This is a genomic window from Micromonospora sp. NPDC048842 (assembly GCF_040649935.1).
Lineage (GTDB): Bacteria > Actinomycetota > Actinomycetes > Mycobacteriales > Micromonosporaceae > Micromonospora > Micromonospora hortensis.
The window spans coordinates 116,906-173,937 of the sequence record NZ_JBEZGK010000004.1 but is presented as its reverse complement, the minus strand read 5'-3'; the positions used below and the strand labels follow the sequence as shown (position 1 = coordinate 173,937).

Sequence of the window (57,032 nt, the reverse complement as noted above, 5' to 3'; positions counted from 1 at the left end):
GCACCCACCCCGACAGCGCCGGACGCGGTTGGGGCCGTGCCGTCATGCGGGCCGGCCTGGCCCGTGCCGCCGCCGAGGGCCTGCCGGCGATCCTGGAAACCAGCAACCCGGGCAACGTCGAGCTGTACCGCCGGGCCGGCTGGGAGGTGGCCGGCTTCCTGTCGGAGCCCGTGCCCACCTGGATCATGCAGCAGCCGCCGCGCTGAACACGCTGATTGGCGCCCCCTACGATCGGCGGCGTGCACACCACCCCCTCCAGCCCCATCGACATGCCACAGATCTTTCCGGCGGTTGCGCCGTTGGCGCGGACGACCGTCCGCCTGCATCCCCGTCCGGGTGCGCCGACAGCGGAGCAGAGTTCGGTAGGCGGCCCGCTGCTGTGGCCGGCCGACGAAGCCTGGCCGATGTGCGACGGGCCGGAGCCCGGCGACCACTACCGCGACTCTCCGGGTGAGTCGGCGGCACCGCTGGTGCCGGTGGCGCAGTTGCTGGCCGAGGACGTGCCCGAAGTGCCGTTCCCAGCGGGCGCGGACATTCTTCAGGTCCTGTGGTGCCCATTCGACCACGACCCGTGGACGACACCTCGCCCCGAACTGCGGTGGCGTCGCCGCGCCGACATCGGCGTCCGGCTTCAAGAAATGCCCTTACCGGATGTGGAGTCGGACCCAGCGCACGTCCCCAACCCCTGCGTGCTCGACCCGGAGCGGGTCACCGAGTATCCGGGCTGGGACCTCCCGGATGCCGTGTGGCCGCAGATCGAGGGCACGATGAGGCAGGTCGCGCAGGAGACCGGATGGGAGTACGAAACCGATCTGGCGGTCGCCTCGGGGATCAAGGTCGGCGGTTACCCCGGCTGGACCCAGTCGCCGGAATGGCCGGTCTGCGAGTGCGGCTCGCTCATGGACCATCTGCTGACGGTCGCCAGCTGGGAGTTCAGCCGCGGTGACGAAAAGCGGTGGATTCCGGTAGAGGATCGTCCGGCGATGGCCGGCTGGGAGACGGCCACCACCGACGATCATCCGTGGTCGACGATCCAGAACCCCACCGGGCTCATGCTGGGCGACGTCGGCGGGATCTACCTCTTCGTCTGCACCGCCTGCCCCACCAGGCCGTTCGAGTACCGCTTCGACTGTTCCTGACGAACCCGGGTGGTCACTGGCGGGCTCACATCCTCGGCCCACGGCCCAATCTTGGACAGTTTCCGTTAACTGATAACGGAAACTGTCCAAGATCTACGCGGGACCGCCGCAGACGTGAGGTCATCAGGCGGCGAAGATGCGCGCGTAGATCTCGTCGATGACGTCGTTCTTCGCGAGGCTGTAGTCGCGGGGCCGGTTCGCGGTGTCCCGTGCGAGGCGGCGCTTGGTCGCGGCGTACCGCTCCCGGTCGTGCGGATGCGATCTCAGCCAGTCGCGGAAGAGCCGGTGCCGGATCGGCTCCGGCGCACCCTGCGGCCAGACGTGCAGGTTGACGTCCTCGGCGGGGCTGAGAAGCATCCGGTGCCCGTGCCACCAGGGTTCCCGAAGGACGAGCCGGTACCCGAGCCGTTCCAGGGCGGGGAGATTGGCGGCCTCCTCGGCGGTGTCCCCGAGAACGAGGTCGATGTCGATGACGGGCTTGGCGGCGAGCCCCGGTACCGCCGTCGACCCGACGTGTTCCACAGCGATGATCAGCCCACCCAGCGCCCCGGTGAGCGACGATCGGACGGCGATGAAACGCTGCGCCCAGGACGTGTCGTACTCCTCGATGACGACGGACTCCCACGTCCGCGGCGGCTCGCCCACCAGGCCGGCGTCGACCTGGTCGGGGGTGCCGTGGAAGCGCTGCACGACGTCCTGCGGATACTCGGCCACGTCAACCTCCTTCGGAAGCAAAGTCCGCCAGGCTACGACACGGGCGATCGGTGCCGCCGTACCCGACCGATGCGGGCATCGGATGTCGGGTGGGCGACCGACCCCGCGACCTAACGTCGGTGCTCGAAAGGGAAGGAGGCCCGGGTGCTGGATCGGCTCAACGAGGCCATGGCTCACATCGAGCGCCACCTCGACCAGAAGATCGAGGTGGCCGAGCTGGCGCGGATCGCGCTGACGTCGGAGTACCACTTCCGGCGGCTGTTCTCCGCACTGGCCGGGATGCCGCTGTCGGAGTACATCCGTCGGCGCCGGCTCACCGTCGCCGGCGCGGACGTGCTGGCGGGGGAGCGGACGTTGCTCGACGTCGCGGTGCACTACGGCTATGGGTCCGCCGAGGCGTTCGCCCGGGCGTTCCACGCCGTGCACGGCGTGGGGCCCGGAGAAGCTCGGCGTACGGGGGCAGCGCTGCGTGCCCAGCCCCGGATGTCCTTCCGACTCACAGTCGAAGGGAGCGGCAGCATGGAGTACCGAATCGTCGACAAGGACGCGTTCGCGCTGGTGGGGCGCAAGGCCCGGGTCCCGCTGGTGCACGAGGGGATGAACCCGGCGATCGTCGCGTTCATCCGGAGCATCGACAAGGAGACGACCGAACGGATCGAGGCGCTCTCCGATCAGGAGCCGAAGGGGATCGTCAACGTCAGCGACAACCTCGCCGACAGCCGGCAGGAGGGCACCGAGTTGGACTACTGGCACGGGGTGGTGACCGCCGCCGTGCCGCCGGAGGGCCTGGACGCGCTGCCGGTGCAGGCCGGGTCGTGGGCGGTGTTCACCACCTCCGGTGCATTTCCGCAGGCGGTGCAGTTCCTGTGGCGTGACGTGTTCACCCAGTGGTTTCCGTCCAACCCGTACCGCAGCCGACCTGGACCGGAGATCTCCCGGGTCCGGGTGTCGGCGGACGGCACCCAGGCGGACGCCGAGCTGTGGATTCCCGTCGAACGGGTACCCACCCCTATGTAGAGTTCCGATACAGTGGTCGGATGCGGATGACGATTCCGGTCGCGAAGGTGCTCGCGGCGCTGCTCGCCGAGCCCGACGAGCAGCGCTACGGGCTCGACCTGATGCGATTGACGGGCCTGCCCAGCGGCACCCTCTACCCGGTGCTGCACCGGTTGCAGGGGGCCGGCTGGCTGGCCGCCGACTGGGAGGCGATCGATCCCGTCGCGGCCGGGCGGCCGGCCCGCCGCTACTACCGACTGACCGCCGTTGGGGTGGCGCAGGCCCGCCAGGCGCTCGCCGACCTGCGGGCCGCGATCCCCGACGGCAGCCGTCGCTCGTGGGGTGGCACCGAGCCCACCGGAGCACCGGCGTGGTGACCCGCCGGGCCGCCGAGCTGCTGTTGGAGTTGGCAGCGCGCCGCTGGCCGGCCGAGGTTCGCGACGAGCTGCGCCGCGAGTGGGCTGCCGAGCTGCACGTGCTCGCCGAGAGTGGCCACCGGACGACGATGGTCGGCTTCGCGGTGAGCCTGGCCGTCGGTCGCGCCGGCGCCCCGATCGTCGACCGCACAGTGATGCGTGGTCGGGCCGGCCGCACCGTCGCCGCACTACTGCTGTCCCCGATCGCCTGCGTCGGGATCGTGGCCCTCGGTGTGTTGGCGCTGTTCTCCGTCGACTCGTTGCTGGTGCGGGCGAGTTGGGTGGAGCGGGCGCAGAGGCCGATCTGGGCGGCGTTCACCATCGTGCTGGCGGTCGTGCTGGCGGTGTTCGCCGCCCGTTGGGCCCGGCACAACGCACTCGACGGCCCGCTGCGTATCGCCCTCGGCGTGGTGCTCCCGGTCGGTGCGGCCGTCATCCTGTTCGTGTACGTCGTCAACTTCAGGTACGTCGTCAACGCCGAGGGCCTGGCCGACGCCGTACCCGGTCTGCTGCTCTGGCTGGCCGGCCTGACCCTCGCGCTCTGGGCCGCGGCGAGCCTCGCCGCCCGGGGTCGCGTCCGAGCCGCCTGGTGGGTGGGCGTTCTCGGCGCACTCGTCGCCGCGGACCTCGCGGTGATCCTCGTCATCGTCGACGCGTACCCCGCCGGATTCGGCGCTGGGCCGACAATCGAGGCACGGGAGCGCGTCGACCCGATCTCCGCGCCGCTGTGGCTCTTCGCCTGCTGGACGGACTGGAACTTCGGCCTGCCCCGGCCGATCGAGTGGGAGATCTTCCTGATCACCAACCGGGTGTTGATAGAGCCCATGCTCTACCTGGCCTGCACGCCGTACGCGCTCGCGTACGCCATCCGGGCGGCCCGGTCGGCGCCCGCCGAGCCGGTCGTCCTCGCGCCGACCCCGGTGTGAACCTCAGTCGGGTACGTCGTCCCACGTCGTACCCGGCTCCAGGTAACCGGCCACCTTGTTCTCGCGCAACGCGTACGCGATGACCAGCAGGGCGTGCTTGTCCAGCTCGGGCAGCCGGTCCAGCGGGAACCACCGCACGGCCAGCGACTCGTCGTCGTTGACGCGGGCGGTGCCGGCCACCAACCGGCACAGGAACCCCAGGTTCAGGTATTCGCAGCGGTCCCCGTTGGGGTACGTGTGCGGGTGCGACACGGCGCTGGACATCCGCACCGGCGTCACGTCCAGGCCCGTCTCCTCGCGCACCTCGCGGACCAGCGCGGTGGCCGGCTGCTCGCCCGGCTCGACGAAACCGCTGATCACCGACCAGCGCCCGTCGTCGGCACGCTGCCCGAGCAGCAGCTCACCGGCGTCGTTGCGGACCACCGCGCTGACACTCGGCAGCCAGAGCAGGTCGTGGCCGACGTGCTTGCGCAGCCCCACGATGTAGTCCGGTGTCGCCATCCGGCGATCATAGGCCGCGACCGCTCTGCCCAACGCCGCCCGTGGGTGCGCGTCCGGCGTCAGCCCGACCAGCTGACGGTACGGCGGAAGCGGTCGTACTCCTTGCCGAGTTCGGCGTCGATCCGCTCCATCCGGGCTTCGGTGAGCACAACCGAGGGATCCTGCCACGCGCGCCCGGCGAGCATCTGGCGGCGCAGTCCGGTCGGTGGGTGAGCGGCGAACAGCGTCGCCTCGTCGCGGACCGACAGTTGCCGCAGCAGCGGCAACTGGTCGGTCTTGGCCGCACGGGACTCGGCCAGCGCGGAGCGCCACCGGTCCGGGCCGTGTCCCGCCCGGCTCTCCCGACGCACCGCCAGCGCCAGCGACTCGGTGGCGAGCAGGGTGTCGAGGAAGTCGGTAGCGGCGGTCGTGCCGGCCACCCGGGAGGAAAGCTCGTCGGCGAGGTACTCGGCGCGCTGGCTGTCCCGCAATGCCACAGTCACCAGCAGCAGGTACGCGACGAACAGCACCCGCGACACCACCCACTGGAACGCGCGGCCCAGCGCGTCGCCCAGCATCTCCACCAGCCCCGCCCCGACGCTGGTCCGCACCGGCCGGAACAGGTCGGCGGCCGAGCCGAGCATGGTGAACGCGGGCTGGGTGAACAGGCCCCGGCGCGGGTCACCGTTGACGAAGTGACCGAGCTCGTGGCCGAGCAGCGCCACCCGGCCGCCGGCGGGAAGCGAACCCCACAGCGGAAGTCCGAGACCGAGCACCTTCCGCCGCCGCAACCCGACAGTGCCCGCGTACGCGTTGATGGCGCCGTCCACACCCACCACGTCCGGTACCGGTGCCCCGATCGCCGTGGCCACCTCGTCGATCAGGCCGAACAACTCCGGCGCCTGGTCGCGGGTGAGCACCTCCAGCTCCGGGTCGAGGCGACCGAACCGGGGCCGCAACGCGATCGCCAGACCGACCATCGCCACACCCGGCACGATCGCCAGGTTGGGAAACGGGAACGCCACGATCAGCCAACCACCGACGACCGCGAGCGCGAGCACCGCGGCGATCAGGAGCAACGAGGCTGCTGCGGTGAGCGTCCGGGCGGCGTCGGACCCGTTGGTGCCCAACGGTCGCCCAACCAGTTCGGTGAACTGCCGCCTGGTCGCCCGGAACGCCATTCGGTAGGTCCACCGGTCGACCCAACTCCACCCGAACTCGCGTTGGCGACGTGCCTGGTCATAGGCGTCCAGATTCCATTCACAGCTGGGACACCAGGGCACCGCGTCGCGTACCGATGCCGTCGTCGCCGCACACCCCGGGCACGCCCCCGCGCCGGTCACCGTATTGATCACGAGCGCAGATCATGCCTCAGCCCTGGATCGCACCGGAACTGACTGTTCGTCCGACCCTATTTCCGCGTTCCGCCCCGACGAACGCAATGCATATCTACTGTGGAGATCGTCGGCGACTTGTGCGATCCGGTGGCGGCCGGCCGGTTCGCGGTGCACAGTGATTCCCATGAGCGACAGCGGACGTGGTGGGCAGTTCTACTGGTGCACCCGGCATCACCGGGTCGAGACGGACACCAACGTGTGTCCGGCGAAGCACGTTCTCGGCCCGTACGACTCGGCGGCCGACGCGGAGAACGCCCTGCAACGAGTGCAGGAGCGGAACGAGGCGTGGGATGCCGAGGACGCTCGTTGGGCCGGGGACGACAGATAGGCGGCGCGGGACGGCTCGCGCCGAGGTATTTCGTGCTCCGCGAGGACGCACGCGAGAGCACGTCCCCCGAGGAGGGAACCACGATGGCCGAAGCACAGCAGGCCACCAAGCGCCCGGCCGCCCGACGCACCACCGCGAAGAAGACCGCCGCGGCGGAGCGGAACACGGCGGCGAGCCGGACCACCCCCGTGCGCAAGTCCACCGCGGCTGCCGCGAAGGCACCGGCCCGCAAGGCCGCCGGCGGGGCGGGCCGCGCACCGGCCAGGAAGACCACCACGGCGGCCACGAAGGCCCCCGCGAAGAAGGCCACGACCAGGACCACCGCCGCGGCCAAGAAGGCCCCCGCGAAGGCCTCGACCACCACCCGCAAGACGACCACCGCCGCCAAGCGGGCCCCGGCGTCCACCGCGCGCAAGACCACCACCGCCGCGAAGAAGACCACGGGTACGGCGAAGAAGACGGTGAGCGCGGCGAAGAAGACCACCGCCAGCGCGGCGAAGAAGACCACCACCGCCGCGAAGGCCCCGGCGAAGAAGACCACCACCGCCGCGAAGGCCTCGACGCGCAAGACCACCACCGCCGCGAAGGCCCCGGCGAAGAAGACCACCACCGCGGCGAAGGCCTCGACGCGCAAGACCACGAGCGCGGCGAAGGCCCCGGCGCGGAAGGTGGCGACCAAGGCGTCCGCCGCCAAGAAGACAGCGGCGAAGAAGACGACAGCGGCGAAGAAGACCGCGTCGACCCGCCCCGGCGGCGGCGCGCGCAAGGCTCCGGCCAAGAAGGCCCCGGCCGCGAAGGCGACGGGTACCTCGTCGACCACCGCCCGCAAGGCGGCGGCGAAGAAGGCCCCGGCGAAGAAGACCGTCACGGCCAAGGCGCCGGCCCGCAAGGTGACAGCCCGCAAGTCTCCGGCCAGCCCGGTCGCCGCCCGAGCCACCGCACCCAGGGGGCCCCGCAGCGCCGCCCGCAAGGCGACCGGCTGAGCGCGGAGCATCCCCTCACCGGTCGGATTTCCGGCCGGTCACCGGAAGCGGATCACCCGTGGCGCTGTCAGGATTGACCCGTGGTCATCCGACGCGTACTCGCGCCCCGCATCGACTTCGGCGCGTTGCGCCGCGAGCTCGGCCTGCCCGAGGAGTTTCCGGCCGACGCCCAGCGTGAAGCCGACGAGGCGGCTGCGGCACCGCCGCAGCCGCCCGTCGACCGCACGGACATACCGTTCGTCACCCTCGACCCGGCCACCTCGCGGGATCTGGACCAGGCGATGCACCTCAGCCGCCGCCCAGGTGGGGGCTACCGGGTGCGGTACGCGATCGCCGACGTCGCCGCGCACGTCAGACCGGGTGGGGCGTTGGAGGCGGAGACCTGGCGGCGGGGGCAGACCATCTACCTGCCCGACGGCAACGTGCCGCTGCACCCGCACACCCTCAGCGAGGGTGCGGCAAGTCTGCTGCCCGACGACGACCGGGCCGCGGTGCTCTGGACCATCGACCTGGACGCCGACGGCGGCACCGTGGCCGTCGAGCTGGAACGCGCCCTGGTCCGCAGCCGCGCCAAACTCGACTACAGCGGAGTGCAGGCGGCAGCCGAGGCCGGGCGGCTACCCGACCCGATCGCGCTGCTGCCGGAGATCGGCGACCGACTGACCGCGCGAGGGCTGAGCCGGGGCGCCATCAACCTGCCGCTGCCCGAGCAGGATCTGGAGCCCGACGGTGAGGGCTGGCGGCTGGTGCTGCGCGCGCCGGTGCCGATGGAAGAACACAACGCGCAGATCTCCCTGCTGACCGGGATGGCTGCCGCCGACATCATGCTGGCCGGCCGGGTGGGTCTGCTACGGACGATGCCGGCGCCCAAGCCGGAGGCGGTGCAGCGGCTCAGGGCCGCCGCCGCGCCGCTGGGCGTGCACTGGCCGGACGACGTGGGCCCGGGACAGGTCATCGCCGGTCTGGACGCCGCCCAGCCACGCGCCGCCGCGTTCATCGACCAGGCGGCCGAGCTGATGCGCGGTGCCGCGTACACATCCTTCGACGGGGAGCTGCCGGAGCAGCCGGAACATGGTGGCGTGGCGGCCGCGTACGCCCACGTGACGGCGCCGTTGCGGCGGCTGGCCGACCGGTACGCCACCGAGGTCTGCCTGGCCCTGCACGCCGGCCAGGCGGTGCCCGACTGGGCCCGCGCCGCGCTGCCCCGGCTGCCCGAGGTGATGGCGAGCACCGACCGGGTCGCCTCGGCGGCCGCTCGTGGTGCCGTCGAGTTGGCCGAGGCAGCGGTGCTGGAGCACCGGGTGGGCGAGACCTTCGACGCGGCCGTCCTCGACGTCGACGCCCCGCCCAACGGCAAGTCCCGGCCCCGACCGCCCGGCGGCACCGTCGCGCTGGACGCCCCGCCGGTACGCGCCCGCTGCCTCGGCCAACTACCCCTCGGCGAACGGGTCCGGGTCCGTCTGGTCACCGCCGACCCGGCGGCCCGTACCGTCCTGTTCGAGCTGGCCTGACCGGGCCGCCGGCCCGGGCCCGGTCCTCGCCCGCCGGCGCGGTCGTCCACGGCAGCGGGGATTCTCACAGCGCTCGGCGCTGCTGACGGACCGAGCGGTTTGCGAGGATGAGGCCATGGCATACGACGCGAGCACGCTGCCCGACGTGTCCGGGCTGACGGTCGGCATCATCGGCGGCACCGGCGACCAGGGGCGGGGCCTCGCCTACCGGTTCGCGCGGGCCGGCCAGACGGTGCTGATCGGATCCCGGTCGGCCGAGCGGGCCGCCGAGTCCGCGGCCGAGATCGCCGCCCTGCCCGGGGTGCCGGCCGGTGGCAGCGTCACCGGTGCGGCAAACGACGAGGTGGCCCGACGCAGCGACGTGGTGATCATCGCGGTGCCGTGGGACGGGCACGCCGCCACCGTCGCCGCTCTCGCCGAGCCGCTCGCCGGCCGGATCGTCGTCGACTGCGTCAACCCGCTCGGCTTCGACAAGCAGGGCCCGTACGCGCTGACCGTCGCCGAGGGCAGCGCCGTGCAGCAGGCCGCCGCGCTGCTGCCCGACTCCCGGGTCTGCGCCGCGTTCAACCACGTCAGCGCTCCGCTGCTGGCCGACCCCGAGGTCGACCGGATCGACCTGGACGTGCTGATCTGCACCGAGGACCGCGAGCTGGTCGACATCGTCGGCGCGCTCGCCGCCCGGATCCCGGGCATGCGGGGCATCTACGCCGGCCGGTTGCGCAACGCCCACCAGATCGAGGCGTTCACCGCCAACCTGATCGCCATCAACAAGCGCTACAAGGCGCACGCCGGCATCCGCGTCACCGACCTCTGACAGGAGCGGCGTGATCCACCCCGCTTCGGCACAGCCGGGTGGATCACGCCGTGCTCGGTCCTAGAAGGTGTGTTCGGCGGCGGGGAATTCGCCGCCGCGGACCTCGTCGGCGAAACGGCGGGTGGCGTCGGTGAGAGCGCCGGCCAGATCCGCGTACCGCTTGACGAAACGCGGCGCCTTGCCCGTCCGCAGCCCGGCCATGTCCTGCCAGACCAGCACCTGCGCATCGGTGTCCGGGCCCGCGCCGATGCCCACAGTGGGAATCGGCAGCTCGTGGGTGATCCGCTTGGCCACCTCGCCGGGCACCATCTCCAACACCACGGCGAAGGCGCCCGCCTCCGCCACCGCCCGTGCGTCGGCCAGCACCTCGTCGGCGGCGTCGCCGCGACCCTGCACGCGGTAGCCGCCCAGGGTGTGCTCGCTCTGCGGGGTGAAACCGATGTGCGCCATCACCGGAATGCCGGCACCGACGATCGCGGCGATCTGCGCGGCGTTGCGGCGGCCACCCTCCAACTTCACCGCGTGACAGCCACCCTCCTTCATGAACCGGACGGCGGTGCGCAGCGCCTGGGCCGGACCCTCCTCGTACGAGCCGAACGGCAGGTCACCGACGACCAGCGCCTGCCGGGTCGCCCGCACCACGGCCCGGACCAGCGGAAGCAGCTCGTCGGCGGTGATCGGCAGGGTGGTCTCGTAGCCGAACACGTTGTTCGCGGCCGAGTCGCCGACCAGCAGCACCGGAACACCGGCCTGGTCGAAGATCGACGCCGTGTACTGGTCGTACGAGGTGAGCATCGGCCACCGCTCGCCGCGCTCCTTGGCGGCCATCAGGTCGCGGGTGCGGACCCGTCGGGTGGCCGGGCCGCCGTACAACGCGGTCACCTCGTGCGGAGTGGACTCCACCATCTCTGTCTCCCTTCCTCGAGGCCGCCTGCGCGGTCCCCGGGTTCCGTCGCGATCGTCGCACCGCGAGACGGGCTGACGGCAGGGCCCAGTGCAAGATGTCACTCCACCAGCGCGGGGCCGCCCCCACCTGGCCAACCGGGACCGCGCCGCGCGGTCACCGCGAGGCGGCGCCGGGCCGCGCCACCGACCCGGCACCCCCAGGGGTACGGCTCAGCCGTGCTCGCGCCACCGGCTGGTGATCGGCAGACGGCGGTCCCGGCCGAACGCCTTCATGGAGATCTTCGTGCCCGGCGCCGACTGCCGTCGCTTGTACTCGGCGGTATCCACCAGCCGCAGCACCTTGTCCACGATCGCCGGGTCGTGACCCGACTCGACCAGACCGTCGCGGCCGAGGTCACCGTCGACGTAGCCGATCAGGATCGGGTCCAGGACGTCGTAGTCGGGCAGGCTGTCGCTGTCGAGCTGGCCCGGGCTCAGCTCGGCGCTCGGCGGCTTGCCGATCGAGTTCTCCGGGATCGGCGCGGTCTCACCACGCCGAGCCGCGTCCCTGTTGCGCCACTTCGCGAGCCGCCAGATCAGCGTCTTCCAGACGTCCTTGACCGGGTTGAAGCCGCCCACCGAGTCGCCGTACAGGGTGGAGTAGCCGACCGCCAGCTCACTCTTGTTGCCGGTGGTCAGCACCAGGTGGCCCTCCTGGTTCGACAGCGCCATCAGGATCACGCCACGGACCCGGGCCTGCAGGTTCTCCACTGCCACGCCGGACAGCGACAGGTTGGCCAAAAAGCCATCGACCATCGGCTGGATCGGCTCGACGCGGTAGTCCAGGCCGGTGCGCTTGGCCAGGTCGGCGGCGTCCTCCCGGGAGTGCTCCGAGGAGTGCTGGCTGGGCAGCGACACCCCGACCACCCGGTCCGGCCCGAGCGCGTCGACGGCGAGCGCGGCCACCACCGCCGAGTCGATGCCGCCGGAGAGACCGAGCACCACCGACGGGAACCGGTTCTTGTTGACGTAGTCACGCAGACCCAGCACCAGCGCCTGCCACACCTCGGCCTCGTCGGCCACCGGCTCGATCAGCCCGCCGGTGGCGGCCGGGCCGGACGGCGTGGGCGGAATGCCGTCCAGCGTGCTGTGCACGATCCGCATCCCGTCGGCCAGCGTCTCGGTGGTCGGCGGGGTGGCGGCGGCCGGCAACTCGACGTCGTGCACGAGCAGGTGTTCGACGAACTGCGGTGCCCGGGTGAGCAGCTCACCGTCGGCGCTCACGATCATCGAGTCGCCCTCGAAGACCAGCTCGTCCTGGCCGCCGGTCATGTTGACGTACGCGATGGCGGCACCCGCCTCGGCGGCCCGGCGGCGGACCAGCGGCAGCCGGATGTCGTCCTTGTTCAGCTCGTACGGCGAGCCGTTGATGTTGACGACCAGGCCGACGCCGGCCCTCCGGGCGGCGGCGAACGGACCGCCGGCCTGCCACAGGTCCTCGCAGATGGTCAGCGCGACGTCCACGCCGCCGATCCGCACCACTGTCAGCGCGTCACCGGAGACGAAGTACCGGTCCTCGTCGAAGACCCCGTAGTTGGGCAGGTGGTGCTTGAAGTAGCGGGCGGCCACGACGCCCCGGTGCAGCAGCGCGGCGGCGTTGCGGGCACCCCGGCCCGGCTCGGCGTCGCCGCTGACCTGCGGCGGGCCGTCGGCGTCCAGGTAGCCGACCACGACCGGCAGCTCGCCGAGACCGTCGGCGGCCAGGCCGGCGGCCAGCCGCTCCACGGCGGCCCGGGACGCGGCGACGAAGGAACGCCGGAAGACGAGGTCCTCGACCGGGTACCCGGTCAGCATCATCTCCGGGAAGAGCACCAACTGGGCACCGGCATCGGCGGCCTGGCGAGTCCAGCTGCGGACCAGGTCGGCGTTTCCGGCGAGGTCGCCGACGCTCGGGTTGACCTGGGACAGGGCGAGACGCAGGGTGGGCATGCCTTCATCTTGCCCCAGCCCTCGCGCGACATTCCGTACCCTCGGACGAGATTGCCGCCACCTCCCGCGACAGGCGCCCGCGAGGCCGCGGCGGCAGGAGCTCGGCCGTGGTGGAAACGGCCGCGGCGGCGCGGCGCTGGCCCGCGCTCGCCCGGCGGGACACGAGAGGACGGCCGGCGGCAGTTCGCGTAACGTCTGCGTAACCAGGCCCGGGAACACTGGGCGATCAGGTCGGGTACAGCCCGGCCAAGGCGGACAAAAGAGTGTCGCGAGGGGTTGGGGAAGTGGACCGTCAGCAGGAGTTCGTCCTCCGCACGCTGGAAGAGCGGGACATCCGGTTCGTCCGGCTGTGGTTCACCGACGTTCTGGGCACGCTCAAGAGCGTTTCGGTGGCACCCGCCGAGCTCGAGGCGGCCTTCGAGGAAGGCATCGGCTTCGACGGCTCGGCGATCGAGGGCTTCGCCCGGGTCTTCGAATCGGACATGGTGGCCATGCCCGACCCGACCACCTTCCAGGTCTTCCCCTTCGAAGGCGGCGTCAGCGGCGAGAGCGCCCGGATGTTCTGCGACATCCTGCTGCCCGACGGAGGCCCGTCCTGGGCGGACCCCCGGCACGTGCTGCGCCGCGCGCTGTCCAAGGCAGCCGAGAAGGGCTTCACCTTCTACACCCACCCCGAGATCGAGTTCTTCCTGCTCGAAAACGGTCCGCAGGACGGCTCGGTGCCCACCCCGGTCGACACCGGCGGCTACTTCGAGCACACCACCCACGCCGTCGCCCGGGACTTCCGCCGTCAGGGCGTCCTGGCGCTGGAACGCATCGGCATCTCGGTGGAGTTCAGCCACCACGAGGTCGCGCCCGGCCAGCAGGAGATCGACCTGCGCTACGCCGACGCGCTGACCACCGCCGACAACATCATGACCTTCCGGCACGTGGTCAAGGAGGTCGCGCTCTCCACCGGTGTGCAGGCCAGCTTCATGCCGAAGCCGTTCACCGACCAGCCGGGCAGCGGGATGCACACCCACCTGTCGCTGTTCGAGGGGGAGCGCAACGCCTTCCACGACAGCGGCGACCCGATGAAGCTGTCCAAGGTGGCGAAGTCGTTCATCGCCGGTCTGCTGGTGCACGCCCGCGAATACACGGCGGTCACCAACCAGTGGGTCAACTCGTACAAGCGGCTCTTCCCGCAGCACCTGCCCGACCGGATCACCGAGAGCCCCGCGTACGTCTGCTGGGGTCACCTCAACCGGTCCGCGCTGGTCCGGGTTCCCGCCTACGGCAAGCCCAACTCGGCCAGGGTCGAGGTCCGCTCGCTGGACTCGGCGGCCAACCCGTACCTCGCCTTCGCGGTGCTACTCGGCGCCGGCCTGAAGGGCATCGAGGAGGGGTACGAGCTGCCGCCGGGCGCCGAGGACGACGTCTGGTCGCTGACCAGCGCGGAGCGGCGCGCCATGGGCTACGAGGCGCTACCGGAGAACCTCGCCGAGGCGATCGACGTGATGGCCGGCTCCGAACTGGTCGCCGAGGTGCTCGGCGAGCACGTCTTCGACTTCTTCCTGCGCAACAAGCGGGCCGAGTGGGAGCAGTACCGCCGTGAGGTCACCCCGTACGAGCGGCAGCGCTACCTGGCCCTGTAGACGCAGGGGCTGACGCCGTTGCGCGGTGCCGCTATCGTCTCGATCACCGCGCCGGTACCCCTCCGGGCGGAGAGTCGGGAGGCAAGTCGGTGCTGGAGGATCTGTTCAGCGGTGCCTGGCAGAGCGTCGTGTTCGGGATCGTCGGCGTCGGCCTCATGGCCGCCGGCTTCGGGCTCGTCGACCTGCTCACCCCGGGCCGGCTGCGAGACCTGATCTGGGTCGAGCGCAACGCCAACGCCGGGTTGCTGCTCGCCGCCAACCAACTCGGCATCGCCGGGATCGTCTTCACCGCGATCCTCACCAGCTACAGCGACTTCGGCAGGGGGCTCGCCTCCACCGTGGTCTTCGGACTGGTCGGGTTGGCGATCATGGCGCTGGCCTTCGTGGTGCTGGACCTGCTCACCCCCGGCAAGCTCGGCGAGGTCATCTGCTCGCCAGAGCCGCACCCGGCCGCCCGGGTCAGCGCCGCCACCCACTTCGGGGCCGCGCTGATCGTCTGCGCCTGCATCGCCTGAGCCGGCTGCCCGCGTCGCTGAGCGGGCGGTTGTCGGAGGGCGTCGTACCTCGGCCGTAGCGTGCCGGGTATGAACCGCACGGATCGGCTCTACGCGCTGGTCGAGGAGCTGCGGGCGGTGTCACCACGGCCGCGCAGTGCCCGCTGGCTGGCCGCGCGCTTCGAGGTGAGCAGCCGGACCATCGAACGGGACCTCGGCGCGTTACAGGAGGCCGGGGTGCCGATCTGGGCCGAGCCCGGGCGCACCGGCGGCTACGTCCTGGACCGCGCCCACACCCTGCCGCCGGTCAACCTGACCGCCGCCGAGGCGGTGGCGATGGCAGTCGCGCTGCACCGGCTCGCCGGCTCGCCGTTCGCCGGGCCGGCCGCCACCGCGCTGCGCAAGCTGGTGGCGGTGCTGCCGGCAGCCGACGCCGATGAGGCACACCGCCTCGCCGGCCGGGTGCACCTCATCGGCGACGGGCCGGCAGCGCCCGTCCCGGCCACCGTCGCCGACGCGGTCACCGCGCGGCGGGTGCTGCGCATCCGGTACGCCGACCGCGCCGGCGCCGACTCGACCCGTGACGTCGAGCCGCTCGGCTACCTCGGCAACTCCCGACACTGGTACCTGGTCGCCTGGTGCCGTCTGCGCGACGAGCTGCGGTGCTTCCGCACCGACCGGATCCGGAGCGTCTGGACGCTGCCCGACGTGGTGGCCCGGGAGCTACGCCTGACGGATCTCGACATCCCGCACGAGCGGGTCCGCCCGCTGAGCCTGGTCTGAGACCCGTCGGCGGCGCAGTCGGCCCGGGTGTCGTCGTGAAAACCCCGCTGGGTGATCCGGAAACACCGACAGGACGCTGTCGCCAACGGCCCCGAGACTGCTCCAGACGACGGCCGAACGGCCGGCACCGGAAATTCTGGAGGCAGTAGATGTCCAGGTCCACCACGCCCATCACCTGGTTCGAGATCGGCACCGACCGGCCCGAGGACGCGGAGCGGTTCTACGGCGAGCTGTTCGGCTGGACCTTCGAGGAGCAGGGCTCGACCAACGGCGGGTCCTACCGCGTGACCGGAGCCGGCGGCGACAGCGGGATCGGTGGGGCGATCCGGGCGACCGACGGTACGTCGCCGAACTATGCCGTGTTCTACGCCGAAGTCGCCGACGTGGCGGAGACCTGCCGACAGGCCGAAGCGGCCGGCGGCCGGGTGCTGGTGCCAGCGCGTACGGCACCGAGCGGTCTCAAGTTGGCCCACCTACTCGACCCGGCCGGCAACCACCTGGGCGTGTTCACGCCCCCGCCCCCGCAGCCCTGAACCCATTCCCGGGGCCGCGCTGATCCCCGGCTGGCCTGGCCGTGGGGTCGGCACGACAGGGCGGACCGGGCCTGCCCCGGGTACGACAGGCCAAGGCCGGCCCCGGCCTGCTGGTGCCTGCCGGGGCCGGGCTCGCCGGACTACTTGCCGGGCGTACCAGCGCCGTGGTGGCCGCCCGGACCGCGGTGGCCGCCGGGGCCGGGGAAGACGCCGGCCTCGACGGCCTTGGTGATGGCGTCGGCCTGCTCCTGGGTGAGCTTGCCGTCCTTGACGGCCTGGTCCAGGCGCTGCGTGAGCGCGGCCTGCCGGTCCTCGGCGGACGGGCGCTGCGGGCGGTCGGTTGGGCGGTGCTGCTCGCGGATCTTCTCCAGGGCGGCGGTCACCTTGTCGGTGGGCACGCCCAGTTCCTTGGCGAGCGCGTCGGCGAACTCGCCCTGCCGGTCGGCCTTCGCACCCGGAGCCGTGTCGGGAGCCGGGGCGGTGCTGGCGCTCGGTGTCGGCGTGGGAGTGTCGGCGGCGAACGCGATCGTCGGGGCCGCGATCCCGACGCCGAGGACGCCGGCGGTGGCCAGGCCGGCCAGCAGGTGCTTCCTACGGATGGTGCGGGACATGCTGTCCTCCAGAGGTTCGGTCATCCTGCGCTGTCATCACCGACAGTGACCGGGCAGTCTGGGCGGAAGCCGTGGCGACCCTGTCAGCGAGCTGACAATCGAGGCGCTGGGCGAAATCGGGTTGTGTGGTCGCTGGCTGAGCGGTCAGGGTGGACGATCCACCGACGGAAGGACACCGTGGCATGACCGTCGAGATGCGGGAGATTCCACTCGTCGAGCCGGGCGCCGGGCCGTACGGCATCACGCCTGGCCCGGACGGCGCGCTGTGGCTGACGCTGGCCCATGCCGGCGGCATCGCCCGGTTGTCGCCCGACGGCGCGATCCGGACCTACCCGCTGGATCCGGCCGGCGGTCGCCCGTTGATCATCACGGGCGGGCCGGACGGGGCGCTCTGGTTCACCCGCTCGGGAGACGACCGGATCGGTCGGATCACCGTCGACGGTGAGCAGCGCACCGTCGCCCTGCCGGCCGGTACCGGGCCGGGCGGCATCGCGGCGGGGCCTGATGGCGCGCTCTGGTACGCCGGGATGACCTCCGACACCATCGGCCGGGTGGAGACCGACGGCACCCACACCGCATTCCCGCTGCCGGTGACCGGGGGATTCGCCTCGATGATCACTGCTGGCGCGGACCGGGCTCTCTGGTTCACCCTCAACCAGGCCAATGCGATCGGCAGGATCGATCTCGACGGCAGGGTGACGCTGCATCCGTTACCCACCGTCAAGGCGGGCCCCGTCGGCATCACAGTGGGCGATGACGGCGTCATCTGGTTCGTGGAGATCGCCGCCGGTCAGCTCGGTCGGATCGACCCGGATGGCGAGATCGTCGAGTTCCCGCTGCCGGACCGGGCGGCCCGCCCGCACGCGATAGTGGCCGACCCGGACGGCGGCGCGTGGTTCACCGAGTGGGGCGCCAACCGGATCGGTCACCTCGACCCCACCGGACGGATCGAGGGCTACGCCCTACCCACTCCCAACGCCGAACCGCACGGCATCACCCGCACCTCCACCGGCATCTGGGCCGCCCTGGAAATCGGCGCAGTAGCCCACCTAACCCCACCCACCTTCTGACCGACCCCCGCCCGACCCCACCAACCCGCCGATCCCCCCGCCCCCCGCCCCCGACCTGGTTGATCAAGAGATTTGCGTCAGGATCCGCCCCGAACATGACGCAAACCTCTTGATCACCGGGGGGAGCCGGGAGGGGGCGCGGGTCGGGAGGGGGCGCGGGTCGGGAGGGGGCGCGGGGCGGGGTGGGGCGGGGTGGGGGTTAGTGGACTGCTGGGGTTGCGGTGAGGGTGGCGGTGGTGGTGTCGAGGGTGGCGGTGGTGCCTACCGGGACCGTGAGCTGGTTGGGACCGTGGCCGATGGGGAGGCCGCCTAGGACCGGTACGCCCAGGTCGCCGAGGCGTTCGGTGAGTACGTCGACGATTGTGGTGTCCCAACCGTCGCCGCAGTCGGTGAACTGCCCGACCGCCACCCCGGCCAGTCCGTCCAGCGCACCGGCCCGACGTAGGTGGGTGAGCATCCGGTCGACCTTGTACGGGGGTTCCTGCACGTCCTCGATCAACAGCACAGCACCGGTCAGGTCGGGTAGGTCAGGGGTGCCGATCGACGCGGCGATCATGCACAGGTTGCCGCCGAGCAGGGTGCCGGTGGCGCGACCCGGGACGCGTACGCCGAAGGTTTCCTCGGTGGGGACCGCGGTGATCGACACCGGTTCGGTGGTCATCAGCGCCGCGTGCAGGGATTCGGCGGAGCGCAGCGGCGTCCGCTCGTCGCGCCAGGCCGCCCCGGGGCCGTGCACCCCGGCCAGGCGGGCGCCCCGCCACAGTGCGAACTGCAACGCGGTGATGTCCGAGAAGCCGGCCACCACCTTCGGGTCGCGGCGGACGGCGGCCATGTCGATGGCGTCCACGATCCGTTGGGCGCCGTAGCCGCCGCGAGTGCAGATCACCCCGCGCACGTCAGGGTCGGCGAAGGCCGCGTTCAGGTCGGCGGCGCGCAGGTCGTCGGTGCCGGCGAGGTAGCCGTGGCGGGCGTACGCGTGCGGCGCCGGCACCGGGCGCAGGCCCCAGCCGGTGAGCAGTTCCATGCCCCGGGCGACCCGCTCCGGCGAGGTCGGCCCGGACGGCGACACCAGCAGCACCGTGTCACCCGGGCGCAGCACGGGCGGGCGTACGGCGGTGGTGTCCTCGCTGATCACAACCGCAGAGCCTAATCACCCCGACCATGGCCGGGCCGCCACCCGGCGGGCGGGCCCGTGCCGGGGCGTGGTGCCGTGCGGCGTACCGGCTAGCCTCGACCTGTGGCAACCGCGCTGGTGATCGAGAACGACCCGACGGACGACGCGCGCCGGCTGGGTGAGTGGCTGACCGAGGCTGGGCTGGACCTGTGGGTGGTGCGCCCGCACGCCGGCGACGAGCTCCCCGCCGACCTGGAGGGGTACGCGGCGCTGGTGGTGCTCGGCGGCGACCAACAGGCGTACCCGTTGCCGGACGGCTCGCCCGGCGCGCAGTGGTTTCCCGCAGTGGAGGGCCTGCTGCGCAAGGCGGTCCGGTACCGGGTGCCGACCCTGGCGGTCTGCCTGGGCGCGCAACTGCTCGCGACCGCGCACGCCGGGTTGGTGGAGCGCAGCCCGTCCGGGCCGGAGATCGGCCCCGGCGTGGTCGGCCGGCGCGACGCCGCCGAGAACGACACGTTGTTCCGGTACGTGCCGCTGATCCCGGACGTGCTCCAGTGGCACGCCGACGAGATCACCGAGCTGCCTCGGGGCGCGACCCTGCTGGCCGCCTCCACCCGCTACCCGCATCAGGCGTTCCGCCTCGGTGACCGGGCGTGGGGGTTGCAGTTCCACATCGAGTGCGACGCGGCGATGATCGCCGACTGGGCCAAAGACTCGACCCAACTCGCCGAGCTGGGCTACGACCCGGAGCTGGTGGTCGCGGCCTGCGCCTCGGTGCTGCCCGACGTCGAGGAGGTCTGGCAGCCGTTCGCCGCCCGGTTCGCCGCGCTGGCCCTCGGCGAGTTGGACGACAGCACGACGCGGCGCGGCCTGCCGCTGCTCGGGCACTGATGAGCCGGCCGACCAGGGCACCGGGACGGCTCGCCCGGTACGGCTTCGGCACCGCCGAAGGCGACGGCGGCGCGCGCGCCGCGGACCTGCTCGGCCCGGAAGGGCTGCGGCTGTGGCGACCGGCCGAGCAGGAGCCGGTCGACGAGGCCGCCGCGGAGTTGCTCGCCGCGCTGTCCCGAGCCGCCGACCCGGACCTGGCGCTGCGCCAACTGCACCGCATCGTGGAGGCCGAGGGTCGCAGCACCGAAGGCGGCGCCGGAAGCCGGATCGCCGACGGCCGCACCGCCGAAGGCGGCGCCGGATCGCCGCTGCTCGCGGACGTGCACGCCGATCCCGGGCTACGGCGGCGGTTGATCGCCGTGCTCGGCGCGTCGGCGGCGCTCGGCGACCACCTGGTGGCCCACCCCGAGCACTACCAGGCGCTGCGGACCGCACCGGACGGGCTCGCTCCGATCGCCGAGGGGCGGCTGGAGCCTGCCGACGGCGGCAACGCTGTGGCGGCGCTGCGGACCGCGTACCGCCTGGCATTGCTGCGGATCGCGGCGGCCGACCTGACCGGCGGTCGCGGCCTGGAGCAGACGATGGCCGCGCTCTCCGCGTTGGCCGACGCGACGCTCTCCGCGGCGTACGAGATCGCTGTCGCGGAGTTGGCGGAGGGGACCGAGCGGCCCCGACTCGCGGTAGTGGCGATGGGAAAATGCGGCGGCGGCGAGCTGAACTACGTCTCCGACGTGGACGTCATCTTCGTCGCCGCCGAGGACGCCGACCTGTCCGCCGCGACACTGGTGGCGACCCGACTGATCTACATCTGCGGGCTGGTCGCCTGGCCGGTGGACGCCGCGCTGCGCCCCGAGGGCAGCCGCGGCCCCCTCGTGCGGACCCTCGCCAGTCACCTTGCCTACTACCGGCGGTGGGCGCGCACCTGGGAGTTCCAGGCGCTGCTCAAGGCCCGCCCGGCCGCCGGTGACCTGCCGCTGGCCCAGGAGTGGATCGACCAGCTCGCGCCGCTGGTCTGGCGGGCGGCCGAGCGACCCGAGGCGGTCGAGGACGTCCGCGCCATGCGCCGCCGGATCATCGACCACATCCCGCCGAAGGAGCTGGAGCGCGAGATCAAGCGCGGTCCCGGTGGGCTGCGCGACATCGAGTTCGCCGTCCAGTTGCTGCAACTCGTGCACGGTCGCGGCGACGAGACGCTGCGCCCGCCCGGCACCATCCCGGCGTTGCGCGCGCTCGTCGCCGGCGGCTACGTCGGTCGGGCCGACGGCGAGGCCCTGCTGCGCGGCTACCGCTTCCTGCGCAGCGTCGAGCACCGGCTGCAACTCCAGGGCCTGCGTCGTACGCACACGGTGCCCGCCGAGCCGGGCGCGCTGCGCTGGCTCGCCGCCGCGCTGGGTTTCGCGGCCTCGCCGGGGCGCAGCGCCGTGGAGAGCTTCCGGGCTGAGTGGGTCACCCACGCCACCGAGGTACGCCGATTGCACGCCAAACTGCTCTACCGGCCGCTGCTGGAGTCGGTGGCCCGAGTGCCGGCCGATGGGTTGCGGCTGGCCCCGGAGGCGGCCAGGAACCGCCTGGAGATCCTCGGCTTCGCCGACCCGGCCGGGGCGTTGCGTCACCTCCAGGCGCTCACCGGCGGGGTGAGCCGCACGGCGGCCATCCAGCGCACGTTGCTGCCGGTGCTGCTCAGCGAGTTCGCCGACGCGCCGGAGCCGGACCGGGGGCTGCTCAACTACCGCAAGGTCTCCGACAAGCTGGGCAGCACCCCCTGGTATCTGCGGCTGCTGCGCGACGGCGGCCCGGTCGCCCGTCGGCTGGCCCGGGTCCTCGCCCTGTCCCGGTACGTCGCCGACCTGCTCGCCCGCGACCCGGAGGCGCTGCGGCTGCTGGCCGAGGAGAACGAGCTGGCCCCACGCCCGCCCGAGGTGCTGCGGGAGGGGTTCCTGGCGGCGGCGGCCCGGCACACCGACCCCGTCGAGGCCACCAGCGCGGTGCGCGCGCTGCGACGTCGCGAGCTGGTCCGGGTGGCCTGCGCCGACGTGCTCTGCCGGGCCGGCGCGCTCGCGCCCAGCCCCACCCGGCCCGACGGCGCGAACCGGCCCGCCCGCGGGTTGTCCGACATCACCGCTGTCGGTACGGCGCTCGCCGACGTCACCGACGCCACACTGGCCGCCGCGCTGCGGGCAGCTCAGGCCAGCCAGCCGGCACCAGAAGGGCTGCGGTTCGCGGTGATCGGCATGGGCCGGCTCGGCGGGTACGAGTCGAACTACCTCTCCGACGCCGACGTGCTCTTCGTCTACGACCCGCCGCCGGGCACCAGCGAGAGTGCCGCCAGCGCCGCCGCGCACGCCGTCGCCGAGGAGTTGCGCCGGCTGCTCGGCGTACCCGCCCCCGACCCGCCGCTGGGCGTCGACGCCGACCTGCGACCGGAGGGCCGCCAGGGTCCGCTGGTACGCAGCCTCGCCGCGTACGCGCAGTACTACGCCCGTTGGTCGCGGGTGTGGGAGGCCCAGGCTCTGCTGCGCGCCCGGTTCGTCTGCGGCGACGCCGAGCTCGGCGCCGAGTTCGAGGCGATGATTGAGCCGGTGCGTTACCCGGCCGACGGGCTGACCCGCGAGCAGGTCGTCGAGATCCGGCGGATCAAGGCCCGGGTGGAGAACGAACGGCTGCCCCGCGGCGCCGACCCGGCCACCCACACCAAGCTGGGTCGCGGTGGGCTCGCCGACGTGGAGTGGGCTGTGCAACTCGTCCAGCTCCGGCACGCCGGCGCGAACCCGGCGCTGCGCGGCACGCGTACCCTCGACGCCCTCGCGGCGGCCGAGCGGGCCGGCCTGATCGACAGCACGGACGCCGCGGAGATGGCCGCCGGTTGGGCCCTGGCCGCGCAGGTCCGCAACGCGTTGATGCTGGTCCGGGGCCGGGCCGGCGACCAACTGCCCCGGCACGGGGTGGAGTTGGCCGGGGTGGCCCGGCTGCTCGGCCGCGACGACCCGGGGGAGTTCCTCGACGAGTACCTGCGCACCGGCCGCCGCTCCCGCGCCGCTGCCGAACGGGTCCTCGATGCCTGACGCGTCGCCGCGCCCGACCGGGCTACGCATCGCGGGCACGGCGACCGGGGTGGCGGTGCTGCTCGCCGTCGCGTTCCTCCTCGCGCCGCCGATGGGCACCGACCTCGCCGCCCAGGTGGCCCGTGCCGGGTTCACCGAGCGGTACGGGGCCGCGCCGGTCGACTTCGGCTGGTACGGCGGCGTCAACCAGTACGGCTACAGCCTCTTCACGGCCCGGTTGGGCGCGCTGATCGGGGTGCGTCCGCTGGGGGCGGTCGCCGCCGTGGTCGGCACCGCCGCGCTGGGTTGGCTGTTCACCCGCAACCGGGCCCGCCGACCGCTGCTGGCCGGCGTCCTCGGCGCTGTGGTGCTGGTCGGCAACCTGGCGAGCGGACGGATCACCTTCGCTGTCGGGCTGGCGTTCGGGCTGCTGGCGCTCTGCGCGGTCAGCGCGAAACGCCCACCGCGCTGGCTCCGGTTGACGCTCGCCGCCGTCTGCGCCGCCCTGGCGACGGCGGCCAGCCCGGTCGCCGGCCTGTTCACCGGGCTGACCGGCGCGGCGCTGCTGCTGGGCGCCCTGCGCACCGGCGACGGGCCGGGCCGCCCGCTGCCCGCAGGCTGGCGAGCCGAGCGACCACTGACCGAGGGTTTCGTCCTGGCCGTGGCGCCCGCCGTCACGCTCGCCCCGATGGCGTTCGTCTTCGGCAACGGCGGCACCCAGCCGTACTCGGCCGAGTCGATGCGCATCAACGTCGCGCTCGCGGTGCTGGTGGCGGTCGTGCTGCCGCGTCGCCGCCGGGTGCTGCGCGTCGGCGCGGTGCTCACCGTGCTGCTCCTGATCGGGGCGTACTACGTGCCCAGCCCGATCGGTTCCAACGCGCTACGGCTGCCGATGCTGTTCGCAGTGCCCGTGCTGGCCGGGTACGCCGCGTTGCCGGGGCCGTGGCTGGCCGGGCTGCTCGCCGCGACCGTGTGGTGGCAGTCCCCGGTGATGATGAGCGACGTGACCCGGGCCGGCGCACCGGAGAGCGCCGAAAGCTTCTACCAACCGCTCGCCGCCGAACTCGACCGGCGGCAGCCGGCCGGGCGGGTCGAGGTGGTGCCGCTACGCGACCACTGGGAGTCCGCGTACCTGCCGCCGACGGTGCCACTGGCCCGGGGTTGGGAACGCCAGGTCGACAGCGACCGCAACGCGCTGTTCTACGACGGCAACCTGAACGCGCAGACGTACGAGCAGTGGTTGCGGCACGAGGCGGTGAGCTACGTGGTGCTCGCCCCGGACGCACCCGCCGACCGGTGGGGCCGCGACGAGGCCGCGCTGATCCGCGCCGGCCTGCCGTACCTGCGGGAGGTCTGGCGAGACGCCACCTGGCAGATGTACGCAGTGGTCGATCCGACCCCGCTGGTCGGTGCCCCGGGTCACCTCGTCGCCGCCGACCGCGGCGCGGTCCGGCTGACCGCCACGCCCGGGGACGTGCCGGTCCGGGTGCGCTGGTCGCGCTGGCTCACCTTGAACGGCCCGGACGGCTGCCTGCGACCGGGCGCGGACGGGTGGACCGAGGTGCGGGTCCGCACCGCCGGCGACTACTCGATCTCCAGTGGGCTGGCACCGGCGCGCCACTGCTGACAGTGCCTGCCGTCGGCCTCGTACCGACGGGCTGGCAGCATGTCCGGCGTGCCTTCCCACCTCGCGCGCTGGACCGGCCTGGCCGGCTCGATGCTGCTCGCGCTCTCCGCTCTCCTCGGCGGCGCGTTTCCCAGCGGCCCCCTGCGCAGCACCCCGGTCAGCATCTGGCAGGGGCCCAACGGCCCGCTGATTCTCGCCGCCTGGGTGGTCGGCACTGGCCTGATGTCGTACGCCTGGTGGGCTCTGCGCGACGGGGGACCCTCCACGCGGTGGGCACTGGTCACCGTCGGGCTCTGGCTGCTGCCCTTGCTGATCGCGCCGCCCTTCGGCAGCCGAGACGTGTACGCGTACTCCTGCCAGGGCGCCAGCTTCGTCGGCGGCATCAGCCCGTACGAACAGGGCGTCTCCGCGCTGCCCTGCCCGTGGCTGGACACGGTGTCGGTCATCTGGCGCGACACCCCGGCGCCGTACGGGCCGCTGTTCGTGCTCATCGCGGGCGCCGTGGTGAAGGCCACCGGTTCGCTGACCGCCAGCATCGTGCTGTTCCGTGCGCTGTCGCTGGTCGGCGTGGCCGTCGCCGCGTGGGCCCTGCCGGCGCTGGCGCGTCGGGCCGGTGTGCCGGCGAAGCGGGCGGTGTGGCTGGCGTTGGGTTCCCCGCTGGTCGCCGCGCACCTGATCGGTGGCCCCCACAACGAGGCGCTGATGCTCGCCGCGTTGGTCGGTGGGCTGGCAGTGGTGGCGACGCACCCGGGCCGACGCGGAATGCTGCTTGTCGGCGGGCTGCTCCTCGGACTCGCGGTGGCGATCAAGGTGACCGCCGTGGTGGTGGTGCCATTCGCCGCACTGGCGGCCACCGCCGGGCCGTACCGGATCCGCACGCTGATTCGCGACGGCGGCTGGGTGGTCGGAGGCACTGTCGCCACTGTGGTCGGCGTGACAGTCGTCGGAGGGCTGGACTTCGGTTGGATCGGCGGGCTGTCCCAGGGTGGCGCCGCCATCGCCTGGACGTCCCCGTCGACAGCCGTGGGGCAGACGGCCGGGTACGTCGCGGCGCTGTTCGGTGGTCACATCGACGCGCTGCCCGTCACCCGCGGGATCGCAGTGGTCCTCCTGGCCGTACTGCTCGTCTGGCTCTGGTGGCGGGCCCGCACCCGCGACCCGCTGTACCACGCCGGCCTCGCGCTCGCCCTCACCGTCGCGCTCGCCCCCGTCGTGCATCCCTGGTACTGGACCTGGCCGCTGTTCGTGCTGGCGGCCACCGCCCAGCGCACCAGATGGTTCATCGTTGTCGCAGTGGTCGCGTCCTTCCTGGTGCTGCCCGACGGCACCGGGTTTCCCCGGTACACCAAGACGGTCGGGGCGCCGCTGATGACGCTGTTGGTGATCGTGCTGGTCATCCGGTTGGTACGGTCGGCTCGGGCGGCCCGTCAGCCGGTCGCCGTCGATTGAGGGAAGGTGCGCCGGTGACCGCTCCCGGCCCGCCTGTTGCGCCGCCGCCCGTGTCGTTGGCGTCATCGGGTGCCCGGTACGCGGGTCTGGTCGGCGCGATCCTGCTCGCCGTGGCCGGATACCTCGGCGGGGCGCTGCCCGACGCCCCGCTGGGCGTGACACCAGCGTCGATCTGGCGAACCCCGGACGGCCCGGCGACGCTGACCTGCTGGCTGATCGGCACCGTGCTGCTGGTCGGGGCGTGGTGGTCGCTGCGCGAGGGCGCGCCGTCGACCCGTTGGGCGTACGTCACCGCCGGGCTGTGGGCGCTACCGCTGCTTGTCGCGCCACCGCTGGGCAGCCGGGACGTCTACTCGTACGCCTGCCAGGGCTGGACGTACGCGCACGGCGTCGACCCGTACACGGTGGGGGTGGCGGCGGCGGGCTGCCCCTGGCTGGACACTGTGGCGCCGATCTGGCGGGACACCCCGGCACCGTACGGGCCGATGTTCATGCTGCTCGCGGCCCTCGCCGTCGGCCTCGGCGGCGGGCTCACCGGCACCATCGTGGCGCTGCGCGTGATCGCCGTGGTGGGGCTTCTGCTGGTCGCGCTCTGCCTGCCCGCTCTGGCACGGGCGGCCGGGGTGCCGACCCGGCGGGCGGTCTGGTTGGCGCTGGCCGGTCCGTTGGTCGGCGTTCACCTGGTGGCCGGCGCGCACAACGACGCCGTGATGCTGGGCCTGCTGCTGTGTGGACTACTGGTAGTGGTCCGTCGACCAGGTCGGCCGGCGGCGCTGCTGCTGGCCGGAGCGCTGCTCGGACTGGCGGTCACTGTGAAGGCCAGCGCCGTGGTGGTGGTGCCGTTCGCCGTGCTGGCCGGGATGCCCGACCGGTACACAGTTCGGGCATTGGTACGCCACTGTGGTTGGCTGGCCGGAGGGCTGCTCACCGCGCTGCTGGTCACCTCGGCGGTGTCCGGCCTCGGCTTCGGCTGGGTGGGCGGGCTGACCCACAGTGGCGACTCGGAGCAGTGGACGTCACCACCCACCGCCGTGGGCTTCGTGGTCGACTACGTCGGCGCGCTGGTCGGCCGGGACCCGCAGGCGGTGCCGGTGGTCCGGGCGGTCGCGCTGCTACTGCTCGTCGGAGTGCTGCTGGTGCTCTGGTGGCGGGCCTGGCAGACCCTGCGCGGGCTCAACGAGGTCGCGGCTCCGCAGGCGGGGCGTCCTCGGGTGGCGCGGTCCCGGGTGGCGCTGCACGGCGCGGCGTTGGCGCTGGTCGCCACCGTCGTCCTATCGCCGGTCTTCCACCCCTGGTACGCGACCTGGCCCCTGGCGCTGCTCGCGCTCACCGCCGCCCGTACGACGTGGTTCGTGCTGCCCACGGCAGCGGCAGCCTTCCTCGCCCTGCCCGACGGCACCAACCTGGCCCGCGCCACCAAGGCACCCGGTGCCCTGGCCATGACTGCCCTCCTCCTGACCGTGCTCGTCCGCACCCTGCGCGCCGGCCGCCGCCGTCGATCATGAGGTTGACGGGCGCAATCTGAACGGAACGCCCCGCCAACCTCATGATCGTCATTGTTAGGCTCGCGCGCCGCCGCAGGTGGGGCACTGTTGGCCCGAGGGTTGAGGGCTGGAGGGCCGGAGGGAGCGGAACCGAACGGCCAGGAACAGTGTGGCCGGACCGGCGAGCGCGACGGCGACAGAGGTCACGGCCATTTCCGTGAACGTGAAGGTGCCGTATGTCGGGCCAAAGCTGTCAGCCAGGCCGGGCACCGCCAGGAAGCCGGCAGGGGTGAGCAGTATGACGAGCGCCCAGCCGCCGCGGGTGTCCCCGCCCAGTGCCAGACCCATGGCCAGCAGAGCCCCGACGACCAGCAACAGTCCGCCGACGGTGGGCAGGAAGATCTCCAAGGTGGCGCCGTAGTAGGTGCCGACCGCATCCAAGCCCACCAGGAACTCCGTCGCCACCACCGCCAACAGCGCGGACAGCGCCGGTGCGAGGCGGATCGCCCGGGAGGGTCGATCGGGCAGGGCAAGCCCCAGCAGGCCCAGCACCACCTGCGGCAGCAGCACCATCAGCGGCGGTCGGGGTGCGTCGAGCGCCGCGGCCACCGGTGGCAGCGCAATCGTGAGCAGGAGCGCGAGGCTGATGGCCCACCGGGCGACAGGGCTCGGCGCGACGGCGATCACCACCGCCGCCAGCAGCCACGCCGCCCACATGACGACACCGAGTGAGACGAACGGGCCGACGTGGGGGACGCCCCACTCCACGGGCGACGGATGCAGCTCCGCCGTACCCCAGACGCCGGCGAGAGCGCTCGCGGTGACCAGGGCGAGCAGCGCCGCGAGGCGTACCCCGGGGATCAGGTCGGTGACGCCCGTGGCCCGCAGCCGCTGGCGGAGGCCGCCGCGCACCAGGTCCGCGGCGTCCGCCGGCGCCGGCCAGCGTTGGTCACTGGTGGCCAGGTCGAGGTAGGTACCGACGATTTCGGCGCCGCGGGCGCGCCGGTAGTCGGCGGGGTACGCGCGCAGCAGCCGGAGGTAGCGGCGTTCCAGGTCGTTCATGCCAAGCCTCCGGCCGTGCGGGGGGTGGTCGGGAGGGCGGCGCGAGTCCGCTTGGACAGCCGGGTGGTGGCGGCTTCGACGTTGCGGCGCAGCCGCTGGGTCTCGGTGCTCAACGTGGTCTCACCGCCGGGGGAGAGGCGGTAGTAGCGACGCAGTCGGCCGTCCACCACCTCTTCCCTGTCGACCTCGACGAGGCCGGCGTCGACCAGCCGGTCGAGCGCCCCGTAGAGCGTCCCGGGGCGTAGCGACACGCGGTTGTCGGAGAGGGCGGCGACCTCGCCAATCAGCCCGTAGCCGTGCATCGGCTGGGCGGCCAGCGCGGTGAGGATCAGAAAGGTCGGTTCGCGTAGAGGTGTGTCCACGCGAGCAATATATCGGACGCGAAGGTATGTCGGGGGGCGGCGCACAGCGAGCCGGGCCGGCTCCGCGGTGAGCGGAGCCGGCCCGGCCGGTGTTCCAGCGACTGCTCAGCAGTCGTCGTGCGTCTGGCTGCTCAGCAGTCGTCGTGCGTCTGACTGCTCAGCAGTCGTCGTGCGTCTGACTGCTCAGCAGTCGTAGTACATGGCGAACTCGTGCGGGGTCGGGCGCAGGCGCACCGGGTCGACCTCGTTGGCGCGCTTCCAGTCGACCCAGGTGGAGATCAGGTCGGGGGTGAAGACGCCGCCGTCGAGCAGGTAGTCGTGGTCGGCCTCCAGCGAGTCGAGCACTGCCGACAGCGAGCCCGGCACCTGCTTGACGTCGCCCCACTCCTCCGGCGGGAGGTCGTAGAGGTCCTTGTCGATCGGCGTCGGCGGCTCGATCTTGCTCTTGATGCCGTCGAGGCCGGCCATCATCATGGCCGAGAAGGCCAGGTAGACGTTGGCCGACGGGTCCGGGACGCGGAACTCGACGCGCTTGGCCTTCGGGTTCGCGCCGGTCACCGGGATGCGGGTGCAGGCGGACCGGTTGCGCTGCGAGTAGACCAGGTTGACCGGTGCCTCGAAGCCCGGCACCAGACGACGGTACGAGTTGATCGTCGGGTTGGTGAAGGCCAGCAGCGACGGCGCGTGGTGCAGCAGACCGCCGATGTACCACCGGGCCATGTCGGACAGGCCGGCGTAGCCGGTCTCGTCGTAGAACAGCGGCTCACCGTTGAGCCAGAGGCTCTGGTGGGTGTGCATGCCGGAGCCGTTGTCACCAAAGAGCGGCTTGGGCATGAAGGTCGCGGTCTTGCCGTTGGCCCAGGCCTCGTTCTTCACGATGTACTTGAAGAGCTGGAGCTGGTCACCGGCGTGCAGCAGGGTGGAGAACCGGTAGTTGATCTCGGACTGGCCGGCGGTGCCCACCTCGTGGTGCGAGCGCTCCACGTTGAAGCCGGTGTCGACCAGGCGGCGCACGATCGAGTCACGCAGGTCGGCGTAGTGGTCGACCGGCGGGACGGGGAAGTAGCCGCCCTTGTACGCGGTCTTGTAACCACGGTTGCCGCCCGGCTCTTCGCGGCCGGTGTTCCAGGCGCCCTCGATCGAGTCGATGTAGTAGAACGACTGGTGCGCCGAGGTCTCGTGGCGGATCGAGTCGAAGATGTAGAACTCCGCCTCGGCGCCGAAGTAGGCGGTGTCGGCGATGCCGCTCGCCGCCAGGTACGCCTCGGCCTTCTTCGCCACGTTGCGCGGGTCGCGGCTGTAGGCCTCGCGGGTGAACGGGTCGTGGATGAAGAAGTTGAGCGCGAGCGTCTTCTGCGCGCGGAACGGGTCGATGAACGCGGTGGCGACATCCGGGAGCAGGAGCATGTCCGACTCGTGGATCGCCTGGAAACCGCGGATCGACGAACCGTCGAACGCGAGGCCGTCGGTGAAGAGGTCGTCGTTGACGGACTCGACCGGCAGATTGAAGTGCTGCATCACGCCGGGCAGGTCACAGAAGCGAACGTCGACGAACTTCACGTCCTCGTTCTTGAGGTATCGCAGCAGTTCCTCGGGGTTGGCGAACACACATCCTCCTGGCACGTCCACGGGGTGGCTAGGCTTCTGGCGACGCTATGGCCGGGGGGTTGCCCGGCCGTGTCTCCGTTGTTTCTGCCGTGTTACGTCCCTCGCGGAGCGTCAGCTACGCCCCGGCCGCGCTTCCGGCCCGCCAGGAACGCCGTACCGACTGTGCCAGTGTAATGACATCTGATGCCTTTGGCCTGAATCGGCACGCAGCGGCGGCGGCACCCGGCAAGCCCTCATGCCGGCGCGGATACCCTTGACCGCTGTGACCAATCCGCACCTTCCGGCAGCGCCGGCCACCGACCCCACCTTCACCGCTCCGAGCCTCGGTCGGCGGTTCGGGGCGCTGATCATCGACTGGGTGCTCTGCCTGCTGGTGTCCAACTTCTTCGCCGACCCGGTACGCGACGGCTGGGCCCCGGTGCTGGTGCTCGTCCTGGAGTACGGCATCTTCCTCGGCCTGTTCGCCCAGACGCCGGGCATGTACATCACCAGGATCCGCTGTGTGAACTGGCACGACGGTGGCCGGATCGGCGTGCTCAGGGGCCTGATCCGTGGCCTGCTGCTAGCCCTTGTCGTCCCCGCACTCATCATGGACGAGCACCGGCGCGGCCTGCACGACCGAATCGCCGGCTCGGTCATCGTCGACGCCCCCCGCGGCTGAGCCAACCCCACCAAGGCCGGCCCGGGAGAGTCCAAGGTCGAGTCCGAGTTCGGTCGATCATGGAGTTGTGGTGCCCGGCTTGGTGCTGTACGGGCACTTCGTCACCCAGCACAACTCCATGATCGACGAGGCGCTGACGCCGCGCGCGAAAGAGCCGGACCCGTGCGGGTCCGGCTCTTTACGCATACACCTGGGGTCAGCGGCCCCGCGACTGGCGGAAGGCGCCTGGGGGCCGCATGTTCTTCGGGATCGCGCCCTTGGGCATCTGTGGCCGGGCGGTGAGCGCCTTGAGTCGCTTGTCCAGCGAGTTGACGTCCTTGCCGGAGAGGGCGCGGGGCAGGCGCAGCAGCGTCGTCCGCAGCTTGCGGATCGGCAGCTCGCCTTCCTCCTGCCCGATCACGTAGTCGTGCAGGGGAGCGGAGCCGATCACCTTGGCCAGCCGCCGCTTCTCCTGGCCGAGCAGGCCACGCACCCGCTGCGGGTTGCCCTCGGCAAGCAGGATCACGCCCGGACGGCCGATCACCAGGTGGACCATGTCCATCTGAGTGGTCGAGCTGACCGCCGGGGTAACCCGCCAGTCGCCGCGCATGTTCTCCATGATCTGCGCCGCCGCGCCGGGTTGCCCCTCGGCGGCGTTCATCATCGCCTTGTTGGACCGCAGGTTGAGCACGATCAGCACCGCGAGCAGGACGAACAGGATGCCGATTGGCAGCCAGATCCAGCTCCAGAGGATGACCGCGACCACGGTGAGCGCGAGCGGGATGAGCACCGCGGCGGCGACCAGCGGCGCGAACCACCGGTCCTGCTTGGCGGTGAACTGGAACACCATCCCGATCTGCTTCAGCCGCTGGCCGAACGAGACCTTCTCCTGGGGCTTTGCCATGCCGCAGAGTCTAGTGGTCGCCGCCGGCCCGGTTGATCCGCGTCCGGGTGCCGGGGCAGCTGAGTACCTTACGTCGCCGTACGCGCCCGGAGCGGCCGGGTAAGGAGGCTGTGGGTGGGGAAGATGAGGCGCCATGCCCATGCCCGGGTGGGGCCTTCGCGCGAAGAGTCGTCAGCAGAAGACGACGACGCGACGAAGGAGCCCGACATGTTCGGCAACGACGCAGATTTCCTGCTCACCCTGCACCGTACCCACGCCGCCGAGCTGCGCGCCGACGCGGCCGCGGACCGGCTCGCCCGGTCGCTGTCACGTCCGGTCAGTCGCGGGTGGTTGGGCCGGCGCAGGCAGGCCGGTCGCACCAGCGACGCCCGCCGGTGACCACGCCCAGCGCGGCCGCCACGCCCACGGCGCCGGGCGCGCCCACCGCACCCGCCACGTCCACGGCGCCCGTCGGGCTGGCCGCTCGATCCGATCCGACCCCGCCGCCCGACCACCGGCCGATCGGCGGGGCCGGCGGGACGGGCCGCCATGGCATGCTCGAACACGTGACCGTACGCGCCGCCAGCTCAGTCCTCGTCGGGCGCCACCGCGAGACCGCGGCGCTGCGGGACGCGCTGGGCCGGGCGCGGGCCGGCGAGCCGACCACAGTGCTGGTCGGCGGCGAGGCGGGTGTGGGTAAGACCCGGCTGCTGGAGGAGTTCGCGGGCTGGGCCACCGACGGCGCGTCGCGGGTGCTCGTCGGCCAGTGCCTGGAGCTGGGCGAGGCGGGTCTGCCGTTCGCGCCGTTCGCCGCAGCGTTGCGCGCGGTGCTCCGCGCCGACGGCCCCGAGGTCTTCGCCGGCTACGAGGCGGAGTTCGCTCCGCTCCTGCCGGAGCTGGGCCGCGCCTCCGCGGCGCTGACCACCCCGCGCGCGGTCCCGCTCAGCGACGCCCCGCGCGGCTACCTGTTCGACCTGGTCGCCGAGCTGTTCCAGCGGCTGGCCGACGCTCGCCCACTGGTCCTGATCATCGAGGACCTGCACTGGGCCGACCGTTCCACCCGCGACCTGATCGGCTTCCTCGTCCGGGCGGCGAGGCCGGGCCGGCTGCTGCTGGTCTGCACCTATCGCACCGACGAGTTGCAGCGTGGGCATCCGCTGCGCCCGTTCCTCGCCGAGCTGGATCGGGCGCGGGGCGTGGAGCGGGTCGAGCTGGCTCGCCTGGACCGCGACGGCACCGCCGCGATCCTCGCCGACCTGCTCGGTGCCGAGCCGCTCGCCCGCGCCGTCGACGATGTCCACGACCGCACCCAGGGCAACCCCTTCTTCATCGAGGAGTTGGCCGTCGCCGGTGACCCGATCGGCTGCGCGGCGCTGCCCGAGACGCTGCGTGACCTGCTGCTGGCCCGGGTGGACCGGCTCCCCGAGCAGGCGCAGCGGGTGTTGCGGATCGCGGCCGCCGGCGGCACCCGATTCGCCCATGACCTGCTTGCCGAGGTCGCCGGGCTGCCCGAAACCGAGCTGGAGGACGCGTTACGCGCCGCCGTCGCCGCCCAGTTGGTGGTGGCCGACCGGGACGGTGACTACGAGTTCCGACACGCGCTGGTCCGCGAGGCCGTACACGACGAGTTGTTGCCCGGTGAGCACGCCCGGCTGCACGCCCGCTTCGCCGCCGCCATCGAGGCCCAGCCGCATCTGGTCGCCGCCGGCCGGGCCCCGGCCGAGATCGCCCACCACTGGCACGCCGCGCACGACCACCCGCGCGCCCTCGTCGCCGCACGAGCCGCCGCGTGCGCCGCCGCCGACCGGTACGCGTACGCCGAGCAGCGCCGACTGCTGGAGCGGGCGCTGGAGTTGTGGGAGCTGGTGCCGGACGCCGCCGACCTGCTCGGCATGGACCACCTCGCGTTGCTGGAGCAGACCCTCGACGCCGCGGTCACCGCAGGCGACTTCAGTCGGGCCATCACCCTGACCCGGGCCGGGCTGGCCGAGGTGGACGCCGACGCCGCGCCGCTGCGCGCCGCCCGCCTGCTGGACCAGCGCGGTCGACTGATGGCCCTGCTCGGCAAGAGCGACGGCAGCCGCGAGCTGGATGAGGCGTATCGGCTGGCGGCCGGTGGCCCGCCCGGCGGGGAGCGGGTCCGGCTGCTCGCCGACATCGCCACCCACCTGGTCAAGATCGACCCGCAGAAGGCGGCCCGGGTGGCAGCCGAGGCCGCCACCGACGCCGAGGCGCTCGGAGAACACGTGGCCCTGCTGTCGACGCGGATCGCGTTGCTCTGCCACGGCGAGCGGGACCTGACCGGCGGGCTGGCCGAGCTGGGCCGGGCGGCCGCCGCCGCCCGTGCGGCGGGGGACGCGCCGACCCTGGTGCTCGCCATGGTGTTCGAGTCGGACATGCTCTGCGAGTTGGGCCGCTACGCCGAGTCCGCCCAGGCCGCCGAGGCCGGTGTGGCCGAGGCGCGACGGGTGGGGATCAGCCGCTCCACAGGGGCGTACCTGCTCTCCAACCGGGCCGAGGCGCTCATCGCGCTGGGTCGGTGGGACGAGGCCGAGGCGGTCTGCGCGGAGGCCGCCCGGATCGACCTGTCCGGTGTCACAGGTCTGCACTGGCTCCAGTTGGGTGCCGGGCTGCGGCTGGCCCGTGCCCATCCGGGCGCCGACGAGCTGGTCGACCGGGCGCTCACCTTCCTCAATCGACCGTACCTGTGGCCGAACCACCGCCTGCCCCTGCACGAGTTGGCGATCGAGGCGGCGCTGGCCGCGGACGACAAGGTCGAGGCGGTACGGGCGGCCCGCGTCGCTGTGGTCGACGAGAGCCTGCCGCAGCTGGCCCGGGAAGGTTGGCCGGTGCTCAGCGCCGCCGCGCGTACCGCGGCCCGGGTGGGTGACAGGGAGATGGCGGCGGCGGTGGCGGCGCTCGCCACCGCCCTGCCGGCGCGGCACCCGGCGGCCCGTGCGCACGCCGCCCAGGTCACCGCGTTGCTCGCGGTCGGGGACCAGGCGCTGCCGGCGTGGCGTGCGGCGGTCGACGCGTGGCGGGCCGACGGGCAGCCCTACCCGTTGGGCAGGGCGCTGCTGGCACTGGCCGAGGCGACCGCCGCAGCCGGGGAACGTGACGAGGCGGCGGCAGCGGTCACCGAGGCCACCGAGATCGGCCGGCGGCTGGGCGCGACCCCACTGGTCGAGGCGGCCGCCACCCTGGCGCGGCGGGTCGGCCTGCGCGCCGGGGGCGGGGCCGGCGCGGACCTGCTGACCGCCCGGGAGCGGGAGGTGCTGCGCCTGGTTGCCGAGGGGCACAGCAACAGCCGGATCGCCGAGCGGCTGTTCATCTCGCCGAAGACGGCAAGCGTGCACGTCTCCCGGATCATCGCGAAGCTGGGTGTGACCAACCGGGTGGAGGCCGCCGCCCTGGCCCACCGCCTCGGCCTGCTCACCGAGACCGCCGCGCCGCGCTGACGCGCACCGAGGCCACCGCGCCGCGCTGACGTGGGCCGCCGAGGTCAGCGCGGCAGGTAGATGCGCCAGCCCTCGATGGTGACCAGGTCCAGGCTGCCCGGCGTGACTCGCTGCCGCTCGTCGAGCACCTCCGCCAGGGGTGAGCCGGCCGGCGCGACCCAGGCCGGTGCCGCCGCGCTGTCCACCTCCCGCCGGTACGCGGGGTAGCGGTCGAAACCGGGGCGCAGTGTGTCGTCGACGACCGCGCAGACCACCTGTTCCGCGCTGGCGAAGGTGAGCCGGTTGCAGGTCCAGTAGCCGGCGCGCACGTGCCGTACGCCGAGCTGACGCAAGGTGCTCACCAACTCGGTGTGCCGGGCCTCGGCTGCCCGGGTCGCCGGGACGGTCTGCGCCGCCCGCCAGGTGGCGTGGGCCGCGGTACCAAGCGTGGCGGCGAGCAACACCACAGCTACCGACCGGGCCAGTGTCGACCCGACGCCGCGTCGGCCGGTCGCCGCCGTTCGCAGCCCGTGCCGGGCCACCGTCCACACCGGCCAGAGCAGCGCCGGCAGGGAGATGAGCAGGCAGGACAGGTAGCGGGAACTCTCCACCGGGGTGAGCCCGGCGGAACTGCTCACCGTGTACGCGCCGAGGGTGGCAACCGCGGCCAGCACGAGCGCCAGCCGTGCTGCCGCCGCCACCCGAGGCGACACCGCGGCGGGGCCGACAGCGGCGGGGTCAGCAGGGTCGGGGTCGGGAGAGCGCAGGGCGCGCCAGGCGGTGGCGGCGGCGATGGCCAGCAGGAGTGGCAGGGCGAGCGCCCACCACAGTTGCCAGGTGGCGCACTGGCCGGGAGCGCAGAAGCCCATGCCCAGCGGCGGGCCGAGCACCAGGCCGCCGTGCAGTCGGTCCGACCAGCCCGCTGTGGCGTTCGCACCGCTGGCGGCGAGCACTGCGTGCAGCGGGTTGCGCGCGGTCAGCAGGCTGTGCAGCAGCAACGGGGCCGCCCCCAGCACGGCCGCCGCCCCGAGTAGCGCCCCGGCGGCACCCCACAGCTCCCGGCGGCAGAACCCGACGAGGACCGCGCCGGTCGCCGCGACGTACGGCAGCACGAGCGGGTCGACCCAGAGCATCAGTCCGGCCAGGAACCCCCACGCGGCCCAGCGCGCCAGCCGCCAGCCGGGTCGCCCGGCGCCGGCCGTCGGCCCGTCGGGTCGCCCAGCGTCGGCCGATCGCCGCCCCGGTCGACCGGCGGCCAGATCCACTGCGAGCAGGGCCAGCGCCGCCCCGGCCGCGTTCATCTCGGGGTAGCCGCCGCCGGCGATCAGCTGGTTCTTGACGATCCGGTCGGAACCGAGGGCCAGCAGCGCCACCATCAGCAGCCCGAACCACCGGTCCCCGGTCAGCCGCAGCGTCAACCGCCAGGCCAGCAGCAGGAACAGCGCGTACAGGGCCAGCGTGGGCAACCGCAGTCCGAGCAGCGACGGCCCACCGGCGAGGGCGAACACCGGCGCGGCCAGGTACGCCTCCAGCGTGCCCATGTACTGCTGGCCGTAGAACCAGACCGGGAAGCCCTCACCCCGGGCGATGTGCAGCGCGGCCAGCCCCATTGTGGCCTCGTCGCTGTTGGTCGGCGGGGCGGCGTGCAGCAGCAGCCAGAGCCGGTAACCCACCCCGGCGAGCACTGCCAAGCCGGTGAGCCAACCGACCAGGCCGGGACGTGCGCCGGGTCGGGGGTGCGGCGAGTCGGCGCCGCGCGGCTGCTCGCGTACGCCGACGGTCATCACAGGATCATGACACCCGGACGCCGAACGACCGTGCGGCGCTGCCGGCGGAGTCAGCCGGCGGTGGCGACCGAGGCGGCGGCGCGGGCGTCGATGGCCTGCTTGTAGAGCCGGCCGGCCCGGTACGACGAACGCACCAGAGGCCCGCTCATCACCCCGGCGAAGCCGATCTCCTCGGCCTCATCGCGCAGCTCCACGAACTCCTCCGGCTTGACCCAGCGGGTCACCGGGTGGTGCCGGGGCGAGGGGCGCAGGTACTGGGTGATGGTGATCAGCTCGCAGCCGGCCTCGTGCAGGTCGCGCAGCGCCTGCGAGACCTCGGCCCGCTCCTCGCCCATGCCCAGGATCAGGTTGCTCTTGGTGACAAGGCCGTCGGCGCGGGCCTGCCGGATCACGTCCAGCGACCGGTCGTAGCGGAACGCCGGCCGGATGCGCTTGAAGATGCGCGGCACTGTCTCCACGTTGTGGGCCAGCACCTCGGGACGGGAGCTGAAGACCTCGGCCAACTGCTCGGGGACGGCGTTGAAGTCCGGGATCAGCAGCTCGACGCCGCAGCCGGGCTGCAGGGCGTGGATCTGTCGGACGGTCTCGGCGTACAGCCAGGCGCCGCCGTCGGGCAGGTCGTCACGGGCGACACCGGTGATGGTGGCGTACCGCAGCCCCATCGAGACCACCGACTCCGCGACGCGACGCGGCTCGTCGGCGTCGAACTCGGCCGGCTTGCCGGTGTCGATCTGGCAGAAGTCGCAGCGCCGGGTGCACTGGTCACCGCCGATGAGGAAGGTGGCCTCCCGGTCTTCCCAACACTCGTAGATGTTGGGGCAGCCGGCCTCCTGGCAGACGGTGTGCAGCCCTTCGCGCGAGACGAGCCCGCGCAGTTGGGTGTACTCCGGGCCCATCTTGGCCTTGACCTTGATCCATGGCGGTTTGCGCTCGATCGGCGTCTCGGCGTTGCGCGCCTCGATCCGCAGCAGGCGCCGCCCCTCGGGGGCCGCCGTTGCGGTGCGCGCTGCCTGGCCGGTCGTCGGCGCGGAGTGCTCGATCGTCACGAAAATGAGCCTACGCCGGACGGCAGGTGTCTATGTGCGTCAGGCGACCGGCGTCACGCCCCAAACGTTGTGACGCCGGACACCGGCCGGTCGGAAAAGGGCGTCACAGACCGGGGAATCGGGTGCTACGGTCGCCGGCAACAGCGACGACGGAGCCGAGTAGCCCCCGACCCGCCAGTGCAGAGAGCCGCCGGTGCTGAGAGGCGGTCTGGCACCGGGGCGCGAAGACCCTCCCGAGCTGCGGGAAGAACGGCCGCGGGTCACCCGCGCCCAGTAGAGCCCGCCCGGCTGGCCCCGGTCATCAGGCGACGAACGAGGCCCCCGCTCCGGCGGGGGCGAAGGTGTGGTGGCACCGCGAGGTTCCCGCTCGCCCACACCTCCCTGGGGCTGATGCGACGCTTTCGCCACCCCGGGGCGGCGACGGCGTCGCGATCGACCGAGGAGCAGTACGCCATGCAACGAACCCTGTCCCAGCAACTGCCCGCCAGGATCGGCACGACAGTGCGGATCGCCGGCTGGGTGCACCGCCGCCGACTGCTCAAGTCGGTGGCCTTCCTGATCGTGCGGGACGCCACCGGCCTGGCCCAGGTGGTCGTCACCGACCCGGGCGTCCGCGCCGAGCTGGAGAAACTCACCGAGGAGACGGTCGTCGAGGTCACCGCGACGGCCACCGCGAACGGCACGGCACCCGCCGGGGTCGAGCTGACCGACCCGACGGTACGTCTCCTCGGGCCGCCCGCCGTGCCGCCACCGTTCGACCTGTACCGGCCGGCGCTCACCGCGAGCCTGCCCACCCAGCTCGACAACGCGCCCACCGCGCTGCGGCACCCCACCCGCTCGGCCGCGCTGCGGATCTCGGCGGCAGCGGTGGCGGGGTTCCGGGCCGCACTCGACGCCCAGGACTTCGTGGAGGTCCACACGCCGAAGGTGGTCAGCTCCAGCACCGAGAGCGGGGCGAACGTGTTCGCGCTGGACTGGTTCGGCCGACCCGCCTACCTGGCCCAGTCACCGCAGTTCTACAAGCAGCTGATGGTCGGCGTCTTCGAACGTGTCTACGAGGTGGGGCCGGTCTTCCGGGCCGAACCGCACGACACCGTCCGGCACCTCGCCCAGTACACGTCGCTCGACGCGGAGTTGGGCTTCGTCACCGACCACCGGGACGTGATGCGCGTGCTGCGCGACACAGTGGCCGGGATGCTGGACGCGGTGAGCGGGCGAGCCGGCACCGCTCTCGCGACCCTCGGCGTCACGCCGCCGCAGGTGCCGGCGGAGATCCCGGCGGTGCACTTCACCGAGGCGCTGACGATCGCCGGCGCGCCCGCCGACGAGCCGGACCTCGCGCCCGCCCACGAACGGGCGCTGGGGGAGTGGGCACTGCGCGAACACGGGTCGGACTTCCTCTTCGTCACCGGCTACCCGATGGCGAAGCGGCCCTTCTACACCCACCCGGACCCGGCGCGGCCCGCGTACTCGAACGGGTTTGACCTGCTCTTTCGTGGCCTGGAGTTGGTCACCGGCGGGCAGCGGCTGCACCGGCACGCCGACTACCTGGCGGCGTTGACGGCCCGGGGTGAGCCGGTCGAGCCGTACGTCGGCTACCTGGACGCGTTCCGCCACGGCATGCCACCGCACGGCGGTTTCGCCATCGGCCTGGAACGGTTCGTGGCCCGGCTGGTCGGCGCGGCCAACATCCGGGAGGTCACCGCGTTCCCGCGTGACCTGCACCGACTGACGCCATGAGCGAGGCGGCCCCCGGCGACGCCGCCGGGGGCTGCCGCTCAGACCTTGATGAGGGTGGAGAGTCGGCGCTCGACCACCGGCAGCACGTCGGCGACGCTGATCGGGCGACCCAGCTCGGCGGAGAGCGAGGTGACGCCCGCGTCCCGGATGCCGCACGGCACGATCCGGTCGAAGTACGTCAGGTCGCAGTCGCAGTTGATCGAGAAGCCGTGCAGGGTGACGCCCCGGGCCACGCGGATGCCGATGGCCGCCACCTTGCGGGCCGGCCCCCGGTCGTCCTCGGGCACCCAGACGCCGCTGCGTCCTTCGATCCGGCCGGCGGTCAGCCCGAACTCGGCGCACACGTCGATGAGCAGCTCTTCGGTTCGGCGCACGTAGGCGACCACGTCCACCGGGTCGGGCAGGCGCAGGATCGGGTAACCGACGAGCTGCCCCGGGCCATGCCAGGTGATCTTGCCGCCACGGTCCACGTCGACGACCGGAGTGCCGTCCATGGGCCGGTCCCACGGTTCGGTGCGCTTGCCCGCGGTGTAGACGCTCGGGTGCTCCAGCAGGAGCACAGTGTCGCCACGCTCGCCAGCCACCACCGACTCGTGCAGGCGCCGCTGCTCGTCCCAGGCGGCCTGGTAGTCGAGCAGGCCGGCACGGACGGCCGTCAGGCCGGGGGTCGTCGTTGTCACGGCAACCAGCCTAGTCCCGCCAACGGCGATCATCCCTGGTGAGCCGCCTCACGAGGACCTCGTCGTGCCGGTCGCGGCACCGCTGGGCGGCTCGTTGTCACGCCGCGGCAGGGACCGTCGCAGCGCGGTGGCGGCGGATCCGGCGGACGACGAGAGCGATCGCGAGCAGCGTCGGCACTGCCAGCGTCAGGTAGACCCAGAGCGGCGCGGCGAACGGTGACGGCCGGGGCTCCGGCCCGCCGAACGCGGCCCGGCTCAGCAGGTCACCCGGCACCATCAGGTTGGTCGACCCGACTGGGGTGGTCACCAGCACCTCGCGACCGCCGTCGGGCGACAGCGCGGCGAGAAAGGCTTGCCGGTCCGTGTCCGCCTCGGTTTTGCTGGCATACCGCAGGAGCGGGTCGTCGCCGCGCCAGCCGATGATCCCGCTGACCGAGGTGCCAGCCGGCAGGGCCTGGCCGACCGCGCGACCGGTGGCAGTGTCCAGGAACTCGATCCGCCAGGTGCGCGCTGCCGCCTGCTCGGCCGTGCACGTGGGCCCGGCGCAGCCGTCGAAGGCGAGCAGCGCGAGCCGCCGGCCGTCGGGATGCCAGGCGGCCGGGCCGGCCAGCATCCGCCGGTCGCCCAGGTCGACCTGCCAGCGAGGACCGCCGCCGGCCGGGTCGAGGACCACCAGTCGCTGGCGGTCGGCGAGCCGGGCAGGCACGTCCGGCGAGCCGGTGACCGCCACCAGGTCACCTTCGGGTGACCAGGCCGCCCCGTTGTGGGCGGCGAAGATGCCGGCCGCGACCACCCGCTCGGTGCCCTGGTACGGGTCGACGACGAGCAGGTCGTCGGGCTTCTCAGGGTCGTTGAGCTGCTGGTTGTCCGGCCCGTAGCTGATCACTTGATCGTCGTTGTTGCGGGTGCCGAGCACGCTCCGCCCATCAGGTGACCACGCGAAAGGGTCCAGCCCGGGTTTCATGGTGCGGCGCTGCCGGCCGGTGGTGAGGTCCAGCAACTCGCCGGACTGCGGCCGCAGGTAGTGGCGCCCGTCGGGGGAGAGCAGCCCGTGCCCCTCGGCGATGCCGATCGGGATGATCCGGTAGGCGCCGTCTCGGGCGACCAGCACGCCTGTCGACTCGAAATAGCGGGTGCGGTCGGTGAAGAACACCAAGGCGGCCGGACCGGCCGGGCGTTGCCCCACCGTCGCCTGCCACAGCCACGGATCGCGCACCCGGCTCGGCACCACCCCGGCCGTGCTGTCGGCGGCCGTGCTGCCTGTGACAGTGCCCCCGCCGGCCGTGCTGCCGGTGACAGTGCTGCTCGCGGCCGTGGCGGCTGGCGTGCTGAGCGCGACGAGCCCCAGTGCGAGCCCGACCACTGCGCTACGCCGCAATCGCCCACCGGTCAATCTCATCGGCCCATTAGACGCGACGGCGGCCGGTCGTGTTGCCCCGGCGAGCCGCGTCGCGGTCTACCGGTCGGCAGGCGGGATGCGCCAGAGCCAGACGTCGTCGACCCGTTGCGGCTCGCCGAACAGGGCGGTGCCGGTACGCAGCAGCGCCTTCTCGTCGACCTCGAACTTCGCGCCGTGCACCTCGTCGGCGAGCACCACCGTCTCGATGCGCCAGTGCCGCAGGTCCGACTGGACCTCCCGGATCGTCCCGTCGGTGACGATGGGGACCAGCCCGGTGCGGCCGGCCTGGTCCATCAACGCGCTCAACGTGCGCGGCACCGGACCGATCCGGCCCCGCCCGTCCGGCCCGCCGGGGCCGAGGAAGAAGCCGCCCGGGATGGCGAACTCGCCCTGCCGGTGCGACAACGCGTACGCCTGCCAGCGCTGGCCGTCCGGGTAGATGTCCACGGTCAGCGGCACCGGGGTCAGCACCCCGTCGGGTGACACGTAGTCCCGCCACGTGCCGGAGGTGATGAAGCGGGGGATCGGCTCCCGCTCGTCGGTGAGCAGTGGGGTGGGCAGCAGCGGCACCAGGGCCACCGCGAAACCCAGCAGCCAGGCCAGTTCCGTGGAGCGGTGCCGGGGCGGAGCGGCGCGCAACTGGTCGACGGCGTACGCCAGCAGCAGCCCGACCACCGGCGCGACCACCAGCGCCAGCCGGGCCGGCAGCGCGGCGTTGACCACCGGCAGTTGGCCGACCAGGTCGAACGGCATGGGCAGATCGGTGCGTCGGCCATCGACCTTGGCGACCGGTCCGAACGAGAGCACCGTGAAGATCAGAGCGAGGGCGCCCAGCGCCCAGAGGGTGGCCCGGCGGTGCGGGTCGGCCCGCCGCCAGAGCACGACGAAACAGATCACTGTGAGCACCAGCAGCGGGATGCCGAAGAACGAGTTCTCCTCGGTCGGGTTCGGCGCGAGCGAGGTGCCCAGCCCGGCCTCGCCGGCCAGCGAGCGGCGTGGGAAGGCGGCGAACGCCGCGATGTCCTCGGAGTGGATCACCGGGTCGAAGCCGGTGCCGTGGAACCGTTGTGGCCCGGCGAAGTGCAACCACAAGGGGTACGACAGCAGCACACCGGCGACCACTGCTGTCACCCCGAGCCCGCGCAGGAAGGTGGGCAGCGCGGCGCGGGCCTCCACCCGGTTGGCCGGGTGCAGCGCCCAGATGGCGACGAACACCCCCAGCGCCAGCGCGGTGAAGAAGAGCCCTTCGGCGGCGATCGAGAAGGCCACAGCGACCAGCACGCCGAGGATCACCCCGTCCCGAAGCCAGTGCCCGGCGCGGCGTAGCGCGAACAGCCGCCAGATCAGCAGCGGCACCAGCCAACCGGCGGTCCAGTTCAGGTGCGCGTTGGCGTGCGACACCATGCCGGGGGAGTAGGCGATGAACAGGGCGCCGACCCCGGCGGCCAACTGGCTGCGGACCAGGTGCCGGGAGAGCAGCCAGTACCAGACCAGCGCGGTGGCGAGCAGGTTCAGGGTGAGGATCACCAGGAACGTCGCCGGCGGCCCGATCAGGTACGTGAGCGGGGCGAAGACCACCGCGTACACGGTGATCGTCGTGTTGACCGCGAGGTTCACGCCGTCCGGGACGTTGATCAGGTAGGTGAAGAGCGGGTTGTCCCAGTGGGTGACCGCGTGCCCACCGAAGGCCAACAGCCATTCGAACAGCGCCTGGTCGCTGGAGTTGACGGTGATGGTGCGGACGTTCGGATCCCGCCACAGCCCACTGGTCACCCAGACGGCGAGCGCGAGCGCCACCAGCACGACGATCAGGTCGGCCCGGCGGTCCCGGACGGTGCGCGGCGGCGACACGGGTGCGGGCCCTGTGGCCAGCGACGGGGAGGACGGCACGCAGCGGACGTTACCAACCGGACCTGGACGGGCCGGTCAGACCTGCAAGGACGGGACCGTTGGGGACGGATTCGACCCGCCACGTCGACGGTCTGACGTACACAGCGTCCGTCGTGAATGTGTGAGTGTGCCCCATGTCATAGGTGCGACACATCGTCGTAACGTCACGGCAACTCGACAGTGACCCAGTTCACAGTCTGCCCCTCAGGAGGCCGCCGTGCGCCGCTCCTCGTCCACCCTCACCCGGCTGCTCGGTGCGGTCGCCGGCCTCGCCCTCGCCGTCGCGGGCGCGGTCGCCGTCGCCGCACCCGCCCAGGCCGCCACCCTCACCCAGGTCACCGGGTTCGGCTCCAACCCCGGCAACCTCGCCATGTACGCCTACCGCCCGGACGGTCTGCCGGCCAACGCCCCGGCCGTCGTCCTGCTGCACGGCTGCACCCAGAACGCCTCCGGCTACTTCGCCAACTCCGGCTGGCAGAAGTACGCCGACCAGTGGAAGTTCGCCCTGATCGTCGCCCAGCAGCCCTCCGGCAACAACGCCAACTCGTGCTTCAACTTCTTCGAGGCGGGGGACACCACCCGAGGCCAGGGCGAGGCGCTGTCGATCAAGCAGATGGTCGACCACGCCAAGACGAACTACGGGGTGAACGGCTCCCGGGTCTACGTCAGCGGGCTCTCCGCCGGCGGGGCGATGAGCGCGGTCATGCTGGCCACCTACCCGGACGTCTTCGCCGCCGGATCGATCATCGCGGGAATCCCGTACCGCTGCGCCACCAGCATGGTCAACGCGTTCAGCTGTATGAGCCCGGGCGCGGACAAGACCCCGGCCGCCTGGGGCGACCTGGTCCGTGGCGCGTACTCCGGTTACACCGGCCCGCGACCCCGGGTGGCCATCTGGCACGGCACCTCGGACTACACCGTCGCACCGCTCAACGCCACCGAGTCCCGCGACCAGTGGACAAACGTGCGGGGCGTGTCGCAGACCCCGATCAGCACCTCGTCGCTGCCCGGCAACACCAGCCTCGAGGTGTACGGCAACGACGACGTACGCCTCTACCGGATCTCCGGGATGGGCCACGGCACCCCGGTCGATCCGGGCTCGGCGGCCGAGCAGTGCGGCACCGCTGGCGCGTACTTCCTGGACACCATCTGCTCGACGTACCGTGACGCGCTCTTCTTCGGTCTGAACGGCGGCGGGACCAACCCGACCCCGACCCCGACGGCCACCCCCACGCCGACCCCGACGGCCACCCCGACCGCGCCGCCGACCTGCGTGACGGCCAGCAACTACGCGCACGTGGCGGCCGGTCGGGCGTACCAGTCCGGCGGCTACGCCTACGCCAACGGCTCCAACCAGCGGATGGGCCTCTACAACACCTTCTACACCAGCGCCCTCAAGCAGACCGCCCCCAACCACTGGGTAGTCGGCTGCTAACCCCCCACCCCCCCTTCCCTCCTTCCCCCCTTGCCCCTGTTGATCAAGAGGTTTGCGTCATCCGGTAGCCGGAATCTGACGCAAACCTCTTGATCAACGGGGCTGTCGGCGGGGGGTGGGGGGCTCAGGTCAGGCGGGTTAGGACCGGCTCTAGCGTTTCCAGCGCATTGGTGCGGACCACGAACCGGGTCACCCCCCACCGCCGTTCGTGCTCGGCGACCGCCGTGACGATCTCGTCCACCGTGCCGATCAGCACGAACGGGGTGGCCAGCAGTTCGGCGGGCGTCATGCCGTTACGCCGGGCCTGTTCCGCGGCGACAGCCTCCGCGTCGTCGGTGACCACCACCGTCTGCACCAGTGCCTCCAGCGCCGGCGGGTCAGCTCGGCCGGCCGCGCCGGCGGCCACGCAGGCCAACTGCGCCTCGATTTGGTCGGCCCGCCAGCGCGCCTCATGCTGGTGGCCGTCGGCGAGGGTACGTCCGAACCCGGTCAGCCCGACAACGTCGGCGTGCGCGCCGGCCCACCGCAGCAGCGTCGAGTTCGCCGTACCCATCGTCAGCGGAATCCGGTCCTGCACGGGCCGGGGTTCGCGCAGCACCGCCTCGCGCATCGTCAGCTCGGCCGAGTCGACGGTGACCGAGGCGCCGTCGAGCAGGGCGCGGACCGCCTCGGCGACGGCCACGCAACGGCGGACCCGCCCGGCCACGTCGGGGCGTTCCCGGCCCACCGCGCGCCACTCCGCCGGAGTGTGACCGGCGCCGACACCGAGCCGGGCCCGTCCGCCGGAGATCAGATCGAGGGTGGCCACGTCGGCCGCGAGCAGCATCGGCTCCCGTACGCCGAGGTTCGACACGTACGAGCCGAGCCCGATCGTCGAGGTGACCGGGGCGGCGGCGGCCAACGCGACGAACGGTGACGTCACGTCGCCGGGGTGGTCCGCGGCGAGGAGAGCGTCGAAGCCGGCGGTCTCGGCCCGACGGGCCAGCTCGGCCCAGCTCGTCGCGTCGGTCGGGGTGGCCTGGAGGGAGAAGGTCGCCATTGGTCAAGCATCGGCCCACGCTGGCCCACCAACGACCCGCCGACCGCCAATTCTGCCAACGGCCGAACCACCCCGGGGACGAACCCTGTCGATCATGAAGTTGTTGCCACGACACGCCGAGGCGAACGGCAATAACTTCATGATCAACGCGAACGGGGGCGGGACCGGGGGCGGGTTAAGGGTCAGGGGGTTAGGGCTGCTTGGAGGGCTTGGGGGAGGGTGGGGTGCTGGTAGGGGTAGGCGGCTCGGGCCAGGACTCCGGGGAGGACTCTGGTGCTGGTGAGGGCCTCGTGGGAGAAGCCGCCGAGGACCACCTTGAGCGCCAGCGCGGGGATCGGGATGATCGCCGGACGGTGCAGTTGCCGGGCCAGCTCGCGGGTGAACTCGGCGTTGGTGACCGGGTTCGGCCCCACCACGTTGACCGGGCCGGCGATGTCGTCGTGGTCGAGCAGGAAGCGGGTCGCGTTCAGCCAGTCGGCCATCGAGATCCACGGCAGCCACTGCCGGCCGCTGCCCAGCCGGCCGGCGATGCCCAGCTTGAACGGCAGCAGCTGCGGCTTGAGTAGCCCGCCGTCGCGGTCCAGCGGCAGACCGGTACGCAGCCGGACCACGCGTACCCCGGCGTCCTCGGCGGGCCGGGTCGCGGCCTCCCACACCCGACAGACGTCGGCCAGGAAGCCCTCGCCGGCCGGCGCGTCCTCCTCGACCGCCCGGTCGCCCGTGTTGCCGTACCAGCCGACGGCCGACGAGTTGAGCAGCACCCGGGGTCGGTCCGCAGCGGGCACCCCGGCGATGCTGGTCGCCAGCGTGGTGGTGCTGTCCACCCGGCTGGTGCGGATCAACCGGCGGTAGTCGTCGTTCCAGCGTTTGTCGCCGACGCCCGCGCCAGCCAGGTTGACCACGGCGTCGGCCTCGGCGACCACTGCGGGGTCGAGGTGCCCGGCGGCCGGGTCCCACCGACGCTCCTGCGAGTCGCGCGGCGATCGACGGACCAGCCGGGTGATCTGGTGCCCGTCCGCCGTGAGCCGGTCGGCCAGCCGGGTGCCGAGGAAGCCGGACGCGCCGGCCAGAAGGATCCGCATACCCCCATCTTCGTCCAGAACGGCGCGGACGGATGCGCGGCGCGGCCGACGTCACCGGCTGCGGGACGTACCGGCGAAAAAATTGCGCGGCTCGGCGAGCAGCATGGAAGACGCAGGTCAGCGGCTGTTCCGGGTACCGAAAAAGGCTGTCGCGCGCATTCGGCGCCGGTCGCGTTTCCGCAGGTCAGAGGGAACGTGAATGCAATGTTCGCGATTGCTTCCGGCATCGATCTGGCTGACCATGAGCCATCCGAGAGCGCCCCCGGAATGGCGGGATCGGCTCACCGTGCCCACCGTCGGGCGACAGCTGAGGAGGAACCATGCCGATCCTGGTGACCGGAGCGACCGGGACCGTCGGAGGCAGCCTGGTCCGGCAACTGGTGGCCGCCGGCCACGACGTACGCGCGCTGACCCGCGATCCCGCGTCGCCGGCGGCCGCCGCGCTGCCCAGCGGGGTGGAGGTGCTGGCGGGCGACTTCGCCAGGCCCGACACGCTGGCGCCGGCGCTGCGCGGCGTGACGCGCATGCACCTGGTCGCGATGGATGGGTACGGACCGCTGAGCACCGGTGCGGAGATCTTGGAGCTGGCCCGGAAGGCCGGCGTTCGTCGGGTCACCCACCTCGGTCACAACGATCCGAGCCGGGCCGACGACGACCCGCTCGAGGCCCCGCATCGGCCGCTGCACCGGGCGATCGAGAACTCGGGTCTGGAGTGGACGCACATTTTTCCCGGCGAGTTCATGGCGAACACCCGAGACTGGGCGCCCGCCATCCGGGCCGAGGGGGTGGTCCGGGCGCCGTTCGGTGACTGGAGCAGCGCCCTGGTCCACGAGGCGGACATCGCCGCGGTCATCCTGGCGGCGCTCACCGATGACGGCCATGCCGGCCAGGTCTACCAGCCGACCGGTCCGGAGCCGGTCCGGCGCCGGGACGCGGTCGAGATGATCGGTGCGGCGATCGGCCGCCCGGTCCGGTTCGACGAATTGACCCCGGAGCAGGCCCGGGAGTACTGGAAGGACGACTATCCCGCCGAGGTGATCGAGTGGTTCCTGGAGATGGGCCGGCATCTCGACGGCAACGCCTGGGTCGCCCCGGACGTCGAGCAGGTGACCGGCCGCCCGGGGCGCACGTTCCGGCAGTGGGCCGGCGAGCACGCTGACGACTTCCGCTGACGACGCCCGGGGCGTGGACCGGCCCGGTGATCAGGCCGCGGGGGCCGGACGAAGGTCGGCGAGGAGACGCTCCACCTCGGCGTACGACTCGGCACCCAGCGGGCCGAGCGTCAGGGTGGCCAGGTTCTCGTCGGCCTGGGCCACAGTGCGTAGGCCGGGAATCGGCACGGTACGGGGGCTACGCGCCAGCAGCCAGCCGAGTGCGCCCTGTGCGAGGGTGCGCCCGTCGGCGGTGAGCGCCGCGCGGACCTGGTCGACCCGGGCCGCCCAGCGCGGTGTCGGCCGGCCGTCGGTGAACCATTCCAGCCACTCCGGTGCCCGTCCACGCACGTCGTCCGCCCCGACCGCCCGGGTCGACCCGGTGAGCAGCCCCATCGCCAGCGGCCCACGGTTGAGGCTGGCCAGGTCGTGCTTGTCGCAGACCGCCAGCACCGCCGCGTTGTCGCGCAGCACCGACTCGTCGTGCTGGATCGCGGCGCAGTGCGGGCCGGCAGCCGCGAACGCCTCCGCCGAGGCCGGGTCGTCGGTGCTCCAGCCGTACGCCCGGATCTTGCCCTGGTCGACCAGGGCCTCCAGGGTGTCGACCAGATCGAGCGCGGCGGGCACCGGCAGTGCGTTGATGTGCAGTTGGTAGAGGTCGACGTGGTCGGTGCCGAGGCGGCGGAGCGAGTCTTCCAGGCTGCGCACCGCGAAGGCCGGGCTGGCGTCGGTGCCGAGCGCCCGCCGGGCGCCCTCCTCGCTGACGTTGCCGAACTTGGTGGCGATGACCACGCTGTCCCGCCGCCCGGCCAGGGCTTTGCCGAGGATCCGCTCGCTGTGCCCGGCGCCGTAGTTGCTGGCGGTGTCGAACAGGGTGACCCCGAGATCGAGCGCCCGGTGGACGGTGCGGATCGACTCGTCGTCGTCCACCTCGCCCCAGCCGAACGGCTGCCCGTCGTCACCCCAGAGCGGGCCGCCGATGGCCCAGCACCCCATTCCGATAGCGCTCACCGTGATGCCGCTGCGTCCCAGCGTCCGTGTCGTCGTCATGGTCACCAGCCTGCAATCTGGAGCGCGCTCCAGGTCAAGCACTAGCATCTCGCGACATGAGCGGTTACGCCCCTTCGGAGGCCGCCCGCCGCAGCGGCTTCAGCCTGGACACTCTGCGGTACTACGAGAAGATCGGCCTGCTCGCGGACGTGGAGCGTACGGCGGGCGGGCAGCGGGTCTTCACCGACGACGACCTCGGCTGGCTGGTGCTGTTCCGCTGCCTCCGCGACACCGGGATGCCAATCGCGCAGATGCGCCGCTACGCGCAACTGGCCCGCGACGGCGAGCACACCACCGACGAGCGGCACGAGTTGCTGTGCCACCACGCGGCGCGGGTCGAGGAACAGATGCGCCTGCTCCAGCGCCAGTACGACCACCTCCGGGAGAAGATCCGCTTCTACGAGCGACTGCCCGACACCGCGCCGGGGTCGGAGGCTGGCTAAAGGGGACCGGGCGCGGTCAGGCCGAGCAGGTCCTCTGTCGTCCCCTGTCGACCGGTGAGCGCGTTCAGGGCGGTGACCAGTCGCTTCTCCTCGTAACGGAAGTGCGACTCCAGCAGGGCGGCCAGCCCGCCCAGCTCGGCGCGCACCTGGTCGACAGGCACCGCCGCGTCGCCGCCCAGCAGTGCCTCGACCCGTTCCAGGATCCCCGCCACCACCTCGTGATCGGTGATCAGGTTGTCGATGACCGGGCGCAGCTCGGGGGCTTCCTCGGCCAGCAGCCGGAACGCGCCCGCGTCCTCACCGGTGTGGTGTCGGCCGAGCGCGGCACAGAAGGTCAGGCAGTGCGCCCGAAGATCCCGGGACGGGGTGTCGAGGCTTGCCTGTAACCGGGCCAGTTCCGCACTGAGCCAGAGGTGGATCTCGATCATCTGATTGCCGACGGCGGCGAGCCGGCCGGCCGGTGAACCGGTTGGGTGCACGTTTCGTCCCATGCTGTCCCCGCGCCTCCATGCCCTCGGCGGCCTTCGGGCCGGGTGCACTGCGACGCTGCACCGCAGTCTAGGGCCGGCGGGTCAGGCCCCCAAACCCGGGAATCACGGAGTGGTCGGTTCGTCGGTCTCCCGGACGTCGTGCCAGCGCGCCCGCCAGGCGGCCTCGTGGGCCTCGTGGCTGGTCCGCTCCTGGAAGACTGCGGCCCGCAGGGCGTGCCGGGACTGCGCCATCACCATCACCTCCACGGCCACCAGCGCCACGCAGATCACTGTCGCGAGGGTGAGCGCGCCCAGCGCCGGCAGGTGCTGGCCGACCGGGAGGGCCGCCGTGAGCACCACTATGACGCCGACGCGAGTCCAGCTGACGGTGTGCAGGGTGCGTAGTTGAAAGAGCAGGTTGACGGCGAAATAGCAGATCAACCCACCGAAGAGCATCGGCACCGCCGGCCCCTCGACCTTCTCGGCGATCCCGCCGACCGGGTCGGTGATCTTGTGCAGAACCTCCTCGTTGCCGATCGAGAAGAGGATCACCCCGGCGATCATCGGCAGGTAGAGATACGCGTACGCGTCGCGGGCCATCGCCACCCGGGGAGCGCCCTCCGCCGCGTGCAGGGCGATCCGGGCGGCCGGCCCGATGAAGTCGAAGTGCGCCCACCAGAGGGCCGCGGTGACCACGATGCCGAGCGCGGCGGCGGCCACCGCCGGCCAGGTGACCGGCTTGCCGAGCAGGTTGCCGCCCACGCCCGTCGAGATGATCGACTCGCCCAGCGCGATGATCAGGATGAGGTCGTAGCGCTCGGTCCAGTGCTCGGCGCTGGTCACCCCCCAGCCCCAGGTCCCGACGATGAAGCCGGTGGCGTACTGCACCACCACCACGGTGATCCACAGCCCGTCGCGGACCAGGGCGGCCCGATCGGGGTCGCTGATCTGCGGCGGGATGAGCGCGGCGGCCAGCAGCAGCACGATGCTCACCGCCAGCTCCGGGGCGAACCGCCGCAGTTGCCGCCGCTCCTGCGGGCTGTCCCGCACCACGTGCTGATAGAGGATCATGTGTACGGCCCGGACCACGACGTAGCTGATGGCCACCAGCATCGGGCCGGCGGCGCTCCCCTTCGGGTCGTTGAACGCCTGCGGAAGCGCCAGCGCGAACGCGAACAGGGCGACCATCGCGATCACCATGAGCACCGGGACGTAGCCCTCGCCGAGCCGGACCCGGGTGGCGACCAGGCTGTGCACCACCCAGATCCACCAGAGCACGGCGAGGACCAGGCCGGCGTGCAGCAGTTGCCGGCCGGAGATGTTCGCTGCGGTGGCCCGGGTGATGATGAAGAACGAGAAGACGAAGACCAGGTCGAAGAAGACCTCGAACTTGTCCACCCGGGCGCCGGGGGCGATCGGGACGGCCGGTCCCAGCTGTCCACCCCGCCGGTAGCCGCCCACGATTCCACTCTGGCAGCGTCCGGGCTGGTCGGAGGCCCGAACGGCGATGGCGACGGGGTCCGGCGTTACCTCCGGCCCGGGTCGGGGAAACAGCGGGGCCACGGCCTCCGCAGCGGGCCGGTCGGTCCGCCCACCCCGGACAAGGATGGACAATGACGACCAACAACCCGATCACAACCTCGTTCGCCCATCACTCCACTGCCATGGACGTGATCCGGGGCGTGGACCTCGTCGGGCGGCGGGCGATCGTCACCGGCGGGTCCTCCGGGATCGGCGTGGAAACCGCCCGCGCGCTGGCCAGCGCCGGCGCGGAGGTAACCCTGGCCGTCCGCAACCCCGACGCGGGTCAGCAGGCCGCCGACGACATCACCGCCACCACCGGCAACGACAGCGTCCTGGTCGCCCCGCTCGACCTCGCCGACCAGGGTTCGGTCGCCGACTTCGTGGCCAACTGGGACGGCCCGCTGCACATCCTGGTCAACAACGCCGGCATCATGGCCGCACCCCTGTCCCGCACCCCGCAGGGCTGGGAGATGCAGTTCGCCACCAACCACCTGGGGCACTTCGCGCTCGCCACCGGGCTGCGTCCGGCACTCGCCGCGGGCGACGGGGCCAGGATCGTCTCGGTCAGCTCCGCCGCCCACCTGCGCTCACCGGTGGTCTTCGAGGACATCCAGTACGACAAGCGGGAGTACGAGCCGTGGCAGGCGTACGGGCAGTCCAAGACGGCCAACGTGCTGTTCGCCGTGGAGGCCACCCGGCGCTGGGCCGACGACGGCATCCTCACCAACTCGCTGATGCCCGGCGCGATCCGGACCAACCTTCAGCGCTACGTGAGTGAGGAGGAGTTGGACCGGCTGCGCGCGGGCAACGCGGCGGCCTGGAAGACCGTCGAGCAGGGTGCCGCCACCTCAGTGCTGGTCGCTGCCTCGCCGCTGCTCGACGGGGTGGGCGGGCGCTACTTCGAGGACTGTCAGGAAGCCGCCCCCAACCAGCCCGGTGGGCGGACGGGAGTCGCGGCGTACGCGCTGGACCCGGAGGCCGCCGAGCGGCTCTGGAAGGTCTCGACCGAGCTGCTCAAGAGCTGAGGACCGCAGACGAAGGGGCGCCCCGGTCGACGACCGGGGCGCCCCTTCGGCGTTGCGGGAAGATCAGGCCAGGCCCAGCTCCGAATCGAAGTTGCCGGCCTCCAGCCGCTCCTTGACCGCGGTCAGGAAGCGGGCCGCGTCGGCGCCGTCGATCAGCCGGTGGTCGTAGGACATGGCCAGGTAGACCATCGACCGGACCGCGATGACCTCGCCCAGCTCCGGGTCGTTGACCACGACCGGACGCTTCACCACGGCGCCCGTGCCGAGCATCGCCGACTGCGGCGACGGCACGATCGGGGTGTCGAAGAGCGCGCCCCGGCTGCCCGTGTTGGTCAGCGTGAAGGTCGCCCCGGCCATCTCGTCCGGGGTGATCTTGTTGGCCCGGGTGCGCTCCGCCAGGTCGGCGATCCGCTTGGCGATGCCGCCCATGTTGAGGTCGCCGGCGTTGTGGATGACCGGCACGAGCAGCCCGCGCTCGGTGTCCACGGCGATGCCGAGGTGCTCGGCGGCCGGGTAGGTGATCGTGCCGCCGTCCAGGTCCATGCTGGCCTGGATGATCGGGTGGGTCTGCAGCGCCTCGATGGCGGCGAGGGCGAAGAACGGCAGGAAGGACAACTTCACGCCGTGCTTGGCCTGGAACGAGTCCTTCGCCTGGACCCGCAGCTTGGCGACCTTGGTGACGTCGACCTCGACGACAGTGGTCAGCTGCGCCGTCTCGTGCAGCGACTGCTGCATCCGCTTGGCGATCGTCGCCCGGATCCGCGGCAGCTTCTCCGTGGTGCCCCGCTTGGAGCTCGGCTGCGGCTTCGCGGCCGGCTTGGCCGGGGCCGCGGCGGCGGCGGGAGCGGCAGCCGGAGCGGCCTTGGCGGCCTTCGCCTTCTCGGCGGCCTCCAGCACGTCCTGCTTGCGGATCCGACCACCCACGCCGGTGCCGTTGAGCGCGGCCAGGTCGACGCCGTGCTCACTGGCCAGCTTGCGCACCAGCGGGGTCACGTACCCGGCGGCTTCCTCGCCGGCACCCGGCGCCGGGGCGGACGGGCGTGCCGGCGCCGAGGTCGACGCGGCCGGCTGGGCGGCCTGCTCGGTCTTCGCCGGCTGCGCCGAGCTCTCGGTCTCCGCGGCGGGCTCGCTGTACGAGGCGCCCTGCGTCGGCTCCTCGACCTTCGGCTCCGGCTTCGGCTCGGCCTTCGGCGCCGGCTTGGCCTCTGCCTTCGGCTCGGGCTTCGGCTCGGGCTGCGCCTGGGCGGGGGCACCACCGGCAGCGCCGATGATCGCCAGGTCGGCGCCGACCGCAGCGGTCTCGTCCTCGGCGACCTTGATCTCCAGCACCGTGCCGGCGACCGGCGACGGGATCTCGGTGTCCACCTTGTCGGTGGAGACCTCCAGCAGCGGCTCGTCGACCTCGATGGTCTCGCCGACCTGCTTCAGCCAGCGGGTGACAGTCCCCTCGGTGACGCTCTCGCCCAAGGCGGGCATCTTCACCGCGGTGCCCTCGCCCGACGAGGCGGCAGCCGGGGCCGGCGCCTCGGCCGGGGCCTCGTCCTGGGCCACCTCGTCGGCGGTGCCCTCGGCGGCGGCCGTCGGCTCGGCGGCCGGCTCGACCGACTCGGCCGGGGCCTGCTCCTGCGGGGCGGCCTCGCCACCGCCGGTCGACTCGCCCTCACCGGCGATGACTGCCAGCTCGCTGCCGACCTCGGCGGTCTCGTCCTCGCCGACCACGATCCGGCTCAGCACGCCGGCAGCGGGTGACGGGATCTCGGTGTCGACCTTGTCGGTCGAGACCTCGAGCAGGGGCTCGTCGACCTCGACCGTGTCGCCCTCCTGCTTGAGCCAGCGAGTGACGGTGCCCTCGGTGACGCTCTCGCCGAGCCGGGGCATGGTGACCGATACCGGCATTTTCTGAGACTCCTTCATTCCCCTGGTGGGATCTTCGCCCGTCGCCGGACGCCGCGGTTGTGGATGATCAGGCGTGCGCGTGCAGCGGCTTGCCGGCGAGGGCCAGGTGCGCCTCGCCCAGGGCCTCGTTCTGGGTCGGGTGGGCGTGCACGAGCTGGGCGACCTCCGCCGGGTAGGCCTCCCAGTTGTAGATGAGCTGCGCCTCACCGATCAGCTCACCCACCCGGGCGCCGATCATGTGTACGCCGACCACCGGGCCGTCCTCGACCCGGACCAGCTTCACGAAGCCGGTGGTCTTGAGGATCTGGCTCTTACCGTTGCCACCCAGGTTGTAGTTGTACGTCTTGACCTTGTCAGCGCCGTACTGCTCCTTGGCCTTGGCCTCGGTGAGACCCACCGACGCCAGCTCCGGATCGCAGTAGGTGACGCGCGGGATGCCGACCTCGTCGATCACGGCGGGGGTCTGCCCGGCGATCTCCTCGGCCACGAAGATGCCCTGCTGGAAGCCCCGGTGCGCGAGTTGGAGGCCGGGCACGATGTCGCCGACCGCGTAGACGTTCGGCACGCTGGTGCGCAGCCGCTCGTCGGTCAGCACGAAGCCGCGGTCCATCTTGACGCCCTGCTCCTCGTACCCGAGGTTGGCGGTGTTCGGGCCGCGACCCACGGCGACCAGCAGCAGCTCCGCCTCGACGGTCTCGCCGCCCTGGATGGTCAGCTTGACGCCGCTCTCGGTCTTCTCGACCTTCTCGAACGGCTTGCCGACCTTGAAGTTGATCTTCCGCTTGCGGAACGCCCGCTCCAGCGCCTTGGACGACTCCTCGTCCTCGGCGGCGACCAGCCGGGGCAGCGCCTCGACGATCGTCACGTCCACGCCGAAGGACTTCCACACGCTGGCGAACTCGACGCCGATCACGCCGCCACCGAGCACGATCACCGACGACGGCACCCGGTCCATCGTGAGAGCGTGGTCGCTGGTGATGATCCGCTCGCCGTCGACATCCAGGCCGGGCAGGCTCTTCGCGTACGAGCCGGAGGCCAGGACGATGTTGCGGCCGGTGTAACGCTTGCCGTCCACCTCGACCACGTTCTTGCCGACCAGCTTGCCGGCGCCCTCGACGATCGTGATGCCCTTGTTGCCCTTCAACATGCCCTGCAGGCCCTTGTACAGGCGGGCGATCACGCCGTCCTTGTACGAGTTGACCCCGGCCATGTCGATGCCGATCAGCTCGGCCTTCACGCCGAACTGCTCCGACTCGCGGGCCTGGTCGGCGATCTCGGCGGCGTGCAGCAGGGCCTTCGTCGGGATGCAGCCGTTGTGCAGGCAGGTGCCGCCGAGTTTGCCCTTCTCGACCAGCGCGACCTTCAGGCCCAGCTGGACGGCGCGCAGCGCGGTCGCGTAGCCGCCGCTGCCACCTCCGAGAATGACAATGTCGAAGGTCGCTTCGTTCGGCTCGCTCACGTCCAACTCCCAGGTCGCGTCGCTGCATCGGGGGTCACAGAGGTGTAACAGGGACACACCCCACCTCGGTCATCTTGTCACCACTGGGCACAGGGTGCGTACCGAGGTGCCCAACGACACGTCATCGACACGTACCCTTGGCACCGTTGTCGATGACGCACGGTGGGGGAGAGATCCGGTGGGCTTGTTCCGGCGCCGCAAACAGGCGGCTGTGCCGAGCCATGACCGCGCCGCCAGTCGCGGCGATCTGGACCATTTGGAGAACTTCATCCGGAGTCGGCGCGGCGTCGAGGCGTACATCGAACCCCGCACGACGGTGACGGAGACCACCGTCATCCTGATCGCCGACGACGGGGAGTGGACCCGTCGGCGCATCGACGGCCCGGACGGCGCCCGGCGCTTCGCGTACCGGATGGGCATCCCGGTGTACGACGTCCGGCTGATGGGCTACCCGCAGCGGATGCGCGACTTCAACGAGCGGCGCAAACGTCGCCCCGAGCGGCACTGAGCCACGCGACCCGAGCGGCACTGAGCCACGCGACCCGAGCGGCACTGAGCCACGCGACCCGAGCGGCACTGAGCCACGCGACCCGAGCGGCACTGAGCCACGCGACG

Annotated in this window: 51 protein-coding genes (1 of these 51 cut by a window edge); 28 read left to right on the top strand and 23 right to left on the bottom strand. The window is 72.2% G+C overall.

Annotated elements, in window-relative coordinates:
* Together AB0C19_RS07870 and AB0C19_RS07865 are read left to right on the top strand one after the other, a co-directional pair.
* Positions 1-206, top strand: partial view of a GNAT family N-acetyltransferase gene (locus AB0C19_RS07870; RefSeq protein ID WP_357181111.1) — the final stretch only. 370 nt of this gene lie to the left of the window's left edge; 206 of the gene's 576 nt are visible here — the last part of the coding sequence; the start codon falls outside the window, past its left edge; its stop codon occupies positions 204-206.
* A gap of 33 nt (positions 207-239) precedes the next feature.
* Entirely contained in the window at positions 240-1,139 is a 900-nt protein-coding gene (locus AB0C19_RS07865; protein ID WP_357181108.1) for a hypothetical protein, read from the top strand.
* A gap of 123 nt (positions 1,140-1,262) precedes the next feature.
* Here the strand turns inward: AB0C19_RS07865 and AB0C19_RS07860 are convergent, their stop codons facing one another.
* On the bottom strand, positions 1,263-1,853 hold the full coding sequence (locus tag AB0C19_RS07860) for a GrpB family protein (RefSeq protein ID WP_357181105.1): 591 nt from the start codon (positions 1,851-1,853) through the stop codon (positions 1,263-1,265).
* A 144-nt stretch (positions 1,854-1,997) separates the two neighbouring features.
* Between AB0C19_RS07860 and AB0C19_RS07855 the strand changes: the two genes are divergently transcribed.
* From AB0C19_RS07855 to AB0C19_RS07845, 3 genes are read left to right on the top strand one after another with little or no spacing between them, the layout of a single operon-like run.
* Positions 1,998-2,870, top strand: coding sequence for an AraC family transcriptional regulator (locus tag AB0C19_RS07855; RefSeq protein WP_357181102.1), 873 nt, complete (start codon positions 1,998-2,000; stop codon positions 2,868-2,870).
* A 20-nt stretch (positions 2,871-2,890) separates the two neighbouring features.
* Positions 2,891-3,226 carry a helix-turn-helix transcriptional regulator gene (locus AB0C19_RS07850; protein WP_357181099.1) on the top strand — a complete coding sequence of 112 codons (336 nt, stop codon included), beginning with the start codon at positions 2,891-2,893 and terminating at the stop codon, positions 3,224-3,226.
* A complete protein-coding gene (locus tag AB0C19_RS07845) occupies positions 3,220-4,191 on the top strand; it encodes a hypothetical protein (protein WP_357181096.1) in 972 nt (323 codons plus the stop codon). Before AB0C19_RS07850 ends, AB0C19_RS07845 begins: the two co-directional genes overlap by 7 nt.
* Positions 4,192-4,194: 3 nt before the next feature.
* Here the strand turns inward: AB0C19_RS07845 and AB0C19_RS07840 are convergent, their stop codons facing one another.
* On the bottom strand, positions 4,195-4,692 hold the full coding sequence (locus AB0C19_RS07840; RefSeq protein WP_357181093.1) for an NUDIX domain-containing protein: 498 nt from the start codon (positions 4,690-4,692) through the stop codon (positions 4,195-4,197).
* 59 nt (positions 4,693-4,751) lie between these two features.
* The gene (locus AB0C19_RS07835) at positions 4,752-5,852 is read right to left on the bottom strand and encodes a M48 family metalloprotease (protein WP_357181089.1); all 1,101 of its coding nucleotides are present in this window, start codon (positions 5,850-5,852) and stop codon (positions 4,752-4,754) included.
* 340 nt (positions 5,853-6,192) lie between these two features.
* Here AB0C19_RS07835 and AB0C19_RS07830 point away from each other — a divergent pair, with 340 nt between their 5' ends.
* From AB0C19_RS07830 to npdG, 4 genes are all read left to right on the top strand, one after another.
* Positions 6,193-6,396 carry a hypothetical protein gene (locus AB0C19_RS07830; protein WP_238687280.1) on the top strand — a complete coding sequence of 68 codons (204 nt, stop codon included), beginning with the start codon at positions 6,193-6,195 and terminating at the stop codon, positions 6,394-6,396.
* Positions 6,397-6,479: 83 nt separating this feature from the next.
* Positions 6,480-7,379, top strand: a complete 900-nt coding sequence (locus AB0C19_RS07825; protein WP_357181084.1) for a histone — start codon at positions 6,480-6,482, stop codon at positions 7,377-7,379.
* A gap of 80 nt (positions 7,380-7,459) precedes the next feature.
* On the top strand, positions 7,460-8,890 hold the full coding sequence (locus tag AB0C19_RS07820; RefSeq protein WP_357181081.1) for an RNB domain-containing ribonuclease: 1,431 nt from the start codon (positions 7,460-7,462) through the stop codon (positions 8,888-8,890).
* Between the two features lie 115 nt (positions 8,891-9,005).
* Positions 9,006-9,704, top strand: a complete 699-nt coding sequence (npdG, locus tag AB0C19_RS07815; RefSeq protein ID WP_091409546.1) for an NADPH-dependent F420 reductase — start codon at positions 9,006-9,008, stop codon at positions 9,702-9,704.
* Between the two features lie 60 nt (positions 9,705-9,764).
* Here the strand turns inward: npdG and panB are convergent, their stop codons facing one another.
* Complete coding sequence (gene panB, locus AB0C19_RS07810) at positions 9,765-10,610, bottom strand: 3-methyl-2-oxobutanoate hydroxymethyltransferase (RefSeq protein ID WP_124855798.1); 846 nt, start codon at positions 10,608-10,610, stop codon at positions 9,765-9,767.
* A gap of 210 nt (positions 10,611-10,820) precedes the next feature.
* Positions 10,821-12,578 carry an NAD+ synthase gene (locus AB0C19_RS07805; RefSeq protein WP_357181073.1) on the bottom strand — a complete coding sequence of 586 codons (1,758 nt, stop codon included), beginning with the start codon at positions 12,576-12,578 and terminating at the stop codon, positions 10,821-10,823.
* Positions 12,579-12,862: 284 nt separating this feature from the next.
* Here AB0C19_RS07805 and glnA (AB0C19_RS07800) point away from each other — a divergent pair, with 284 nt between their 5' ends.
* The 4 genes from glnA (AB0C19_RS07800) to AB0C19_RS07785 all read left to right on the top strand — a co-directional run bounded on the left by glnA (AB0C19_RS07800) (position 12,863) and on the right by AB0C19_RS07785 (position 16,022).
* Positions 12,863-14,212, top strand: coding sequence for a type I glutamate--ammonia ligase (gene glnA, locus AB0C19_RS07800; RefSeq protein ID WP_091409557.1), 1,350 nt, complete (start codon positions 12,863-12,865; stop codon positions 14,210-14,212).
* 89 nt (positions 14,213-14,301) lie between these two features.
* Positions 14,302-14,727, top strand: a complete 426-nt coding sequence (locus tag AB0C19_RS07795; RefSeq protein ID WP_357181069.1) for a DUF350 domain-containing protein — start codon at positions 14,302-14,304, stop codon at positions 14,725-14,727.
* Positions 14,728-14,796: 69 nt separating this feature from the next.
* On the top strand, positions 14,797-15,489 hold the full coding sequence (locus AB0C19_RS07790) for a WYL domain-containing protein (protein ID WP_357181066.1): 693 nt from the start codon (positions 14,797-14,799) through the stop codon (positions 15,487-15,489).
* Between the two features lie 149 nt (positions 15,490-15,638).
* Entirely contained in the window at positions 15,639-16,022 is a 384-nt protein-coding gene (locus AB0C19_RS07785; protein WP_357181063.1) for a VOC family protein, read from the top strand.
* 140 nt (positions 16,023-16,162) lie between these two features.
* Here the strand turns inward: AB0C19_RS07785 and AB0C19_RS07780 are convergent, their stop codons facing one another.
* Positions 16,163-16,633 carry a hypothetical protein gene (locus tag AB0C19_RS07780; RefSeq protein ID WP_357181618.1) on the bottom strand — a complete coding sequence of 157 codons (471 nt, stop codon included), beginning with the start codon at positions 16,631-16,633 and terminating at the stop codon, positions 16,163-16,165.
* Positions 16,634-16,815: 182 nt separating this feature from the next.
* On the opposite strand from AB0C19_RS07780, the gene AB0C19_RS07775 reads away from it, so the two are divergent.
* Positions 16,816-17,703, top strand: a complete 888-nt coding sequence (locus AB0C19_RS07775; protein WP_357181060.1) for a virginiamycin B lyase — start codon at positions 16,816-16,818, stop codon at positions 17,701-17,703.
* 199 nt (positions 17,704-17,902) lie between these two features.
* On the opposite strand, the gene AB0C19_RS07770 is transcribed toward AB0C19_RS07775, so the two are convergent.
* On the bottom strand, positions 17,903-18,838 hold the full coding sequence (locus AB0C19_RS07770) for an LD-carboxypeptidase (RefSeq protein WP_357181057.1): 936 nt from the start codon (positions 18,836-18,838) through the stop codon (positions 17,903-17,905).
* A 102-nt stretch (positions 18,839-18,940) separates the two neighbouring features.
* Between AB0C19_RS07770 and AB0C19_RS07765 the strand changes: the two genes are divergently transcribed.
* The 5 genes from AB0C19_RS07765 to mptB (AB0C19_RS07745) are packed head-to-tail and all read left to right on the top strand — an operon-like array spanning position 18,941 to position 27,330.
* A complete protein-coding gene (locus tag AB0C19_RS07765; RefSeq protein ID WP_357181054.1) occupies positions 18,941-19,708 on the top strand; it encodes a type 1 glutamine amidotransferase in 768 nt (255 codons plus the stop codon).
* Positions 19,708-22,770, top strand: a complete 3,063-nt coding sequence (locus AB0C19_RS07760; RefSeq protein WP_357181051.1) for a bifunctional [glutamine synthetase] adenylyltransferase/[glutamine synthetase]-adenylyl-L-tyrosine phosphorylase — start codon at positions 19,708-19,710, stop codon at positions 22,768-22,770. Before AB0C19_RS07765 ends, AB0C19_RS07760 begins: the two co-directional genes overlap by 1 nt.
* On the top strand, positions 22,763-24,376 hold the full coding sequence (locus AB0C19_RS07755; protein ID WP_357181048.1) for a hypothetical protein: 1,614 nt from the start codon (positions 22,763-22,765) through the stop codon (positions 24,374-24,376). Before AB0C19_RS07760 ends, AB0C19_RS07755 begins: the two co-directional genes overlap by 8 nt.
* 48 nt (positions 24,377-24,424) lie before the next feature.
* Positions 24,425-25,825, top strand: coding sequence for a polyprenol phosphomannose-dependent alpha 1,6 mannosyltransferase MptB (mptB, locus tag AB0C19_RS07750; RefSeq protein WP_357181045.1), 1,401 nt, complete (start codon positions 24,425-24,427; stop codon positions 25,823-25,825).
* 14 nt (positions 25,826-25,839) lie between these two features.
* Entirely contained in the window at positions 25,840-27,330 is a 1,491-nt protein-coding gene (gene mptB, locus AB0C19_RS07745; protein WP_357181042.1) for a polyprenol phosphomannose-dependent alpha 1,6 mannosyltransferase MptB, read from the top strand.
* 54 nt (positions 27,331-27,384) lie between these two features.
* Here the strand turns inward: mptB (AB0C19_RS07745) and AB0C19_RS07740 are convergent, their stop codons facing one another.
* From AB0C19_RS07740 to glnA (AB0C19_RS07730), 3 genes are all read right to left on the bottom strand, one after another.
* Positions 27,385-28,371: a hypothetical protein gene (locus AB0C19_RS07740; RefSeq protein ID WP_357181039.1), complete on the bottom strand. Its 987-nt coding sequence runs from the start codon at positions 28,369-28,371 to the stop codon at positions 27,385-27,387.
* Complete coding sequence (locus AB0C19_RS07735) at positions 28,368-28,733, bottom strand: PadR family transcriptional regulator (protein ID WP_357181036.1); 366 nt, start codon at positions 28,731-28,733, stop codon at positions 28,368-28,370. The genes AB0C19_RS07740 and AB0C19_RS07735 overlap by 4 nt, the downstream gene beginning before the upstream one ends.
* A 183-nt stretch (positions 28,734-28,916) precedes the next feature.
* On the bottom strand, positions 28,917-30,341 hold the full coding sequence (glnA, locus tag AB0C19_RS07730) for a type I glutamate--ammonia ligase (RefSeq protein WP_112671701.1): 1,425 nt from the start codon (positions 30,339-30,341) through the stop codon (positions 28,917-28,919).
* 235 nt (positions 30,342-30,576) lie between these two features.
* On the opposite strand from glnA (AB0C19_RS07730), the gene AB0C19_RS07725 reads away from it, so the two are divergent.
* Positions 30,577-31,002 carry an RDD family protein gene (locus AB0C19_RS07725; RefSeq protein WP_357181033.1) on the top strand — a complete coding sequence of 142 codons (426 nt, stop codon included), beginning with the start codon at positions 30,577-30,579 and terminating at the stop codon, positions 31,000-31,002.
* A 196-nt stretch (positions 31,003-31,198) separates the two neighbouring features.
* Here the strand turns inward: AB0C19_RS07725 and AB0C19_RS07720 are convergent, their stop codons facing one another.
* Entirely contained in the window at positions 31,199-31,885 is a 687-nt protein-coding gene (locus tag AB0C19_RS07720) for a DUF4191 domain-containing protein (protein WP_357181031.1), read from the bottom strand.
* Positions 31,886-32,092: 207 nt separating this feature from the next.
* Here AB0C19_RS07720 and AB0C19_RS07715 point away from each other — a divergent pair, with 207 nt between their 5' ends.
* Positions 32,093-32,263 carry a hypothetical protein gene (locus AB0C19_RS07715; RefSeq protein ID WP_167493919.1) on the top strand — a complete coding sequence of 57 codons (171 nt, stop codon included), beginning with the start codon at positions 32,093-32,095 and terminating at the stop codon, positions 32,261-32,263.
* 167 nt (positions 32,264-32,430) lie between these two features.
* A complete protein-coding gene (locus AB0C19_RS07710; protein ID WP_357181027.1) occupies positions 32,431-35,322 on the top strand; it encodes an AAA family ATPase in 2,892 nt (963 codons plus the stop codon).
* A gap of 44 nt (positions 35,323-35,366) precedes the next feature.
* Here AB0C19_RS07710 and AB0C19_RS07705 read toward each other — a convergent pair whose 3' ends face one another.
* Positions 35,367-37,085 (bottom strand): hypothetical protein, encoded by a 1,719-nt coding sequence (locus AB0C19_RS07705; protein WP_357181024.1) that lies wholly within the window; start codon positions 37,083-37,085, stop codon positions 35,367-35,369.
* A gap of 53 nt (positions 37,086-37,138) precedes the next feature.
* A complete protein-coding gene (lipA, locus tag AB0C19_RS07700; protein WP_357181021.1) occupies positions 37,139-38,134 on the bottom strand; it encodes a lipoyl synthase in 996 nt (331 codons plus the stop codon).
* 453 nt (positions 38,135-38,587) lie between these two features.
* Here lipA and aspS point away from each other — a divergent pair, with 453 nt between their 5' ends.
* Entirely contained in the window at positions 38,588-39,874 is a 1,287-nt protein-coding gene (aspS, locus tag AB0C19_RS07695; RefSeq protein WP_357181018.1) for an aspartate--tRNA(Asn) ligase, read from the top strand.
* 38 nt (positions 39,875-39,912) lie between these two features.
* On the opposite strand, the gene lipB is transcribed toward aspS, so the two are convergent.
* The 3 genes from lipB to AB0C19_RS07680 all read right to left on the bottom strand — a co-directional run bounded on the left by lipB (position 39,913) and on the right by AB0C19_RS07680 (position 43,843).
* Complete coding sequence (gene lipB, locus AB0C19_RS07690) at positions 39,913-40,554, bottom strand: lipoyl(octanoyl) transferase LipB (RefSeq protein ID WP_357181015.1); 642 nt, start codon at positions 40,552-40,554, stop codon at positions 39,913-39,915.
* 97 nt (positions 40,555-40,651) lie between these two features.
* On the bottom strand, positions 40,652-41,953 hold the full coding sequence (locus AB0C19_RS07685; protein ID WP_357181012.1) for a hypothetical protein: 1,302 nt from the start codon (positions 41,951-41,953) through the stop codon (positions 40,652-40,654).
* 57 nt (positions 41,954-42,010) lie between these two features.
* On the bottom strand, positions 42,011-43,843 hold the full coding sequence (locus AB0C19_RS07680) for a DUF2079 domain-containing protein (RefSeq protein WP_357181009.1): 1,833 nt from the start codon (positions 43,841-43,843) through the stop codon (positions 42,011-42,013).
* Positions 43,844-44,060: 217 nt separating this feature from the next.
* Between AB0C19_RS07680 and AB0C19_RS07675 the strand changes: the two genes are divergently transcribed.
* Positions 44,061-45,278 (top strand): PHB depolymerase family esterase, encoded by a 1,218-nt coding sequence (locus AB0C19_RS07675; protein ID WP_357181007.1) that lies wholly within the window; start codon positions 44,061-44,063, stop codon positions 45,276-45,278.
* Positions 45,279-45,402: 124 nt separating this feature from the next.
* Here AB0C19_RS07675 and AB0C19_RS07670 read toward each other — a convergent pair whose 3' ends face one another.
* Positions 45,403-46,317, bottom strand: a complete 915-nt coding sequence (locus AB0C19_RS07670; protein ID WP_357181004.1) for an LLM class flavin-dependent oxidoreductase — start codon at positions 46,315-46,317, stop codon at positions 45,403-45,405.
* A gap of 182 nt (positions 46,318-46,499) precedes the next feature.
* Positions 46,500-47,399: a TIGR01777 family oxidoreductase gene (locus AB0C19_RS07665; RefSeq protein WP_357181001.1), complete on the bottom strand. Its 900-nt coding sequence runs from the start codon at positions 47,397-47,399 to the stop codon at positions 46,500-46,502.
* A gap of 320 nt (positions 47,400-47,719) precedes the next feature.
* Between AB0C19_RS07665 and AB0C19_RS07660 the strand changes: the two genes are divergently transcribed.
* Entirely contained in the window at positions 47,720-48,571 is an 852-nt protein-coding gene (locus AB0C19_RS07660; protein ID WP_357180998.1) for an NmrA family NAD(P)-binding protein, read from the top strand.
* 30 nt (positions 48,572-48,601) lie between these two features.
* Here the strand turns inward: AB0C19_RS07660 and AB0C19_RS07655 are convergent, their stop codons facing one another.
* On the bottom strand, positions 48,602-49,600 hold the full coding sequence (locus tag AB0C19_RS07655; RefSeq protein WP_357180995.1) for an aldo/keto reductase: 999 nt from the start codon (positions 49,598-49,600) through the stop codon (positions 48,602-48,604).
* A 56-nt stretch (positions 49,601-49,656) separates the two neighbouring features.
* Here AB0C19_RS07655 and AB0C19_RS07650 point away from each other — a divergent pair, with 56 nt between their 5' ends.
* Positions 49,657-50,043, top strand: coding sequence for a MerR family transcriptional regulator (locus AB0C19_RS07650; protein WP_357180992.1), 387 nt, complete (start codon positions 49,657-49,659; stop codon positions 50,041-50,043).
* On the opposite strand, the gene AB0C19_RS07645 is transcribed toward AB0C19_RS07650, so the two are convergent.
* Both AB0C19_RS07645 and AB0C19_RS07640 read right to left on the bottom strand, forming a co-directional pair.
* Positions 50,040-50,534 carry a hemerythrin domain-containing protein gene (locus AB0C19_RS07645; protein ID WP_357180989.1) on the bottom strand — a complete coding sequence of 165 codons (495 nt, stop codon included), beginning with the start codon at positions 50,532-50,534 and terminating at the stop codon, positions 50,040-50,042. The two genes, AB0C19_RS07650 and AB0C19_RS07645, sit on opposite strands and share 4 nt — an antisense overlap.
* Positions 50,535-50,636: 102 nt before the next feature.
* A complete protein-coding gene (locus tag AB0C19_RS07640; RefSeq protein ID WP_357180986.1) occupies positions 50,637-51,974 on the bottom strand; it encodes a low temperature requirement protein A in 1,338 nt (445 codons plus the stop codon).
* A gap of 152 nt (positions 51,975-52,126) precedes the next feature.
* Here AB0C19_RS07640 and AB0C19_RS07635 point away from each other — a divergent pair, with 152 nt between their 5' ends.
* Positions 52,127-53,062: an SDR family NAD(P)-dependent oxidoreductase gene (locus AB0C19_RS07635; RefSeq protein ID WP_357180983.1), complete on the top strand. Its 936-nt coding sequence runs from the start codon at positions 52,127-52,129 to the stop codon at positions 53,060-53,062.
* 63 nt (positions 53,063-53,125) lie between these two features.
* Here AB0C19_RS07635 and sucB read toward each other — a convergent pair whose 3' ends face one another.
* Positions 53,126-54,958 (bottom strand): 2-oxoglutarate dehydrogenase, E2 component, dihydrolipoamide succinyltransferase, encoded by a 1,833-nt coding sequence (gene sucB / locus AB0C19_RS07630; protein WP_357180980.1) that lies wholly within the window; start codon positions 54,956-54,958, stop codon positions 53,126-53,128.
* 67 nt (positions 54,959-55,025) lie between these two features.
* Positions 55,026-56,417 carry a dihydrolipoyl dehydrogenase gene (gene lpdA, locus AB0C19_RS07625; RefSeq protein ID WP_357180977.1) on the bottom strand — a complete coding sequence of 464 codons (1,392 nt, stop codon included), beginning with the start codon at positions 56,415-56,417 and terminating at the stop codon, positions 55,026-55,028.
* 178 nt (positions 56,418-56,595) lie between these two features.
* Here lpdA and AB0C19_RS07620 point away from each other — a divergent pair, with 178 nt between their 5' ends.
* Positions 56,596-56,925, top strand: a complete 330-nt coding sequence (locus AB0C19_RS07620) for a hypothetical protein (RefSeq protein ID WP_238686655.1) — start codon at positions 56,596-56,598, stop codon at positions 56,923-56,925.
* Positions 56,926-57,032 lie beyond the last annotated feature (107 nt).

Excerpts from the sequence above, each read along its gene's own strand:
- AB0C19_RS07740 (WP_357181039.1), bottom strand. The coding sequence starts at position 28,371 with ATGAACGACCTGGAACGCCGCTACCTCCGGCTGCTGCGCGCGTACCCC.
- AB0C19_RS07715 (WP_167493919.1), top strand. The coding sequence starts at position 32,093 with ATGTTCGGCAACGACGCAGATTTCCTGCTCACCCTGCACCGTACCCAC.
- AB0C19_RS07850 (WP_357181099.1), top strand. The coding sequence starts at position 2,891 with ATGCGGATGACGATTCCGGTCGCGAAGGTGCTCGCGGCGCTGCTCGCC.
- AB0C19_RS07655 (WP_357180995.1), bottom strand. The coding sequence starts at position 49,600 with ATGACGACGACACGGACGCTGGGACGCAGCGGCATCACGGTGAGCGCT.
- AB0C19_RS07725 (WP_357181033.1), top strand. The coding sequence starts at position 30,577 with ATGCCGGCGCGGATACCCTTGACCGCTGTGACCAATCCGCACCTTCCG.
- AB0C19_RS07760 (WP_357181051.1), top strand. The coding sequence starts at position 19,708 with ATGAGCCGGCCGACCAGGGCACCGGGACGGCTCGCCCGGTACGGCTTC.
- AB0C19_RS07805 (WP_357181073.1), bottom strand. The coding sequence starts at position 12,578 with ATGCCCACCCTGCGTCTCGCCCTGTCCCAGGTCAACCCGAGCGTCGGC.
- AB0C19_RS07635 (WP_357180983.1), top strand. The coding sequence starts at position 52,127 with ATGACGACCAACAACCCGATCACAACCTCGTTCGCCCATCACTCCACT.
- AB0C19_RS07685 (WP_357181012.1), bottom strand. The coding sequence starts at position 41,953 with ATGAGATTGACCGGTGGGCGATTGCGGCGTAGCGCAGTGGTCGGGCTC.
- aspS (WP_357181018.1), top strand. The coding sequence starts at position 38,588 with ATGCAACGAACCCTGTCCCAGCAACTGCCCGCCAGGATCGGCACGACA.
- AB0C19_RS07720 (WP_357181031.1), bottom strand. The coding sequence starts at position 31,885 with ATGGCAAAGCCCCAGGAGAAGGTCTCGTTCGGCCAGCGGCTGAAGCAG.
- panB (WP_124855798.1), bottom strand. The coding sequence starts at position 10,610 with ATGGTGGAGTCCACTCCGCACGAGGTGACCGCGTTGTACGGCGGCCCG.
- AB0C19_RS07665 (WP_357181001.1), bottom strand. The coding sequence starts at position 47,399 with ATGCGGATCCTTCTGGCCGGCGCGTCCGGCTTCCTCGGCACCCGGCTG.
- AB0C19_RS07705 (WP_357181024.1), bottom strand. The coding sequence starts at position 37,085 with ATGACCGTCGGCGTACGCGAGCAGCCGCGCGGCGCCGACTCGCCGCAC.
- AB0C19_RS07660 (WP_357180998.1), top strand. The coding sequence starts at position 47,720 with ATGCCGATCCTGGTGACCGGAGCGACCGGGACCGTCGGAGGCAGCCTG.
- AB0C19_RS07785 (WP_357181063.1), top strand. The coding sequence starts at position 15,639 with ATGTCCAGGTCCACCACGCCCATCACCTGGTTCGAGATCGGCACCGAC.
- AB0C19_RS07825 (WP_357181084.1), top strand. The coding sequence starts at position 6,480 with ATGGCCGAAGCACAGCAGGCCACCAAGCGCCCGGCCGCCCGACGCACC.
- AB0C19_RS07650 (WP_357180992.1), top strand. The coding sequence starts at position 49,657 with ATGAGCGGTTACGCCCCTTCGGAGGCCGCCCGCCGCAGCGGCTTCAGC.
- AB0C19_RS07755 (WP_357181048.1), top strand. The coding sequence starts at position 22,763 with ATGCCTGACGCGTCGCCGCGCCCGACCGGGCTACGCATCGCGGGCACG.
- AB0C19_RS07835 (WP_357181089.1), bottom strand. The coding sequence starts at position 5,852 with ATGGCGTTCCGGGCGACCAGGCGGCAGTTCACCGAACTGGTTGGGCGA.
- AB0C19_RS07840 (WP_357181093.1), bottom strand. The coding sequence starts at position 4,692 with ATGGCGACACCGGACTACATCGTGGGGCTGCGCAAGCACGTCGGCCAC.
- AB0C19_RS07670 (WP_357181004.1), bottom strand. The coding sequence starts at position 46,317 with ATGGCGACCTTCTCCCTCCAGGCCACCCCGACCGACGCGACGAGCTGG.
- sucB (WP_357180980.1), bottom strand. The coding sequence starts at position 54,958 with ATGCCGGTATCGGTCACCATGCCCCGGCTCGGCGAGAGCGTCACCGAG.
- AB0C19_RS07645 (WP_357180989.1), bottom strand. The coding sequence starts at position 50,534 with ATGGGACGAAACGTGCACCCAACCGGTTCACCGGCCGGCCGGCTCGCC.
- AB0C19_RS07830 (WP_238687280.1), top strand. The coding sequence starts at position 6,193 with ATGAGCGACAGCGGACGTGGTGGGCAGTTCTACTGGTGCACCCGGCAT.
- AB0C19_RS07780 (WP_357181618.1), bottom strand. The coding sequence starts at position 16,633 with ATGTCCCGCACCATCCGTAGGAAGCACCTGCTGGCCGGCCTGGCCACC.
- AB0C19_RS07790 (WP_357181066.1), top strand. The coding sequence starts at position 14,797 with ATGAACCGCACGGATCGGCTCTACGCGCTGGTCGAGGAGCTGCGGGCG.
- AB0C19_RS07775 (WP_357181060.1), top strand. The coding sequence starts at position 16,816 with ATGACCGTCGAGATGCGGGAGATTCCACTCGTCGAGCCGGGCGCCGGG.
- npdG (WP_091409546.1), top strand. The coding sequence starts at position 9,006 with ATGGCATACGACGCGAGCACGCTGCCCGACGTGTCCGGGCTGACGGTC.